The 54,863-nt window shown below is 64.9% G+C and carries 56 protein-coding genes, 1 tRNA gene and 1 riboswitch (2 of these 58 only partly in view); of the genes, 16 read left to right on the forward strand and 41 right to left on the reverse strand.

The genetic code is table 11. From position 1 onward, the window contains the following. The 5 genes in view from AC0L3B_RS19485 to AC0L3B_RS19505 are tightly spaced (at most 10 nt apart) and all read right to left on the reverse strand, a layout consistent with a single transcriptional unit that may run on beyond the window. Positions 1–418 carry the 5' portion of an AprI/Inh family metalloprotease inhibitor gene (locus AC0L3B_RS19485; protein WP_377791541.1) on the reverse strand. Its footprint begins 269 nt before the window's first position, so the window shows 418 of its 687 coding nt (coding positions 1–418); it begins with the start codon at positions 416–418; the stop codon falls past the left edge of the window. Next, positions 418–1,407 carry a 2-hydroxyacid dehydrogenase gene (locus AC0L3B_RS19490; RefSeq protein ID WP_247368732.1) on the reverse strand — a complete coding sequence of 330 codons (990 nt, stop codon included), beginning with the start codon at positions 1,405–1,407 and terminating at the stop codon, positions 418–420. The genes AC0L3B_RS19485 and AC0L3B_RS19490 overlap by 1 nt, the downstream gene beginning before the upstream one ends. After that, positions 1,407–2,225, reverse strand: a complete 819-nt coding sequence (locus AC0L3B_RS19495; protein ID WP_018460086.1) for an ABC transporter permease — start codon at positions 2,223–2,225, stop codon at positions 1,407–1,409. Before AC0L3B_RS19495 ends, AC0L3B_RS19490 begins: the two co-directional genes overlap by 1 nt. Next, positions 2,222–3,052, reverse strand: a complete 831-nt coding sequence (locus AC0L3B_RS19500; protein WP_473380913.1) for an ABC transporter ATP-binding protein — start codon at positions 3,050–3,052, stop codon at positions 2,222–2,224. Before AC0L3B_RS19500 ends, AC0L3B_RS19495 begins: the two co-directional genes overlap by 4 nt. A 10-nt stretch (positions 3,053–3,062) precedes the next feature. After that, complete coding sequence (locus AC0L3B_RS19505; RefSeq protein WP_026233942.1) at positions 3,063–4,085, reverse strand: ABC transporter substrate-binding protein; 1,023 nt, start codon at positions 4,083–4,085, stop codon at positions 3,063–3,065. Between the two features lie 138 nt (positions 4,086–4,223). Between AC0L3B_RS19505 and AC0L3B_RS19510 the strand changes: the two genes are divergently transcribed. The 3 genes from AC0L3B_RS19510 (at position 4,224) to AC0L3B_RS19520 (ending at position 7,815) form a co-directional block, all read left to right on the forward strand. Beyond that, complete coding sequence (locus AC0L3B_RS19510) at positions 4,224–5,030, forward strand: creatininase family protein (RefSeq protein ID WP_473380914.1); 807 nt, start codon at positions 4,224–4,226, stop codon at positions 5,028–5,030. A gap of 139 nt (positions 5,031–5,169) precedes the next feature. Beyond that, positions 5,170–5,433, forward strand: coding sequence for a hypothetical protein (locus AC0L3B_RS19515; RefSeq protein ID WP_007597808.1), 264 nt, complete (start codon positions 5,170–5,172; stop codon positions 5,431–5,433). A 399-nt stretch (positions 5,434–5,832) separates the two neighbouring features. Continuing rightward, positions 5,833–7,815, forward strand: a complete 1,983-nt coding sequence (locus tag AC0L3B_RS19520) for a carbohydrate porin (RefSeq protein WP_473380943.1) — start codon at positions 5,833–5,835, stop codon at positions 7,813–7,815. A 19-nt stretch (positions 7,816–7,834) separates the two neighbouring features. Here AC0L3B_RS19520 and AC0L3B_RS19525 read toward each other — a convergent pair whose 3' ends face one another. Continuing rightward, on the reverse strand, positions 7,835–9,910 hold the full coding sequence (locus AC0L3B_RS19525) for a methyl-accepting chemotaxis protein (protein WP_473380915.1): 2,076 nt from the start codon (positions 9,908–9,910) through the stop codon (positions 7,835–7,837). Positions 9,911–10,148: 238 nt separating this feature from the next. Here AC0L3B_RS19525 and AC0L3B_RS19530 point away from each other — a divergent pair, with 238 nt between their 5' ends. Beyond that, the gene (locus AC0L3B_RS19530; RefSeq protein ID WP_473380916.1) at positions 10,149–11,459 is read left to right on the forward strand and encodes a hemolysin family protein; all 1,311 of its coding nucleotides are present in this window, start codon (positions 10,149–10,151) and stop codon (positions 11,457–11,459) included. Positions 11,460–11,494: 35 nt separating this feature from the next. Here the strand turns inward: AC0L3B_RS19530 and AC0L3B_RS19535 are convergent, their stop codons facing one another. The 3 genes from AC0L3B_RS19535 to AC0L3B_RS19545 form a co-directional block, all read right to left on the reverse strand. Continuing rightward, the gene (locus AC0L3B_RS19535; RefSeq protein ID WP_007597823.1) at positions 11,495–11,737 is read right to left on the reverse strand and encodes a PilZ domain-containing protein; all 243 of its coding nucleotides are present in this window, start codon (positions 11,735–11,737) and stop codon (positions 11,495–11,497) included. Positions 11,738–11,835: 98 nt separating this feature from the next. Beyond that, a complete protein-coding gene (locus AC0L3B_RS19540) occupies positions 11,836–13,545 on the reverse strand; it encodes an FMN-binding glutamate synthase family protein (protein ID WP_204513167.1) in 1,710 nt (569 codons plus the stop codon). Positions 13,546–13,763: 218 nt separating this feature from the next. Beyond that, a complete protein-coding gene (locus AC0L3B_RS19545; RefSeq protein ID WP_018460095.1) occupies positions 13,764–14,537 on the reverse strand; it encodes a ferredoxin--NADP reductase in 774 nt (257 codons plus the stop codon). 400 nt (positions 14,538–14,937) lie between these two features. Here AC0L3B_RS19545 and AC0L3B_RS19550 point away from each other — a divergent pair, with 400 nt between their 5' ends. Then, a complete protein-coding gene (locus AC0L3B_RS19550) occupies positions 14,938–15,741 on the forward strand; it encodes an ATP-grasp domain-containing protein (protein WP_247474046.1) in 804 nt (267 codons plus the stop codon). Positions 15,742–15,762: 21 nt separating this feature from the next. Here the strand turns inward: AC0L3B_RS19550 and AC0L3B_RS19555 are convergent, their stop codons facing one another. The 8 genes from AC0L3B_RS19555 to AC0L3B_RS19590 all read right to left on the reverse strand — a co-directional run bounded on the left by AC0L3B_RS19555 (position 15,763) and on the right by AC0L3B_RS19590 (position 24,494). Further along, positions 15,763–16,611, reverse strand: coding sequence for an amidohydrolase family protein (locus AC0L3B_RS19555; protein WP_473380917.1), 849 nt, complete (start codon positions 16,609–16,611; stop codon positions 15,763–15,765). 3 nt (positions 16,612–16,614) lie between these two features. After that, positions 16,615–17,592 carry an aldo/keto reductase gene (locus AC0L3B_RS19560; RefSeq protein WP_473380918.1) on the reverse strand — a complete coding sequence of 326 codons (978 nt, stop codon included), beginning with the start codon at positions 17,590–17,592 and terminating at the stop codon, positions 16,615–16,617. A 103-nt stretch (positions 17,593–17,695) separates the two neighbouring features. Beyond that, positions 17,696–18,628, reverse strand: coding sequence for a sugar-binding protein (locus tag AC0L3B_RS19565; protein WP_085384955.1), 933 nt, complete (start codon positions 18,626–18,628; stop codon positions 17,696–17,698). A gap of 94 nt (positions 18,629–18,722) precedes the next feature. Then, the gene (locus AC0L3B_RS19570) at positions 18,723–19,805 is read right to left on the reverse strand and encodes an ABC transporter permease (protein WP_018460100.1); all 1,083 of its coding nucleotides are present in this window, start codon (positions 19,803–19,805) and stop codon (positions 18,723–18,725) included. Further along, positions 19,805–20,563, reverse strand: coding sequence for an ATP-binding cassette domain-containing protein (locus AC0L3B_RS19575; RefSeq protein ID WP_247368716.1), 759 nt, complete (start codon positions 20,561–20,563; stop codon positions 19,805–19,807). The genes AC0L3B_RS19570 and AC0L3B_RS19575 overlap by 1 nt, the downstream gene beginning before the upstream one ends. A gap of 12 nt (positions 20,564–20,575) precedes the next feature. Continuing rightward, the gene (xylA, locus tag AC0L3B_RS19580) at positions 20,576–21,898 is read right to left on the reverse strand and encodes a xylose isomerase (RefSeq protein ID WP_247474058.1); all 1,323 of its coding nucleotides are present in this window, start codon (positions 21,896–21,898) and stop codon (positions 20,576–20,578) included. Next, on the reverse strand, positions 21,899–23,353 hold the full coding sequence (gene xylB, locus AC0L3B_RS19585; protein ID WP_085349700.1) for a xylulokinase: 1,455 nt from the start codon (positions 23,351–23,353) through the stop codon (positions 21,899–21,901). An 82-nt stretch (positions 23,354–23,435) separates the two neighbouring features. After that, complete coding sequence (locus AC0L3B_RS19590) at positions 23,436–24,494, reverse strand: LacI family DNA-binding transcriptional regulator (RefSeq protein WP_473380919.1); 1,059 nt, start codon at positions 24,492–24,494, stop codon at positions 23,436–23,438. Between the two features lie 112 nt (positions 24,495–24,606). Between AC0L3B_RS19590 and AC0L3B_RS19595 the strand changes: the two genes are divergently transcribed. Continuing rightward, positions 24,607–25,134: a DUF1003 domain-containing protein gene (locus AC0L3B_RS19595; protein ID WP_018460104.1), complete on the forward strand. Its 528-nt coding sequence runs from the start codon at positions 24,607–24,609 to the stop codon at positions 25,132–25,134. A gap of 1 nt (position 25,135) precedes the next feature. Here the strand turns inward: AC0L3B_RS19595 and AC0L3B_RS19600 are convergent, their stop codons facing one another. Together AC0L3B_RS19600 and AC0L3B_RS19605 are read right to left on the reverse strand one after the other, a co-directional pair. Continuing rightward, positions 25,136–25,603, reverse strand: coding sequence for a GNAT family N-acetyltransferase (locus AC0L3B_RS19600; RefSeq protein ID WP_247474064.1), 468 nt, complete (start codon positions 25,601–25,603; stop codon positions 25,136–25,138). A gap of 10 nt (positions 25,604–25,613) precedes the next feature. Beyond that, on the reverse strand, positions 25,614–26,195 hold the full coding sequence (locus AC0L3B_RS19605) for a helix-turn-helix domain-containing protein (RefSeq protein WP_085349696.1): 582 nt from the start codon (positions 26,193–26,195) through the stop codon (positions 25,614–25,616). 188 nt (positions 26,196–26,383) lie between these two features. Between AC0L3B_RS19605 and AC0L3B_RS19610 the strand changes: the two genes are divergently transcribed. Next, positions 26,384–27,376, forward strand: coding sequence for an alpha/beta fold hydrolase (locus tag AC0L3B_RS19610; RefSeq protein ID WP_377791553.1), 993 nt, complete (start codon positions 26,384–26,386; stop codon positions 27,374–27,376). Positions 27,377–27,380: 4 nt separating this feature from the next. Here AC0L3B_RS19610 and AC0L3B_RS19615 read toward each other — a convergent pair. After that, positions 27,381–27,454, reverse strand: a tRNA-Gly gene (locus tag AC0L3B_RS19615). 172 nt (positions 27,455–27,626) lie between these two features. Between AC0L3B_RS19615 and AC0L3B_RS19620 the strand changes: the two genes are divergently transcribed. The 5 genes from AC0L3B_RS19620 (at position 27,627) to AC0L3B_RS19640 (ending at position 30,663) form a co-directional block, all read left to right on the forward strand. Further along, positions 27,627–28,205 carry a methylated-DNA--[protein]-cysteine S-methyltransferase gene (locus AC0L3B_RS19620; RefSeq protein WP_018456084.1) on the forward strand — a complete coding sequence of 193 codons (579 nt, stop codon included), beginning with the start codon at positions 27,627–27,629 and terminating at the stop codon, positions 28,203–28,205. Between the two features lie 9 nt (positions 28,206–28,214). Continuing rightward, complete coding sequence (locus AC0L3B_RS19625) at positions 28,215–29,054, forward strand: helix-turn-helix transcriptional regulator (RefSeq protein ID WP_473380920.1); 840 nt, start codon at positions 28,215–28,217, stop codon at positions 29,052–29,054. A gap of 56 nt (positions 29,055–29,110) precedes the next feature. Next, positions 29,111–29,470 (forward strand): VOC family protein, encoded by a 360-nt coding sequence (locus AC0L3B_RS19630; protein ID WP_473380921.1) that lies wholly within the window; start codon positions 29,111–29,113, stop codon positions 29,468–29,470. 184 nt (positions 29,471–29,654) lie between these two features. Continuing rightward, positions 29,655–30,056, forward strand: a complete 402-nt coding sequence (locus AC0L3B_RS19635; RefSeq protein WP_085349693.1) for an SRPBCC family protein — start codon at positions 29,655–29,657, stop codon at positions 30,054–30,056. Between the two features lie 100 nt (positions 30,057–30,156). After that, positions 30,157–30,663, forward strand: coding sequence for a hypothetical protein (locus AC0L3B_RS19640; RefSeq protein WP_473380922.1), 507 nt, complete (start codon positions 30,157–30,159; stop codon positions 30,661–30,663). On the opposite strand, the gene AC0L3B_RS19645 is transcribed toward AC0L3B_RS19640, so the two are convergent. The 4 genes from AC0L3B_RS19645 to AC0L3B_RS19660 form a co-directional block, all read right to left on the reverse strand. After that, complete coding sequence (locus AC0L3B_RS19645) at positions 30,660–32,105, reverse strand: MATE family efflux transporter (protein WP_085349691.1); 1,446 nt, start codon at positions 32,103–32,105, stop codon at positions 30,660–30,662. The two genes, AC0L3B_RS19640 and AC0L3B_RS19645, sit on opposite strands and share 4 nt — an antisense overlap. A 161-nt stretch (positions 32,106–32,266) precedes the next feature. Further along, entirely contained in the window at positions 32,267–33,316 is a 1,050-nt protein-coding gene (locus AC0L3B_RS19650; protein WP_247370425.1) for a hypothetical protein, read from the reverse strand. Positions 33,317–33,419: 103 nt separating this feature from the next. Beyond that, positions 33,420–33,848, reverse strand: a complete 429-nt coding sequence (locus AC0L3B_RS19655) for a PAS domain-containing protein (RefSeq protein ID WP_247370427.1) — start codon at positions 33,846–33,848, stop codon at positions 33,420–33,422. 177 nt (positions 33,849–34,025) lie between these two features. Beyond that, entirely contained in the window at positions 34,026–35,162 is a 1,137-nt protein-coding gene (locus AC0L3B_RS19660) for a 2'-deoxycytidine 5'-triphosphate deaminase (protein ID WP_085349689.1), read from the reverse strand. Between the two features lie 80 nt (positions 35,163–35,242). After that, positions 35,243–35,322: riboswitch (SAM riboswitch) on the forward strand. 70 nt (positions 35,323–35,392) lie between these two features. On the opposite strand from AC0L3B_RS19660, the gene AC0L3B_RS19665 reads away from it, so the two are divergent. Further along, positions 35,393–36,589, forward strand: a complete 1,197-nt coding sequence (locus AC0L3B_RS19665; protein WP_018456075.1) for an O-succinylhomoserine sulfhydrylase — start codon at positions 35,393–35,395, stop codon at positions 36,587–36,589. 54 nt (positions 36,590–36,643) lie between these two features. Here AC0L3B_RS19665 and AC0L3B_RS19670 read toward each other — a convergent pair whose 3' ends face one another. From AC0L3B_RS19670 to AC0L3B_RS19680, 3 genes are read right to left on the reverse strand one after another with little or no spacing between them, the layout of a single operon-like run. Continuing rightward, entirely contained in the window at positions 36,644–37,636 is a 993-nt protein-coding gene (locus tag AC0L3B_RS19670; protein ID WP_026233081.1) for an SGNH/GDSL hydrolase family protein, read from the reverse strand. Between the two features lie 12 nt (positions 37,637–37,648). Then, entirely contained in the window at positions 37,649–38,428 is a 780-nt protein-coding gene (locus AC0L3B_RS19675) for an SGNH/GDSL hydrolase family protein (RefSeq protein ID WP_473380923.1), read from the reverse strand. Beyond that, positions 38,428–39,693: an OpgC domain-containing protein gene (locus tag AC0L3B_RS19680; protein WP_085349686.1), complete on the reverse strand. Its 1,266-nt coding sequence runs from the start codon at positions 39,691–39,693 to the stop codon at positions 38,428–38,430. Before AC0L3B_RS19680 ends, AC0L3B_RS19675 begins: the two co-directional genes overlap by 1 nt. A 204-nt stretch (positions 39,694–39,897) precedes the next feature. Here AC0L3B_RS19680 and apaG point away from each other — a divergent pair, with 204 nt between their 5' ends. Continuing rightward, on the forward strand, positions 39,898–40,290 hold the full coding sequence (gene apaG, locus AC0L3B_RS19685) for a Co2+/Mg2+ efflux protein ApaG (RefSeq protein ID WP_026233080.1): 393 nt from the start codon (positions 39,898–39,900) through the stop codon (positions 40,288–40,290). 61 nt (positions 40,291–40,351) lie between these two features. Here the strand turns inward: apaG and AC0L3B_RS19690 are convergent, their stop codons facing one another. The 3 genes from AC0L3B_RS19690 to AC0L3B_RS19700 all read right to left on the reverse strand — a co-directional run bounded on the left by AC0L3B_RS19690 (position 40,352) and on the right by AC0L3B_RS19700 (position 43,673). Beyond that, positions 40,352–41,371: an Hsp33 family molecular chaperone gene (locus AC0L3B_RS19690; protein WP_026233079.1), complete on the reverse strand. Its 1,020-nt coding sequence runs from the start codon at positions 41,369–41,371 to the stop codon at positions 40,352–40,354. Positions 41,372–41,535: 164 nt separating this feature from the next. Then, positions 41,536–42,471, reverse strand: a complete 936-nt coding sequence (gene argF, locus AC0L3B_RS19695) for an ornithine carbamoyltransferase (protein WP_085349685.1) — start codon at positions 42,469–42,471, stop codon at positions 41,536–41,538. Beyond that, complete coding sequence (locus AC0L3B_RS19700) at positions 42,471–43,673, reverse strand: acetylornithine transaminase (protein WP_473380924.1); 1,203 nt, start codon at positions 43,671–43,673, stop codon at positions 42,471–42,473. Before AC0L3B_RS19700 ends, argF begins: the two co-directional genes overlap by 1 nt. Before the next feature lie 455 nt (positions 43,674–44,128). Here AC0L3B_RS19700 and AC0L3B_RS19705 point away from each other — a divergent pair, with 455 nt between their 5' ends. Further along, positions 44,129–44,641, forward strand: coding sequence for a GcrA family cell cycle regulator (locus AC0L3B_RS19705; protein ID WP_007597869.1), 513 nt, complete (start codon positions 44,129–44,131; stop codon positions 44,639–44,641). A 247-nt stretch (positions 44,642–44,888) separates the two neighbouring features. Here the strand turns inward: AC0L3B_RS19705 and phoB are convergent, their stop codons facing one another. The 8 genes from phoB to AC0L3B_RS19745 form a co-directional block, all read right to left on the reverse strand. Further along, positions 44,889–45,596, reverse strand: a complete 708-nt coding sequence (phoB, locus tag AC0L3B_RS19710; protein WP_007597871.1) for a phosphate regulon transcriptional regulator PhoB — start codon at positions 45,594–45,596, stop codon at positions 44,889–44,891. Positions 45,597–45,618: 22 nt separating this feature from the next. Next, a complete protein-coding gene (gene phoU / locus AC0L3B_RS19715; protein WP_018456067.1) occupies positions 45,619–46,335 on the reverse strand; it encodes a phosphate signaling complex protein PhoU in 717 nt (238 codons plus the stop codon). A 10-nt stretch (positions 46,336–46,345) separates the two neighbouring features. Further along, entirely contained in the window at positions 46,346–47,167 is an 822-nt protein-coding gene (gene pstB, locus AC0L3B_RS19720) for a phosphate ABC transporter ATP-binding protein PstB (RefSeq protein WP_085349683.1), read from the reverse strand. After that, a complete protein-coding gene (pstA, locus tag AC0L3B_RS19725) occupies positions 47,164–48,009 on the reverse strand; it encodes a phosphate ABC transporter permease PstA (RefSeq protein ID WP_018456065.1) in 846 nt (281 codons plus the stop codon). Before pstA ends, pstB begins: the two co-directional genes overlap by 4 nt. A gap of 4 nt (positions 48,010–48,013) precedes the next feature. After that, positions 48,014–49,003 carry a phosphate ABC transporter permease subunit PstC gene (gene pstC / locus AC0L3B_RS19730; protein WP_018456064.1) on the reverse strand — a complete coding sequence of 330 codons (990 nt, stop codon included), beginning with the start codon at positions 49,001–49,003 and terminating at the stop codon, positions 48,014–48,016. A gap of 98 nt (positions 49,004–49,101) precedes the next feature. Further along, the gene (gene pstS, locus AC0L3B_RS19735) at positions 49,102–50,115 is read right to left on the reverse strand and encodes a phosphate ABC transporter substrate-binding protein PstS (RefSeq protein ID WP_085358361.1); all 1,014 of its coding nucleotides are present in this window, start codon (positions 50,113–50,115) and stop codon (positions 49,102–49,104) included. Positions 50,116–50,258: 143 nt separating this feature from the next. Next, positions 50,259–51,557 (reverse strand): ATP-binding protein, encoded by a 1,299-nt coding sequence (locus AC0L3B_RS19740; protein ID WP_018456062.1) that lies wholly within the window; start codon positions 51,555–51,557, stop codon positions 50,259–50,261. A 33-nt stretch (positions 51,558–51,590) separates the two neighbouring features. Further along, on the reverse strand, positions 51,591–52,646 hold the full coding sequence (locus AC0L3B_RS19745) for a putative bifunctional lysylphosphatidylglycerol flippase/synthetase (protein ID WP_018456061.1): 1,056 nt from the start codon (positions 52,644–52,646) through the stop codon (positions 51,591–51,593). Positions 52,647–52,996: 350 nt separating this feature from the next. Here AC0L3B_RS19745 and AC0L3B_RS19750 point away from each other — a divergent pair, with 350 nt between their 5' ends. Next, on the forward strand, positions 52,997–53,128 hold the full coding sequence (locus AC0L3B_RS19750; protein WP_256467754.1) for a hypothetical protein: 132 nt from the start codon (positions 52,997–52,999) through the stop codon (positions 53,126–53,128). A 27-nt stretch (positions 53,129–53,155) separates the two neighbouring features. Here AC0L3B_RS19750 and AC0L3B_RS19755 read toward each other — a convergent pair whose 3' ends face one another. The 3 genes from AC0L3B_RS19755 to AC0L3B_RS19765 form a co-directional block, all read right to left on the reverse strand. After that, a complete protein-coding gene (locus AC0L3B_RS19755) occupies positions 53,156–54,088 on the reverse strand; it encodes a haloalkane dehalogenase (protein WP_473380925.1) in 933 nt (310 codons plus the stop codon). Beyond that, entirely contained in the window at positions 54,085–54,675 is a 591-nt protein-coding gene (locus AC0L3B_RS19760) for a TetR/AcrR family transcriptional regulator (protein ID WP_473380926.1), read from the reverse strand. Before AC0L3B_RS19760 ends, AC0L3B_RS19755 begins: the two co-directional genes overlap by 4 nt. Positions 54,676–54,795: 120 nt before the next feature. Further along, positions 54,796–54,863 carry the 3' end of a hypothetical protein gene (locus tag AC0L3B_RS19765; RefSeq protein WP_085384937.1) on the reverse strand. Its footprint extends 229 nt past the window's final position, so only the last 68 of its 297 coding nucleotides appear in the window; its start codon lies beyond the right edge, outside the window; it ends in the stop codon at positions 54,796–54,798.

The following is a 54,863-nucleotide window of genomic DNA, read 5'->3' on the forward strand; positions in this document are numbered from 1 at the left end:
CGCCGATCATCTGGTCCATCGACTTCGCCATCGAGCGGGCGGCGGCGAGGTCTTGCAGAATATAGACGCCCTCGCCTTGCCGCAGGCCCTCGAAGATGCCGGCCTCGACCTCGGTGAAGTCGATCACGGCCTCACCGCTCGAATCCTGCAGGCGGACGATGTCGAGACCCCTGACGCTCCAGGCGACGATGTCCTTGGTGAAAGGCAGCGCGGCCTTGCAGGCCGGCTCCAGCTCGAGCTTGAAGCCTTGCGCCGCGGCGTCGGCCTTGAGCGTGACGACGCAGGTCTTGCTGCGCTCGGTGGTCGAGAGCTCCCACTGCCCGGGCATCTCCTTCTTCAGGGTCGTCGTATCCTGCGCCTGCGCGATGCCGATCGCGGCAACGCATGCCGCAGATGCCAGGACCCGAAGACCTCTCATCAGCGCCCCCTAAACGGCGTTTCCGCCACCGGCGTCAACGGCGCCTTGCCTGAGAACCAGGACTTGAGATTGTCGACCACGAGCTGATCCATCGCGTTGCGCGTCACCACCGAGGCCGAGCCGATATGCGGCAGCAGCACCACGTTCTGCATGGCCTTGAGCTCGTCCGGCACGTTCGGCTCGGCCGCGAACACGTCGAGGCCGGCGGCGAGGATGGTGCCGGACTTGAGCGCCTGGACCAGCGCCGGTTCGTCGATCACCGAGCCGCGCGCAACGTTGACCAGCACCCCGCGCGGGCCGAGCGCCTTCAGCACCTCGGCATTGATCATCTTTTCGGTAGCAGCGCCACCGGGCACGATCACCATCAGCGTGTCCACCGCCTTCGCCATCTCGATCAGGTCGGGGTAGTGCTTGTAGGAGACGTCCTTGGACGGGTTGCGGGTGTGATAGACCACCGGCACCAGCGAGGCATCGAGCCGGCGCGCGATCGCCTGTCCGATCCGGCCCATGCCGACGATGCCGACCTTGCGGTCGCGCAGCGAGCCGACGCTGAGCGGATAGTTCTGGGTCTGCCAGAGACCGGAGCGCACATAACGATCGGCCTTGATGAACTCGCGCACCGTGGAGATCAGAAGCCCCATCGCGACGTCGGCGACCTCCTCGGTCAGCACGTCGGGCGTGTTGGTGACGATGATGTTGTGCTCGGCGGCGTATTTGGCGTCGACGTGGTCGTAGCCGACGCCGAAGCTCGCCACCATCTCGATCTTGGGCAATTGCGACAGCGAATCCCGGTCGGCGCGCACGGTGTGATAGGTCACCGCCACGCCGCGGATCTTTTCGCGGATCGCCGGCGTCAGCCGCTCGAGATCGCCCCGCGTCTCCGCCTTGTGCACGACGAAATGATCGGAAAACCCGTTCTCGAGGATCGGCCGGACCGGCCCATAAATCAGAAGGTCGATCTTTTCGGACGAAATCGAACCGGTGGTCATCAGTTGTCCTTTCCAAGCGCGCTCTCGTGCCAGCGCCGTAAGACGAGGTGGGAAACTAGCGCCAGCACCCCATAGATGACAATCCCGGCCAGCGACAACAGCAGCAGCGCTGCGAACATGCGGGGTATGTTCAAGCGGTAGCCGGATTCTGCGATCCTGTAGGCGAGCCCGGAGCCGGCGCCGGCCGTTCCCGCCGCGATCTCGGCCACGACCGCGCCGATCAGCGACAGGCCGCCGGCAATGCGCAGGCCGCCGAGAATATAAGGCAGCGCCGCCGGCAGCTTGAGATAGCGCAGGGTCTGCTGTGGCGAGGCGCCATAGAGCTGGAACAGGCCCGCGAGGTTGCGATCGACCGAATTGAGCCCGAGCGTGGTATTGGACAGCACCGGGAAGAAGGCGACGATGAAGGCGCAGACCACGACCGCGGTCTGCTGCTCCAGATAGATCAGCAGCAGCGGCGCGATCGCGATGACCGGCGTGACCTGAAGCACCACGGCATAGGGGAATAGCGATGCTTCCACCCATTTGGACTGGTTGAACAGCAGCGCCAGCGCGATGCCGCCGACGCTGGCCGCGACAAAACCTTCAAGCGTGGTCAGCAGCGTCGCGGCAAGCGATTGCGACAGCACCGCCCAATCCTTGATCAGTGTCGCGAATATGACCGAGGGCGCCGGCAGCACGTAAGGCGGGATGTCCTTGATCCGGACCACGAGCTCCCAGGCGAGCAGTCCCGCCGCGAACACGATGACCGGTAGCGCGAAGCGCACCGCGCGTTGCGCGCCGGACGGCTTCGCAGTGACGGAAGCTTGCGCGTTCATAGCGTCGACTGCCCTGCATAGGACGGCGCCAGCGCCGCCGACACTTTCCGGCAATAATCGGAATAGGCGACTGAAGTGCGAAACTCCTCGCCACGCGGCTCGACCGTCTCGATGCGGAAGTCGGCCTGGATGCGGCCCGGCCGCGCGGTCATGACCACCACGCGCTGCGACAGATAGACGGATTCGAACACCGAATGCGTGACGAAGATGACGGTCTTGCCGAGCCTGCGCCACAGCGCGAGCAAATCGTCGTTGAGGCGGAAGCGCGTGATTTCGTCGAGCGCCGCGAACGGCTCATCCATCAGGAGGATATCAGGGTCTGTGACGAGCGCGCGCGCCAGCGATACCCGCATCTTCATGCCGCCGGAGAGCTCGCGCGGAAAGGCGTCGGCAAAATCGGCAAGCCCGACGCTGGCCAGCGCCTCATCGGCGCGCGCGCGCGATTCCGCCTTCGGAACGCCTGCGAGCTTCAGCGGCAACCGCACATTCTCGCGCACGCTGGTCCAGGGCATCAGGGTCGGTTCCTGAAACACGAAGCCGATGCCATGATCTGGGTGAACATGACCTGGCTGCGGTGTGCCCTCACGACGCGCCAGCCGGACGATTCCTGACGACGGCGCGCTGAGTTCGGCGATCAGCCGCAGCGCCGTCGACTTGCCGCAACCTGACGGCCCCAGCAGCGAGATGAACTCGCCCTTGCGCACCGCAAGATCGAGCGGGCCGAGCGCCATCAGGCCGTTGTCATAGGCCTTCGTCACGCCGCGCAGGCTGACAGCCAGAGCCGTCAGGCCGGTCTCGACCCCCGCCGACGTTTGGACTGATGACATCGGCCCTGCGCTACGGCTTGCTCGGGCGCAGCTCGGCGCCGACGCCCTTGTTGACGAAGCGCAGCGTATAGGATTTGCGGAAATCGAGGTCCGCCTTCACCACGCCCGCCTTCACCATCTTGTTGAAGAAGGAGGTGTAGCGCTCGTCGCTCATCGCGCCGATGCCGTTCTTCAGCGAATCGCCGGAATCGACGATGCCGTATTCCTTCATCTTGGCGACGGAATAGGCGAGCAGCTCGTCCGTCATCTCCGGATTAAGCTTCTTGATCATGGCGTTGCCCGCTGAATTGTCGCGGTAGATGTAATTGTACCAGCCGACCATGGAGGCATCGACGAAGCGCTGCACCAGGTCGGGCTTCTTCTCGACGACGTCGCGGCGGCTCTCGATCAGGGTCGAATAGGTGTTGAAGCCGTAATCGGCGAGCAGCAACACGTTGGGCTTGAAGCCCGCGGCCTTCTCGACCGCGAAGGGCTCCGAGGTGACGTAACCCTGCATCGCGCTCTTGGGATTGGCGATGAAGGGCTGCGGATTGAAATTGTAGGGGCGAACGTTCTTCTCGCTGAAGCCGTATTCGGACTTCAGCCACTGGAAATAGCTGGTCATGCCCTCCTTGGAGACGAACAGCGTCAGCGGCTTGAGGTCCTCGATCTTGGCGACCTTGGCATCAGGCTGCGTCAGCATCACCTGCGGATCCTTCTGGAAGACCGCAGCGATCGTGACGACCGGGACGTTGTTGGCGACTGCGTCGAACGACATCAGCGTGTTCGCGGCCATGAAGAAATCGATCTTGCCGGCGATCAGCAGCATCCGGTTGTTCTCGTTGGGCCCGCCGGGCACGATGGTGACGTCCAGCCCGTATTTCTTGTAAGTGCCATCGGCGACGGCCTGGAAAAAGCCGCCATGCTCGGCCTCGGCGACCCAATTGGTGCCGAACATGACCTTGTCCAGGGTTTCGGCGCGGGCCGGGACGACCGAGACGAAAGCGGCCATCAGGCCCGCCGTTAAGGCTCGCCGCAGATGAGAGGGGCTCATGATGGGACTCCGTCGATCGCTTCTAGCCGATGTCCAAGCAACGCGATAAAACCGCAAGACATTCGGGGACGCGAGCCGGCCTGGCCCGCGTCCCCTGATAACCTAAATTACGCGACAAATTCGGGCAAAGAAACCTTGATGACGCCTTCCCGCGATTGGACCGAGATTCGCTGGGCCGATGCCAGCCTCGCGGAGGTTTCGCGCTGGATCGCGGTGCTGCCGCTGGCCGCGACCGAGCAGCACGGCCCGCATCTGCCGCTCGAGACCGACGTGCTGATCGCGGACGCCTATCTCGCGCGCGTGCGCGAGCTCCTGTCCGAGCGCGCTCCGGCCACTTTCCTGCCCGTTGAACCGATCGGGATTTCCACCGAGCATATCGACTATCCGGGCACGCAGACGCTGCCGACTGACATCGCGTTGAAAAAATGGACCGCGATTGGCGAGGACGTCGCGCGCCGCGGAGTGAAGAAGCTCGTCATCGTCACCAGCCATGGCGGCAACAGCGCGGCCATGATGCTGGTCGCGCAGGATCTTCGCGCGCATCGGAAACTGTTCGTGGTGACGACGTCGTGGTCGCGGCTGTCGGGCGCGGACAAGCTGTTCCCGGCCGACGAAGTGCGCCACGGCATTCACGGCGGCGCGGTCGAGACCTCGATCATGCTGGCGCGCCATCCTGATCGCGTGCGTATGGATGCGATCGCGGATTTTCCCGCGAGCAGCATCGCGATGGAGCAGCAATATCGCTGGCTGTCGACGCAGCGACCCGCACCGTTCGCCTGGCAGGCGCAGGATCTCAACCCAAGCGGCGCCGTCGGCAACGCGACGCTGGCCGTGGCCGCGAAGGGCGAGCAGCTGATCGACCAGGGCGCCCGCGATTTTTGCGAGCTGCTTGCCGAAGTTGATAACTTCGACGTGAACAGGCTCGCAAAAGGCCCGCTCGGCTAGCGCTCATCCTTCTGGAATCATTCAGGAAAGAGCCAGACTCGAGCTCCGCCTTTGCCGAGTTCGAACCGGACGCGCGGAGCCTCCGTCCAACTCGGTACGCGGGCCACAAGGGACCGCCTCAACCCGGATGGAGTTTCACATGTCGATCAAGACCAAGATTTTCGCAGTTGCCCTCACCGCGCTCACCCTGACCGGCAGCGTCGTGGCCACCACCTCGCAGGCGCAAGCCAAGCCGCTCGGCTGGGGCGTCGGTGTCGGCCTGGGCATCGCCACTGCTGCCGTCGTCGGCTCCGCGATCGCCGCCAGCAACGATCCCTATTACAACGGCTATCACCGCTGCGGCTGGGCCGCCCAGTACAACGCCTTTGGCCAGTACGTCGGCCGCGTGCGTACCTGCTTCTGATTTGAGTCCCTGAGGCCGATCTCACGTGGATCCCGCGTCCGACACGGGCGCCTCATCCACCCCGTGTCGTGCCCCCGACCCCGCCCGGATGTCCCCCCGGGCGGGGTCAACCGTTTTGGACCTTGGAATTTGTTGCAGTCCCGTCACATCGCGGTGCGAACCATCTCCTGCGACAATCCGCACTAGTTGCTATTGCGAATTAATCGCAATAAGGTCCGTAATGGGCAGAGGGACTTGGGAAGAAATCGCGTCGAATCGAGATCATCTCGGTCGACGGCGGGCGACCGAGAGCTGATGACAGGGCCGCCGCGAATCTGCAGGGATGTCGGTTGCGGCGAGTGGACACATTCGCGTTTGGGGGCGTGCGTTTTGACGTTGAGGGGTCACCGTTACAGGTATTTGCGAACGGCCGCGGCGATTGCCTCGGGTGTATTGGCTTTTCCGGCCGCGAGCCGCGCGGCTGATCTGCCGCTGAAGGCACCGGCGCTGAAGGCCGTCTATGACTGGACCGGCCTCTACATCGGTGCGCATGCCGGCTACAGCCTCGGCTCGTCGCGCTTCGCGCTGAACGACGGCACAGGCATTAGCGACAGCGGCGTCTTCAGCGGCATGATCGGCGGCGTGCAGGCCGGCTACAATTACCGGCTCAATTCCGGCTGGCTCCTCGGCGTCGAAGGCGATTTTTCGTTTCCGAACTACATCACTTCCAACTCGATCGTATCCTTCCTGGCGACACCCGCCAACACCGTCACGCAGCAATGGGACTACACTGCGAGCCTGCGCGGCCGCGTCGGCTACACCAGCGGTCCCTGGCTGGTCTACGCCACCGGCGGCTTTGCATGGATGGGCGAGCGCTATTTCGACACGCCGGCCGCAGGCGAAGCAGTCCCGAAAATCCTGAACACGCGGCCCGGCTGGATCGCGGGTGCCGGCATCGAATACGGCTTTGCGCCGCATTGGAGCGCACGGCTCGAATATCTCTATAGCCGCTTCGACGGCGCCAATGTCGCCTTCTCCACAGGTGCCCAATACAATTCGTCGTCGCTCGACTTCCAAACGATCCGGCTCGGCCTCAACCGCAAGGTCGATTGGCCGGGCATGCCGGGCTACAATCCCAAGAGCTTGGGGATCGGCTCGCTAATCGACACCGAATCGGATCGCTGGGAGATCCACGGCCAGAGCACTTATCTGCCGCAAGGCTACCCGTCGTTCCCCGCCCTCTACACCGGGCCGAATTCGCTCTCGCCATCAAGGCAGGCCAAGGCGACCTGGAGCAACAGCCTGTTCCTGAACGCAAAGCTGTGGGACGGCGGCGAGGTCTACTACAATCCCGAACTGCTGCAGGGATTTGGATTGAACGACACGGTCGGCGCGGCCGGTTTCCCCAACGGCGAGGCGCAGAAGTCGAACTTCCCCTATCCGCACTACAACACATCGCGCCTGTTCGTGCGCCAGACATTCGGCTTTGGCGGCGAGCAGGAAGAGCTCGCGAGCGGCCAGTTGCAGCTCGGACAGAAGGTCGACGTATCCAGGCTCACGGTGCAGGCCGGCAAATTCCCGGTGATCGACGTGTTCGACGGCAACGCCTACGCCAAGGACACCCGCAAGGACTTCATGAACTGGTCGCTGTGGGCGCCAGGCGCCTTCGACTATTCCGCCGACAAGGTCGGCCTCACCTACGGCGTCACCGCCGAGCTGAATCAGAAGCAGTGGGCGTTGCGCGGCGGCTACTTCCTGATGGTCGCCGAGTCCAATTCGAATCATTTCGACACCAGGGTCGGCGAGCGCGGCCAGTACGTGCTCGAGCTCGAAACGCGCTTCTCCCTGCTTGGCCAACCCGGCAAGCTCAGGACCATAGGCTGGCTCGACAGCGCCAACATGGGCAGCTTCCGCGAGACGCTGGACAATCCCGCGCTCAACCTTGACATCGCGCAGACCCGACGCGGCCGTCTGAAGTATGGCTACGTGCTCAACCTCGAGCAGGCGATCACCGACGATGTCGGTCTGTTCAGCCGCTGGAGCTGGAACGACGGCAAGACCGAGACGCTGGCCTTCACCGACATTCACCGCAGCCTGTCGGCGGGATTGTCGATCAAGGGCACGAAATGGGGCCGGCCGGATGACGTGATCGGCGTCGGCGGCGCCATCAATGCCATCTCGCAGGATTATCGCGACTTCCTGGCCGCCGGCGGCCTCGGTGTTCTCATCGGCGACGGCGCGCTCAACTACCGCCGCGAGCGCATCCTCGAAACCTATTACGCCTACGCGCTGAACAAGAGTCTCACCCTCACCGCCGACTACCAGCTGATCGTCAACCCCGCCTACAACGCCGATCGCGGCCCGGTGTCGGTATTTTCCGGGCGGCTACACGGCGAGTTCTGAGCGCTTCCGGCTACGTGACTTACGCAGCCCGGATCGCGTCCAGGAACTTCCCGACCTCGACCTTGAGGCGGCCGCTCTCGCCGGACAGCGACTTCGCTGACGCGAGCACGGTGGAGGAGGCCGATCCGGTCTGGCTCGCGCCGCGCTGCACGTCGACGATGCTGGCGGAGACCTGTTGGGTGCCGCATGCCGCCTGCTGCACGTTGCGGGAAATCTCCCGCGTCGCCGCGCCTTGCTGCTCGACCGCGGAGGCGATCGCCGATGCGATCTCGGACATGCGGGTGATGGTGTCGCCGATCGACTTGATGGCGCCGACGGAATCCTGCGTCGCGCTCTGGATTCCCGTGATCTGCTGGCTGATCTCGCCGGTGGCCTTGGCGGTCTGCTCGGCGAGCGCCTTGACCTCGGAGGCGACCACGGCGAAGCCGCGCCCGGCCTCGCCGGCGCGCGCCGCCTCGATCGTTGCATTGAGCGCCAGAAGATTGGTCTGGCCCGCGATCTGGCTGATGAGCTCGACCACGTCGCCGATCCGGCCGGCCGCCTTGGCGAGTTCGCCGACATAGTCGTTGGTCCGCGCAGCCTGCTGCACCGCTTCGCCGGCCACCCGCGCGGAGTCCTGGACCTGCCGGCTGATCTCGTCGACCGAGGACGCCATTTCCTCCGCGGCCGCGGCGACGGTCTGCACGTTGCTGGAGGCCTGCTCGGAGGCGGCCGCAACGGTCGCGGTGACCTTTTCCGATTGATCGGCGGTGCTCGTCAGCGTTCCCGCCGACACTTCCAGCTCCGACGATGCCGACGACACGGTGTTGATGACGTCGCCGATCAACGCTTCGAAATCGCGTGCGATCTGGTCCATGCGCTGGCTGCGCCGGAGCTTCGCCTCGGCTTCCACCGCGGCGGCCTCATCGGCGGCCTTCTTGGCGGAGAGCGAATCCTTGAAGTGCTGGAGCGAGCCCGCCACCTGGCTGATCTCGTCATTGCGGCCGGTCACGGGAATCTCGACCTCGTGCTGCCCGGCGGCAAGAGTTGCGATCACGTCCGCGAGCCGGCTGAGCGGCGTCACCACGCGCCTGCGCAACATCATCGTCACGCCACCGAGTGTCCCCAGCAGCGCCAGCACCGCCACGCCCGCGAGCGCGAGCATCGCCAGCGCGCCGTCGCGCGCGGCCGAGGCGCGCTCGGCAGCTTCCGCCAGCGCGGCATCGCGGACGCCGTAGAACATCTGGATGGCGGGGACGATGATGTTGGCCAGCTCTTCGGCATTGATGCCGTACTTGCCGTCGCCACGTGCCGCGGGCATCTCCTTATCCACGGCAGCGGCTGCTTTCCCGAAATAGGAATCCGTCGCCGCCTTCAGCGCGGTGGCGATCCGGGGCGGGCTTCCGAGCTGGTCGATGCCGGCCTCGATGCGCTCGCGGTCGGCCTCGACACGTCCCTGCATCCGATCCATCAGCGACAATTCGGCCGCCGTGAGCGGTCGGCGAGCGCTCAGCGCCGGCGACAGCGTGGCGGCGCGGCTGCCGGCCGAGACGCGCAGATCCTGCGCCGTTCGCGCCAGGCTCAACAGCGCCGCAAGCGAGGAATCGGCATTGATGACCTTGGCTTCAAGCCGGTTCATGATCGGCTCGATATTGCCGATGACCTCGGCAACGCCTGGAAGGAAGCCCTTGATTACAGCGCCGTCGCGCGTCGCCAGGGGCACGCTCATCGCGCGATCTGCCGCCGTGATGATATCCTTGAGCCGCCGCGCAGTACGGTCCAGGTTTTCGATCATCGCTCCGGAATCATCCAGCACCATGATGGCGCGCCTTGCCCCCTCGAACGCGCCATCGACCGCTTTCGCCGCCTTTGCGGCGGCTTCGATCTGGACCTGCGTCGCAGAATTCTCCTGGAAGATCGGGGAAATGTAGGGAGCACGAAGGCCGGCAACGTGCTGACTGACCATCAGGGTCGCACCGAAGGCCTCGACCGTCTTGATCGCATCGGAGCGGTTCGTGAAGATGCGCGCCTGGGGTATCAGCACCTCGGCGCCAAGGATGACTGCAAACACCGTCACCGTCAGCATCGACAGCGCAAAGAGCTTCCCGATCCGCATTCTGATCCCCGAATACATTCCTGCAAATGCCGAGAACCTAGCTGGTGGCCGCTAAGAGCCCGTTAAGCAACGGCATGCCCGTAGTTCCGCGGGGTATTGGGGAGTGCCTTCGGGGACGGGGTCGCCGAAGTTCCTTCGCGATGCCCGATGGGACAGAATCATCGGCATTTCTTCCTCGAATACCTATATCAAGACCTGTGCGGCCATCCGCGCCACACTCCCTTACCTCGGAACATCAATGCTCTCCGCCGAACTCGCCATCGTCGTCGTCCTGATCGTCATCAACGGCTTACTGTCCATGTCCGAGCTGGCCGTGGTCTCGTCGCGCCCGGCCCGGCTGTCGATGCTCGCCGCCAAGGGCGTCCGCGGCGCCGAGCGGGCGCTGACGCTCGCGGCCGATCCCGGCAAATTCCTCTCGACGGTGCAGATCGGGATCACGCTGGTCGGCGTGCTCTCCGGCGCGTTCTCGGGCGCGACGCTCGGACAGCGGCTGACGCAATGGCTGCTCGAGCTCGGCCTGTCCGCAGGAATTGCCGACATCGTCGGAGTGGGCCTGGTCGTCACGCTCATCACCTACGCCACCCTGATCGTCGGCGAGCTGGTGCCGAAGCAGGTGGCGCTGCGCGACCCCGAGAGCATCGCGGTCAGGGTTGCACCCGCGATGCACGTGCTTGCGAAGGTCTCGCTGCCGCTGGTCTTCCTGCTCGATCTCTCCGGCAAGCTGATCCTCACGCTGCTCGGCCATGGCGGCAAGTCTGAAGAAAAAGTGTCAGAAGATGAGATCCATCATCTCGTCAGCGAAGCCGAAAACGCAGGCGTGCTCGAGTCAGGTGAAAAGGAGATGATCGCGGGCGTGATGCGGCTCGGCGACCGGCCGGTCGGCGCGATTATGACGCCGCGCACGGAGGTCAACGAGATCGACCTGAACGATACGCCGGAAAGCATTCAAGCGACCATCGCCAAGAGTCCGCATTCGCGCTTTCCGGTGTCCGACGGCGACCGCGACAAGCCGATTGGCGTGCTTCAAGCCAAGGACCTGCTGGTGGCCTTCATGAACGAGCGCACGCCGGATTTGCGCGTGCTGGTCCGCGAGGCGCCCGGCATTCCCGCCTCGGCCGATGCCCGCGACGTGCTGGCGATCCTGAAGGCTGCACCGGTGCATGTCGGCCTCGTCTACGACGAATACGGCGCCTTCGAAGGCATCGTGACGACGGCTGACATTCTGGAATCCATTGTCGGTGCCTTCCATTCCGAGGAAGGCCCGCCGGAACCGGCCTACGTCAAGCGCGCGGACGATTCGCTGCTGGTCTCAGGCTGGATGCCGGTCGACGAATTCGGCGAGCTGCTCGGCATCGAACTGCCGCCGCACCGCTACAACACCGTCGCCGGCCTCGTGCTGCAACAGTTCAACGTGCTGCCTGATGTCGGCGACGCCTTCGACTTCGGCGACTGGCACATCGAGGTGGTCGATCTCGACGGGCGGAGGATCGACAAGATTCTCGCGAGCCGGCGGAGCGAAGTAGAGACGGGTGAGCGAGCGGCGACGTGAGGTGGTGCTGAACTCTCCACGTGTGGTCCCAGCCCTCACCCGAACCTCACCCCGATCCGCTTTTCCTTGCGCCAGATCACGGTGCAGGCGAGATGTGTTCCGTCGGCCTGGACGAACAGGCTGAAATGGTCGGGGATGCCGACGGGACTGCTGACGTCGAGCGCGGCGCCGGTATCTGACAGGTTGCGGATAGTGCAGTCGATCGCGCCGCCGCCGCCGAACTCGATCGTTCCGGCCTTCAGCACGCGATGCCTTGCCTTGTCGCGCCGCTCGTCCATGGGAACAATCTACACCCAAAGTTGAACCAAAGGTTAAACGCACCCCCCTCGCCATGCTTTTGCGCGCGGGGCCGCGGCCCTGCAAGTGGACCGGCGCCCTACAGCGCCGGCTGGAACGTCTCCGTCCGTGCCATCCGCCAGGCGTCGCGGAAGCGTGGGTCTTCGGTGCCTTCGAGCAGTTCGCCCGGACGCAGCGACGGATAAAGCTGCGCGAAGGATTTCACGTCCGTCGTCGAGGTGCGCTGGGAGAAGTGGATCGGGCGCAGCTGCTGCGGATGTTCGAGACCGGCCGCGGCGATCAGCTCGGTCAGCGAGTGCAGCGTCGCCAGGTGATAATTGTGCACGCGGTCGATCTTGAGCGGCACATAGAGCGCGCGGGCCCGCGTCGGGTCCTGCGTCGCGACGCCGGTCGGGCAGCGGTCGGTGTGGCAGCTCAGCGACTGGATGCAGCCGAGCGAGAACATGAAGCCGCGCGCCGAATTGCAGTAGTCCGCGCCGATCGCCATGGCGCGCGCCATGTCGAACGCGGTGGCTATCTTGCCGGAGGCGCCGATCTTGATGCGGTCGCGCGCGTTGATGCCGATCAGCGCATTGTGGACGAAACTGACGCCCTCGCGCATCGGCATGCCCAGATGGTCCATGAACTCCAGTGGCGCGGCGCCGGTGCCACCCTCGTTGCCGTCGACAACGATGAAGTCGGGATAGATGCCGGTCTCGATCATCGCCTTGCAGATCGCCAGGAATTCCCAGGGATGACCGATGCACAGCTTGAAGCCCGTCGGCTTGCCGCCGGAGAGCTTTCGCATCTCGCCGATGAACTTCATCATGCCGACAGGGGTCGAGAAGGCGCGATGCGAGGCCGGCGAGATGCAATCCTCGCCCATGGCGACCCCGCGGATCTTGGAAATCTCCTCCGAGACTTTCGCCGCCGGCAGCACGCCGCCATGACCGGGCTTGGCGCCCTGGCTGATCTTGAGCTCGACCATCTTGATCTGGTCCTGGGTCGCGACGCGCGCGAAGGCTTCGGGATCGAAGGCGCCGTCGAGATGACGACAGCCGAAATAGCCCGAACCGATCTCCCAGATGATGTCGCCGCCCATCTCCGCGTGATAGGGGCTGAAGCCGCCCTCGCCGGTGTCGTGCGCGAAGCCGCCCTTCTTGGCGCCGGCATTCAGCGCGCGCACGGCGTTCGGGCTGAGCGCGCCAAAACTCATGGCGGAAATGTTGAATACCGAAGCCGAATACGGCTTGGCGCAATCCGGGCCGCCGATAGTGACGCGGAATTTCTCCTCGGCATGCGTCTTCGGCGAGACCGAGTGATGCATCCACTCATAACCCTGGCGGTAGACGTCCTCCTGGGTACCGAACGGACGCTTGTCGAGCTGCATCTTGGCGCGCTGATAGACCACCGCACGGATGTCGCGCGAGAACGGCATGCCGTCCTTCTCGCTCTCGAAGAAATACTGCCGCATCTCCGGGCGTATCTCTTCGAGCAAAAAACGGATATGGGCCGAGATCGGGTAGTTGCGCAGAACGGCGTGGCCCTTCTGCATGAGGTCGCGGACGCCAAGCGCCGTCAGCGCGCCGAAGATCAGGATCGGGATCAGCAGGATGTCGAAGATCTTGCCATCGGCAAATCCGATGCCGGTCAGCAGCGCAGTGACCACCGCGCAGATCGTCAGGACGATGAAGCGCGGAGAGAATGGCAGCAGCAGGGTTTCCATGATCCCCTCTTCCGCCAGCGGCAGGCGTTTGGCCGATGGGTTGGGCGATTCCTGCGTTTTGTTCTCGTCGGCCACGATTCCCATCCTCTCGCCAGCATGAGGCGGTACGATACGCCCGCGCCTGTCATACGGATATGACGCGGCCCGTGTTTCACGCTAGCGAATTCGGCGGGGACAAATCAATCAGCCCGATGGGCGGGCTTTTGCGGTGCAGCAGGGCTCGGAAGGGACGGGCATTAACCGGTCAAGGCGCTTTACCCAGGCAAACGTCCTGGCTTTTGCCAGGACGAGACCGAGAGGGCCTACCGCTCGACGAACGCCTTTTCGATCACGAAATGGCCGGGCTTGTTGCCTGAGCCCTCGACGAAGTCGCGGCCTTCGAACATCAGTTTCAGCTCTTCGAGCATCGCCGGGCTGCCGCACATCATGATGCGGTCGGTCGCGATGTCGAGCGGACCCTGGCCGATGTCGTTGAAGATCTGCTCGGAGCTGATGAGGTCGGTGATGCGGCCGCGGTTCTTGAACGGCTCGCGGGTCACGGTCGGGTAGTAGATGAGCTTGTCCGCGAGCAACTCCCCGAACAGCTCGTCCTCGCGAAGACCGGCGACGAGCTTCTCGCCATAAGCGAGCTCGGAGACCTGACGGCAGCCATGCACCAGCACGATGCTGTCGAACTGGTCGTAAACCTCGGGATCCTTGATCAGGCTGGCGAAGGGCGCGAGGCCGGTGCCGGTCGAGAGCAGCAGCAGCCGCTTGCCGGGAATGAGATTGTCGGTGATCAGCGTGCCGGTCGCCTTGCGGCCGACCAGGATGGTGTCGCCTTCCTTGATCTTCTGGAGACGCGACGTCAGCGGGCCGTCCTGAACCTTGATCGAGAAGAACTCGAGCTCTTCCTCGTGATTAGCGCTCGCCATGCTGTAGGCGCGGAGCAGCGGGCGGCCCTCAACCTCGAGGCCGATCATCGCGAACTGGCCGTTCTGGAAGCGGAAGCCGGAATCGCGGGTTGCGCGAAAGCTGAACAGGGTGTCGGTCCAGTGCTGGACGGAAAGAACCTTCTCTCGGTAAAACGCGCTCATGATTTTCGATATTCCGAATAATTGCGGTTTTAGGGCAAAAGCGTTGCCCGGCCCCTGAAAGCGGAGCGGACACCATTGCCATGGCGGAGGATTTCGCGAGTGTGATCTACGCCATTGAGACCAATAATCAACCTCGTTCCGGATGCAATTGATGCCGGTCAAACCGGCATTTGCGGCGGAAATGGTCACATCATTAATGGATCTGCTGTCCGGCGTATGCGGAGGGCAATTTCTTTTCCCTCCGGGGCCCGAATACAGCACTTAATTTCCGCCCCGCTCGCGAGAATTTCATTAAGAATAGCTCTGATTTTCCTCGGGTTGGCGCCGTTTCCCCGGATTCTTCCGGCTTTTGGCGCCATGAGCGACTGGAACTGGCGACTGCGACTGGCGACAGAGACACATGGCGAGCAGCGAGCGGATCATCGTCCAGGCGATCAAGCGCTATTGCGCGAACCATGGCATCGCGCTCGATGTCCGCGCCGATGGCTGGCTGCTCGCGATGCGCCGGGGCGAGCAGCGCCACTTCGCGTTCGGCTACGACATCGGCCTCAACAGCGCCATCGCGCACCGCCTGGCCAATGACAAATCGGCCACCGCCGAAGTGCTCACGCTCGAGGGCGTGCCCTGCATTCCCCATCGCCTCTTCCTCAATCCGAAGTTGGGCGAGAAGGTTGTCGGCGTCGCCTGGCGAGAGGCAATGCTGGCGCTGCTTCACGACAATCCGCAAGGCGTGGTGGTAAAGCCGAACGAGGGGACGTCGGGACGATCCGTCTTCAGGGTCACGACGGAAACAGAGCTCGATCATGCGGTTGGCGAAGCCTTTTCGATGAGCGCCGGACTCGTGATCTCGCCCTATGTCGTGATCGAGGATGAAGTTCGCGTGGTCCTGCTCGATGATGTGCCACTCGTCGTCTACAGCAAGCAGCGCGGCTCGGATTGGCGGCACAATCTCGATGCGGGTGCAAAGCCCGTGCTGATGCAGGACGGCGATCTTCGCGCAGCCTGCGCAAAGCTCGCCATCGACGCCGCCAATGCCATCGGCATCACCTTCGCCTCGATCGACCTCGTGCACGTTGACGGCGTCTGGCGCGTGCTCGAGATCAATTCCGGCGTGATGATGGAGATGCTGGCGAAGCTGCATCCGGAGCTGGTGCAGAGGACGTACGATGCAGCGCTGGATTGGGTGTTTGGGGACGAACACTGAGCGACACGCGCGCTGGCGACTTCAACCAACCGCCAACCGATACGCAGCCTTGGCATTCACGCCGAACGCCTTCTCCCGCACCTGCGGCCCGAGCTTCATCAGGCAGGCCCCCAGCGCGCCCGTGATCTCACCATAGCTCCCCGCGAGCAAACATACCGGCCAGTCCGAGCCGAACATCAGGCGATCCTCGCCGAAGCATGTCGCGGCGTGCGCGACGAACGGAAACAGCCGTTCCGCATTCCAGTCGTTCCACACCGCTTCCGTCGCCAGCCCCGAGACCTTGCACCAGACATTGCCGCAGGCCGCGAGTGCCGCGATGCCGTTGGACCATCCAGTGCTTCCGCCATCGGCGATCGGCGGCTTGGCTGCGTGGTCGAGCACGAAGCGCGCCTGCGGGAAGGCCTGTGCGGTTGCGATCGCGGCCGGCAGCTCGCGGGTGCGGACCAGGAAATCGTAGGCGAGATCGTGCGCGAACACGGCCGTGAGGCCGCGCTGAACGTCCTCGCGCAACAACCAATCCGGGTCGGCCTCGTCATGGACCTGGTGGCGGATGCCGACCAGCTTGTCGCCGCCGGGCGAAGCACGCAACTGCTCCAGCGTATCGCCAAGTGCAGCGTCGGTCAGATCGGCCCAGCCGACGACGCCGATCACCGAGGGCGTCGCATGCGCGATCCGCAGGAATTCCTCGGTCTCAGCCAGCGCGGAGCGGCACTGCACCAGGATGCTCGCGTCGATGCCGTTCGCGCTCAAAAGCGGCGCGAGATCGGCCGGACCGAAGGCACGCCGGATCGGCGTGAGCTCGGGCGCGTCCATCCAGGGATAGTCGGCGCGCGCCGGATCCCAGAAATGCTGGTGAGCGTCGATGATCATGCCTTACGCTCCGCCCGGCAATAGCGCGCGGGCGTCGACGAGTTTTCGCCCACGCAGCTCCTGCCAGAACGCCGCCGGCACTGCCATCTCCAACATCGTGATGTTGTCGGCAATTTCCGCGGCATTGCGCGCGCCCGTCACGGCGACCGTGACTGCCGGATGGGCCATGCAGAACTGCAGCGCGGCGGCTTTCAGCTCGGTGCCGTGCTTGCGGCAGAGCTCGTCGAGCGTGAGCGCGCGGGCGACGAGTGCCGCATCGGCATCCTGATAATTGAACTTCGCGCCCGTGTGCGGATTGGCCAGGATGCCGCTGTTGTAGATGCCGCCGAGCAGGATGCCGATATTCTTCGCCGCGCAGACCGGGAACAGCGCATCCAGCGCGCCCTGGTCGAGCAACGTGTAGCGGCCGGCGAGCAGGAAGCAGTCGACCGGAACGGCCTCTGCGAACCGGACCAGCATGTCCGACTGGTTCATGCCGGCACCGATCGCCTTGACGGTATCGTCCGCACGCAGGCGCTGGAGCGCGCGAAAGGCGACGGCGACGGCGTCGTCGTAATGATCATCGGGATCATGCACAAGCAGGACGTCGACGCGGTCGAGCCCAAGCCGCGCCAGGCTTTCCTCAAGCGACCGCATCACGCCGTCATAACTGAAGTCGAACACCGGCCGCTCGCGCGACGTGCCCTTGTAATGCTCGTCCTCGGCGGCAGCGCCATCCGGCGCACGCAGCAGCCGGCCGACCTTGGTCGAGATCGCGTAGGAGTCACGGGGTTGTTGCCGCAGGAATGCGCCAAGACGTCGCTCCGCGAGGCCGAAGCCGTAGAGCGGCGCGGTGTCGAAGAAGCGGACTCCGAGCGACCACGCGCGGGCGATCGTCGCCTCCGCATCGGCATCGCTGACGGGGGTGAACAATCCGCCGAGCGGGGCAGAACCGAGGCCGAATGAGGTGACATCGAGCGAGCCGAGCCGCGACCTTTTCATTCCCATTGCCTCAACAGTCCTCCCCAACAGCCAAAATCATCTCTCCCGCTTGCGAAAAGCGCAAGCGGGAGAGGCAGGCAGGAGCGCGGGGCTGGCGACGCTCCTACTTCAACATCTGCGCAACGTTGTCCTTGGTCACGAGATCGAGGCCGGTATAAACGATCTCCGGCACCTTCTCGCCCTTCTTGATGGCGAGCAGCGTGTCCATCGCCTTCTCGCCCATCTCGAACGGACGCTGGCCGACCAGCGCATTGGCGTAGCCATCGCGCAACAGCTCGAGCTGCATCTTCAGCGTATCGGCCACGACAAGCGTGAACTTGCCGGAATCGATATCCTTCTTGTACCTGGACGCGAAGGCCTTGAAGCCTTCGGGGGCGAACATCGGCCAGCCGCCGATGGGAACGATTGCGGCGAGGTCGGGCGTCGCGGTACGCATGTCAGTCATCTGCTGAACCGCCAGCGCGGGATCGTCGTTGCAGAACGTTGGAGAGCCCGCGACCTCGGTCCATTTCGAGCCCTTCAGCGCCTCGCGCACGCCGTCAACGCGTTCGGCGAGGTTCTTGGCGCCGGGACCACCCGAAACCATGGCGTATTTGCCGCCGTCGGGCCGCAGCTTCAGGAGCTCCTTGCCGAGGGCGACGCCGAACTCCTTGTTGTTGGTGCCGATATAGGCGATGCGCTTGGCGCCGGGCGCATCGGCGTCGAAGGTGATGACAGGGATGCCGGCCGCGGTCGCCGCGTCGATCGACTTGGTCATCGCCGCGACGTCGGCAACCGAGATGGCGAGGCCGTCGACCTTCTGGGTGACGAAGTCCTGGATGATCTGGGCCTGCGTCGCCGGCTCGTGCTCGACCGGCCCCTTGTAGATGCACTCGATATTGCCGAGCTCCTTGGCACGCTTCAGGCAGCCGTCGCGCGCGAAGTCGAAGAACGGATTGTTCATCGCCTTGGGCACGATCACGAACCGGTAGTTTGCGGCAAACGCCGGCGTAGCCATCATCGCCACCGCGATGCCGGCAAGTAGAAATTTCCTCATCGTCTCCTCCACCCTTCTTTGGCGCCTGTCCTCTCAAGATCGTCCGGGAAGTGGACAGGCGGCATTTTCGTTGCCGTCCCGGAACGACGTCGTTTCAGATCATCCGCGAGCGGATGCGGTCGACCAATACGGCCAGGATGATGATCACGCCCACCAGCGTCTGCTGCCAGTAGGAGCTGACCTGGGCGAGCACGAGGCCGTTGCGGATCACCTCGAGCAGCACGCAGCCGACGATGGCGCCGAGTGGACCACCGATGCCGCCGGCGAGATTGGCACCGCCGATGACGGCCGCAGCGATCACGTTGAGCTCGTAGGACGTCGCCATGTTGGCCGGCGCCGATCCGAGCCAGCCCGAGATGATGATGCCCTGGAGGCCTGCGGCGAGCGCGCAGATCACATAAACCTCGATCTTCACCCGCACGACCGGGATGCCGGTGAGTTCGGCCGCCTTCTCGTTACCGCCGAGCGCGAACACGTGACGGCCGAACGAGCTGTGGTGCAGCACCACGGCCATCGCCAGCGCGAGGACGATCAGATAAATGAATGGCACGGGCACGCCGAGCACGTCGCCGGAGGTGAGCGCGTAGAAATAACCGGCATCCGGCCCACCGGGAAAGCTGCCCCGTCCGTTGGAGACGACATAGCCGAGCCCGCGCACGATCGAGAGCATGCCGAGGGTGGTGACGAACGGCGACAGGCCGAGCACCGCGATACAGAAGCCGTTGACGAGGCCGGCGAGCAGCGCGACGCCGAGGCCGGCGAGGAGCGAGACCACCAGGATCAGGCCAGGGACATTGGCGAGCACGGTCTTGCCGTCGGCCGCCATGTGCACGAACAGGGATCCCGCCGGCGAGCCGGGCGCCGACAGCTCGGTCATCACCATCGAGGTGATCATGGCAGAGAAGCACATCATCGAGCCGACCGACAGATCGATGCCGCCGGTGATGATCACGAAGGTGACGCCGAGGGTAGCGATAGCGATGAAGGAGAAATTCTTCGCCACGTTCTGCATGTTGCCCTCGGTGAAGAAGTACGGGCTGGCGAAATGCATGACCACCAGCAGCACCGCCAGCGCGAGCAGGACATAGCCGGTCTGGGACGCGAAAATGCCGCGCTGCCACCATCTAATCTTGCCGATGTTCGAGAAGGTGATCGGAGATTCCATGGGCATGGCCATCACGCCGCCTCCTTCGCGCCGGTGATCAGGGCGGTGACTTCCTCGGGGGAGGTCTGGTGGATGGGCTTGTCGGCCCGCTTTTCGCCGCGGCGCATGACGATGACGCGATCGCACACCGCGAACACGTCGGGCATGCGGTGCGAGATCAGCATCACGGCAACGCCCTGCTCCTTCAGCCGGTGAATCAGGCCGAGCACCTGCTCGACCTGGCGGACCGAGATCGCGGCCGTCGGCTCGTCCATCATCACCAGCTTCGCGTTGGAGAGCCGCGTCCGCGCGATCGCAACCGCCTGGCGCTGGCCGCCCGACATCTGCTTGACGAGATCGTCGGGGCGCGTCTCCGAGCGCAGCTCGCCGAACAGCTCCAGCGCACGCGCCGCCATTGCCTTGTGGTCGAGCAACGCGAACGGCCCGATCCTGCGCTTCAGCTCGCGGCCGAGAAAGACGTTGGCCGCTGCGGTGAGATTGTCGGCGAGAGCAAGGTCCTGATAGACCACCTCGATGCCGACGCCGCGGGCATCGATGGGCCGGTTGAAATGAACCGCGCTGCCCGCGAAGCGGATTTCGCCGTGGCTGGGGCGGAAATTGCCGGCGATGATCTTGACCAGCGTCGACTTGCCCGCGCCGTTGTCGCCCATCAGGCCGACGACCTCGCCGGGAAGGACCTGCATGTCGACATCATGCAGCGCGCGGATCGCGCCGAACTCCTTGCCGATGCCGGCCAGCTCGAGGACCGGTGTCGCTTGTGCATTTGTCATCAGCGGCCTTCCTCAGACGTAGCGGTTGACGAGGGATTCCAGATATTCCTGCCGGCCCGAGCGCGGCTGCGGGTCAAAGCCCGGGCCGTGCGCGCGGTCGGCAAGTTCGGCAAGCGAGCGCTGGCCGCCGAGAATGGCGCGGCCCTCGGGTCCGGCCCATCCCTCGTAGCGTTTCGCGAGCGGCCCAGTGAGCACGCCGGCGTCGAGCATGTCCGCAGCGGCGAGCAACGCCCGCGCGCAGGCATCCATCGAGCCGACATGGGCATGGATCAGATCGTCGGGATCGATCGACTGGCGGCGGATCTTGGCGTCGAAATTGAGCCCGCCGGAGCTGAAGCCACCGCGGCTCAGGAGCTCGTGGAACACCAGGGCAAGCTCGGGCACGTTCATCGCGAACTGGTCAGTGTCCCAGCCGAGCAGATCGTCGCCGCGGTTGATGTCGAGCGAGCCGAACACACCCAGCGCCTCCGCCAGCGCGACCTCGTGATGGAAGGAGTGGCCGGCGAGGATGGCGTGGTTCTGCTCGATGTTGAGCTTGACGTCCTTCAGCAGGTCGTAACGCGCGAGGAAGCCGTAGCAGGTGGCGACGTCGAAATCATATTGATGCTTGGTCGGCTCCTTCGGCTTCGGCTCGATCAGGATCGGTCCCTTGAAGCCGATCTTGTGCTTGTGCTCGACGACGAGCGAGACGAAGCGGCCGAGCTGGTCGAGCTCGCGCTTGAGATCGGTGTTGAGCAGCGTCTCGTAGCCCTCGCGCCCGCCCCACAGCACGTAGTTCTGGCCGCCGAGCCTGTGCGTCACCTCCAGCGCGGCGCGGACCTGGCCGGCGGCATAGGTGAATATCTCCGGGTCTGGATTGGTGGCCGCACCCGCCATGTAGCGGCGATGCGTGAACAAATTGGCGGTGCCCCAGAGCAGGCGCACCTTGCTTGCGGCCATCTTCGCTTCGAACAGATCGGCGATGGCATTGAGGTTGGCGACGGATTCGCCAAGCGAGTTGCCTTCCGGCGCTGCATCAACGTCGTGGAAGGTGAAGAAGGGCACGTCGAGCAGGCGAAACAACTCGAAGGCGACGTCAGCCTTGGCGTGCGCCTGCGCCATTGCATCGGTGCCGTGGTGCCAGGGCCGCAGGAACGTCTCGCCGCCAAAGGGATCGCCGCCGGGCCAGCACAACGAGTGCCAATAGCAGACCGCAAAGCGCAGATGGTCTTCCATCCTGCGGCCATGGACGAGGCGGTCCTTGTCGTACCAGCGGAAGGCAGGCGTGTTGCCGGCATCTCCGCCGGCGAAGGCGACAGGTACACTTGTATCGAAGAATTTCACTGACGCAGTCACTCAGGCACACTCCTTCAACGCGGGATAAAGTTCGCGCCAGCGGCGATAGGCCTCGTCATAGGCCGCGCTGACCGATGCGCGAGGCGTAAAGCTCGCGAGCCGCCGCGGACGGGTGCAAACCGCAGCCGCGTCTTCGCCGGTGGCGGCGAGCCGTCCGAGCCTGGCGGCGCCGAGCGCCGCTCCGACCTCGCCCTCCTCGACGCGGTGGACGGGGATGCCGAGCACATCGGCGCAGATCTGCGCCCACAGCGGCGAGCGCGAGCCGCCGCCGACGAGATCAACCTCGGGAAGCGGCCCGCCCGCCGCGCTCAGTGCCGCCAGATTGTCGCGCGCGGCGAAGGCGACGCCTTCGAGCACCGCCTGAACGATCTGGGAGCGCCCGGTCGCACCGCGCAGGCCGACGAAGGCACCGCTGGCGGCGGCGTCGTTGTGCGGCGTGCGCTCACCGTCGAGATAAGGCAGGAATTTGACCGGACTCGGTCCATCGACGCGCTCGCCGAGCGGCGCGAGCAGCGCTGGCGCCGGCGTCTCCATCACGCCCGCGAGCCAGGCCAGCGAAGCCGCCGCCGACAGCATCACGCCCATCTGATGCCAGCGGCCGGGCAGCGCGTGACAGAACGCATGGACCGCCGCGGCCGGCGCCGGTGCAAACCGATCGGTGACGCGGAACACCACGCCGGATGTGCCAAGCGACAGAAACGCATCGCCCGGCGCGATGGCGCCGAGCCCGATCGCGCTCGCGGCATTATCGCCGGCGCCGCCAGCGATCACGACATCCTTTGCCATGCCCCAGCGTTGCGCACAGTCCGGCGCGAGCGTCGCGCTGACGTCGCTGCCCTCGACTAGGCGTGGCATGTGATGGAGATCGAGCCCGGTGGCATGCAGCAGCAGGGGCGACCAGCGGCGCAGACCGACGTCGAGCCACAGCGTGCCGGCCGCGTCCGACATGTCCTCGACCATCTCGCCGGTCAGGCGATAGCGGACATAGGCCTTCGGCAGCAGCACCTTTGCGACCCGCGCGAAGATTTTCGGCTCGTGCCTGGCGACCCAGAGCAGCTTCGGCGCGGTGAAGCCGGGCATGGCCAGATTGCCGGCGATCGTGTGCAGCGACGGGCAGCGCCGCTCCAGCGCGACGCATTCGGCGTGCGAGCGGCCGTCGTTCCAGAGGATCGCGGGACGCAGCGGCCGTCCGTCCTCGTCCAGCAGCGTCGCGCCATGCATCTGGCCGGATAGCCCGATGCCGCGCACCCGTGCGACCTCGCGCGGATGGCGGGCGGCCAGATCGTCGACCGCGCCGACCGCCGCATCGACCCAGGCATCGGGATCCTGCTCGGACCACAGCGGCGCGGGATGCGACAGCGCAAGCTCGCGCGCCGCCGTCGCGACAACCGCGCCGGCTTCGCTCACGAGCACCGCTTTCACACCTGATGTGCCGATGTCGATTCCGAGATACACGCCGTCCTCCCTTTCGCCTGTTGCGGTGCGCGAACTCAAAGTTGCCTTATCCGCAACGGGTCGTTTTGAATTCCACCTGCCGCTAAGGCAGATTGTCCCGCATCACGATGTCGATCCTGATCTTCTCCTGTTCGCGCAAGATCGGCTCGCCACGGGCGAGCGCGAGCAGCACGCGCACGGCGGCGCGCGCTTCGTGTCCGGGGTTCTGCGAGATAGCGGCATGCATCACGCCCTGCAGCAGCAGCCGACGCGTCAACGCGGTGAGGTCGTGTCCGACGAACACCACCTGCTTGTCGCGACTGGCATCGCTCAACGCCTTTTCATTCAACGCGTTGGCGACGCCTTGCGTACCGGCGCCGACATTATAAAGACCCACGATGTCGGCATGCCGGCTCAACAGCCGCGTCAACACCTGCTCCGAACGCGCGTCCTCGTCGCGCCCTTCGAGCACCGGCAGCACGCTGAGGCCGGGGAATTCCGACGCCATCACCTGGTTGAAGCCAAAAATGCGCTCGGCATGATCGCGCAGGCCCTGCGAGCCCGCGACGATCGCGACCTTGCCGGACTTTTGTCCGACCAGCCGCCCGACCAGCGCGCCGGCAGTCCGCCCCGCAGCAATGTTGTCGATGCCGACATAATGGTGCCGGCGCGACGACGGCACGTCCGAGACCAGCGTCACGACCTTGGCGCCGGCATCGACGAGATCGTCGATCGCGGCGCGGACCCTGGGATGATCCAGCGCCACCACGGCGACACCGTCGTAATCGTCCGAGAGCCCTTCCAGGGATGCCGCGAGCATGGACGGATCGAACACGTCGGTCGCGACGGTCTCGACGCCGAGGCGGCGGGACGACAACCAGCCCGACATCTCGCCGAGATAGTCCTGGATCTGCTGCATGAACGGGTTCGGCCCCGACGGCATCACGAAGGCGAAACGGCGGGCGCGGCCGCGGGCGAGCTCGGCGGCGTCCACGTGCGGCTGGAATGAATTGCGCTCGATCGCCTCCTTGACGCGCCGGACCGTATCCGGCCGCACGCCCGGCCGATTGTGCAGGACGCGGTCCACCGTCGCGAGGCTGACGCCGGCCTGGCGGGCGATGTCCTTCAGCGTCAGCGCGGTCGTGGTGAGCGTCTCGGCCATGGCTGAAGGCTAGCAGAGGTGTTTTGAGGTACGCAACTCATTTTGAGAGACGGCAGCCATTTTCCCGCAGCTCAGCCCAGGAACAGCCTTTCCCGTCCGCCGTTGCCGCCCTGTGCATAACGATATCACCCATGATCCGGGCGAGGGATTGAGCCCGACGCTCGAGCGCAACATCCAGGCGCTGGTCGAGCGCCGCCGCCGGGAGCAGCGCGCTGCCAAGGGTCAGGAAAAGCTTGCCGATGCGATCACGGCGTTCACCGGCAGCATGGCGTTCGTCTATCTCCATGTCGCCGTGTTCGGCTTCTGGATCATCGCCAATCTGCATTGGCTGCCGGGAATCCCGGCCTGGGACGAGAGCTTCGTGGTGCTGGCGATGATTGCTTCGGTCGAGGCGATCTTCCTATCGACATTCGTGCTGATCTCGCAGAACCGCATGAGTGCAGCAGCGGACAAGCGCGCCGATCTCGATCTCCAGATCAGCCTTCTCGCCGAGCACGAATTGACCAAGGTTGCCCGCCTCCTTACGCAGATCGCCGAGCGGCTCGATGTCCAGCCCGACTCGAAACGGGATCTGGAGGAGGCAAGCCGCGACATCGCCCCCGAGCGCGTGCTCGACAGGATCGAGGAGACGCGCTCCTGAGCTATCGGCTGGCCGACAGGTCGAGGGTCAGGAACAGGCTGTTGGGATCCTCGACATAGCCCTCGAACGGGCCGCAGAGGACAAAGCCATGCGCCCGGTAGAGCGCGAGCGCCGGCTTGAAATAGTCCCACGAGCCGGTCTCGAGGCTGAGCCGCGCCATGCCGCGCGCGCGGGCTTCTGTGATGATGTGGCGGAGCATCTCACCGCCAAAGCCGCGCCGCCGCGTGGTCTGGAGCGTGTGCATCGACTTCACCTCGCCGTGCTCGGCTGACAGCGTCTTCAGCGCACCGACGGCGACCAGCGTCTCGCCGTCCCAGCCGGTCCAGAACGCGATGTCGGGCGCGCGCAGTCCGGAGAGATCGAGCGCATGGGCGCTGCCCGGCGCGGTCTGCGCCCGCGCCGCCGTGACGTGATGATCGAGCAGCGCGATGACGCGCGGATCAAAGGTGTCGCCGGTGCGGATCTGCATCGTCACGGTCTCACATCTTGCCGTAGGACGCGCCGCGGCGCGTGATGATGACGTAGCGCGCGTCCTGTCTGGTCTCGTTCTCGAAGATCACCGCGCGCATCACGTCGAAGTCGAGACAGTCGCCTTCGCGCAGGCGAACCGCCTTGGCGTCGATGTGCACGGCGATCGCGCCCTCCAGCATCAGCAGCTGCTGGGTGAAGGCATTGCGGCCCCAAGGGCTGTATGGCACCCGCGCACCGGCCGGCAAATCGACGACGATGATCTCGATGCCGCTCGCCGCGTCCGTGGGCGACGCGTGACGGCGGCGATAGCCGCTGTCGGGATCGCGCCAGTGCGGCTGGTCGGCGAGCCGCACCAGCCGCTCCGGCGGCTTTTCGGCCAGCGCGACGACGTCGCTGAGCGACACGTCGAGCGCGGCGCAGAGTTTTCCCAGCAGCGCAGCCGTCGCACTGCTCTGCGCCCGCTCCACCCGCCCGATCATGGCCCGGCTGACGCCGGAGCGCGCGGCAAGCTCATTCAGCGTCATGCCGGCCTGCGTCCGAAGCGTCTTCAAGCGACGACCGATCGCGCGATCGAGTTTCTGCTGGTCCATTTTCTTTGCATGTCCTGGTCTCTGATCCGAACATTGCCGACACGAGGACCGCACCCATCATGGCCGCGAGAAGCTTAAGCTGGGCGATGCGTGCGTGCCGGAAGCGAGGGGCCAATATATTAGAAACTTTGCGGAGCCTATAGGGCCGACTAGGATAGACCCAACGACGATGACCGGGAGGCGGCGACATGGGCGAACCGACGCAGCGGACGATCAAGGCCAACGGCATCAGCCTCAACGTCGCCGAGCAGGGCAAGGGGCCGATGGTGCTGCTCTGCCACGGCTTTCCGGAAGGTTGGTACTCCTGGCGTCACCAACTCGAGGCGCTGGGGGCAGCCGGTTTCCACGCGGTCGCCCCTGACATGCGCGGCTACGGCAAGAGCGACCGACCCGAAGCCATCGACCAGTACACGATCCTCCACATGGTCGGCGACCTCGTCGGCGTGCTCGACGCTTTCGAGGCGAAGGACGCCGTCATCGTCGGGCACGACTGGGGCGCGACGATCGCCTGGCACACGGCGCGCCTACGGCCCGACCGCTTCCGCGCCGCCGCCATTCTTAGCGTGCCCTATCGACCACGCAGTCCGGTGCGGCCGACGAGCGTAATGCCACAGACGGCGGATGCGCAGTTCTATCAACTGTATTTCCAGGAGCCGGGTGTCGCCGAAGCAGAATTCGAAAGGGATACGCGCGCAACGCTCGGCGCGATGCTCTATGGCGGTTCCGGCGAAGGCGCGGCGGTGATCCGCGCCAATGCCGAGCGTCAAGGGCGGACCGCCGGTGTCGGCATGGTCTCTCGCAAGGACGGCATGCTGCCGAAGGTGCAGGTGCCGCTGCCGTCGTGGCTGAGCAGCGCGGACCTCGACTATTACGGCGCCGAATTTGCCCATAGTGGGTTTCGCGGACCGCTCAACTACTATCGCAACATCGATCGCAACTGGGAGCTGATGGGCGCCTTCGAGGCCGTCAAGGTGGTCGTGCCCTCGCTCTTCATCGCCGGCGACTACGACATGGTCATGGCCTTCCCTGGCGCCGCCGAGCACGTTGCCAACATGAAGCAATGGGTGCCGCAATTACGCGAGATCAAGATGCTACCGGGGTGCGGACACTGGACGCAGCAGGAACGGCCGGCGGAGGTGAACGCGGCGATCGTGGAATTTCTGCGGAGCCTGCCGAACTAAAGGATGGAGCGGGCGAAGGGAATCGAACCCTCGTATGCAGCTTGGGAAGCTGCCGTTCTACCATTGAACTACGCCCGCGGATGCGCAGCTTGCGCCCGCTCTGATTAGCCGAGACGGCGCATCTCGCCAAGCGCTTTGGCGCAGCCCGCCCGCCCCTTCTTAAGTTTCCGGTAAGATTTTGGGTGCGGCGGATTGTGGCGGTGTTATGGTCGCGGTCTGGGGAGAGCGTACGTTGCGTGGGGGCGTGTGTATGGTGGGGCATGGCTACGCGATATTCGACACGACCATAGGGCGCTGCGGCATCATCTGGAGCAGCACCGGGGTCGTCGCCGTGCAGTTGCCAGAGGCGCGGGAGATCGACACCCGCCGCCGGATTTTCCAGATCCATCCCGAGGCACGCGAGCAGCGGCCTTCCGCGAACGCCGAGTTCGCGATCGAGGGCATCGTGAGCTTGCTGCAGGGCAGCGATGCTGATTTTTCCGAGGTCAGCCTGGACGCGAGCGGGGTGCCCGGCTTCAACCGGCGGGTCTACGAGGCGGCCTGCGCCATCCCGCGCGGGGAGACGCGCACCTATCACGAGATCGCCAAGGCGCTGGGCGCCTCCGGCGCGGCGCATTCGGTGGCCCAGGCGATCGCGAAAAATCCCTACATGCTGATCGTACCCTGTCACCGGGTGCTGGAGGCCGGCAATTACACCGACCGGCTCTCGCCCTATGGCGGCGTAATCTCCAAGCGGCGGCTGCTGTCGCTGGAGGGCACCCATCCGATCGCCAGCAAGACGCTGTTCGACGTCCTGCTGCCCGTTGCCCCACCGAGACCCTCCACCTAGATAGGCGGGATGGATGCAACAACGCTGCTGACCACCCCCTCGATGACCGTCTCCGAGTTTCGCTGCGACGCGGGACCGGACGACAGCCCGTTTGCGGAGTGCCGCACCGGCCATTCCATCGCCTATGTCCGCGCCGGCAGCTTTGGCTGTCATTGCCGCGCCGGCTTCTTCGAGCTGGTGGCGGGCTCGATGCTGGTCGGCGCGCCAGGCGAGGAATACACCTGCACACATGAGCACGTCGCCGGCGACGTCTGCCTGTCCTTTTTCCTCAGCGAGGATCTGATCGACGCGCTCGGCGGCCGGCGCGACGTCTGGCAGGTTGGCGCGACGCCACCGCTGCCCGAGCTGATGGTGCTGGGCGAGCTCGCCCAGACGGCGGCAGATGGCAACAGCGACCTCGGTCTCGACGAGGTCGGGCAGATCCTCGCCGGTCGTTTCGTCGATGTCGTGTCGGGCAAGGCGCGCAAGCCGACGACACCGACGGCGCGTGATCGCCGCCGCGCCGTGGAAGCCGCGCTCTGGATCGACGCCAACTCGCATGCCGAGGTCGACCTCGAACAGGCGGCGCGGCAAGCAGGCCTCAGCCCCTTCCACTTCCTGCGGCTGTTCTCCGCCGTGCTCGGCGTCACTCCGCATCAATATTTGGTGCGCTCGCGGCTGCGGCATGCGGCGCGGCTGCTGACTGACGACGACATCGCAGTCACCGACATCGCCTATGACGTCGGCTTCGGCGATCTCTCCAACTTCGTCCGCACCTTTCACCGCGCCGCCGGCGTCTCGCCGACCAAGTTCCGCCAGGCCTCGAAGGGAGAGCGCAAGATTCTCCAAGAGCAGCTTGCCCTCAACTGACTAGGTTCGTCTCCGGCGCGCGCCGATTGCGGCGCGCTTTGGCAATGGAGACGACCATGTACGATCATATCGGATTGCGCGTTGCCGACCTCGACGCCGCCACGCGCTTCTACACCGCGGTGCTGGCGCCGCTCGGTTATGTCCTGTGCTCGAGTGGCGATGGTTATGCCGGCTTCGGGCCGAGGGGCGAGCCGGCGCTGTGGCTGCACCTGAACAAGGGGCGCAAAGCCGATGGCGTGCACATCGCGTTTCGCGCGGGGGATCATGACGCGGTCAAGGCATTCCACAGCGAGGGCTTGAAGAGCGGTGGCCGCGACAATGGCGGCGCCGGCCCGCGCAAGGATTACAGCTCGACTTACTACGCGTCGTTTTTGATCGATCCCGATGGCAACAATGTTGAGGCGGTCTGTGTGTGAACGCGGCAGCCCTCACCACACACACACGCTGTCATGCCCCGGCTTGACCGGGGTATCCAGTACGCCGCAGCTCCTCGATTCAATCACAGCGGCCTCTGGAATACTGGATCGCCCGATCGAGTCGGGCGATGACAGCTGAGATGACGGCGCTATCGCTCGCTTCTCTACATCAAAGGACTCAACCATGGCCTCCATCCACAACGACATTCCCCTCAACGCCCCAGCGCGCGACGTCTGGGACGCGGTGCGCGATTTCGGCGCGCTGCATCGGCGGTTGGCGCCGGGCTTCGTCACGGCCTGCACGCTCGACGGCGACACGCGCATCGTCACCTTCGCCAACGGATCGGTGGCGCGCGAGGTGCTGGTCGATTGCGACGATGCCGGGCGGCGGCTGGTCTACGCGATCAACAACGAGCGGCTGAAGCATTACAGCGCCTCGGTGCAGGTGATCGCCGAGGGCGAGGCGAGATGCCGCCTGGTCTGGATCATCGACATGCTGCCGAACGAGCTCGCGCCCTATGTGCAGGGACAGACCAAGGACGCCGTCGCCGCCATACACCGCGCGTTTCCGGCCGCAGCTGCGTGATCTTTCTCACAGAGCCCAGCCCTCGTCCGCAATAACGATGGCGCCGTGCGTCCGGTTGGCTCCGCTCTCCCGGCGGCGCCACGCGCGCGAGGAGCAGGCCATGAGAGGTGCGGACAAGGTGATCTGGCAGGCGGCCGCCGTGCTGCTGATGTTTTCGATTTCGAGCGCGCCGGCAAAGGCGCAGTTCTTCGGCGGCGGCGGTGCCGGCGGCGAGGACATAATGACCCAGATGGCGCCGATGCTCGAGATGATGAAGGCCAAGATGGGCAAGCGCCGCTTCGGCATGATGATGCAGACCATGGGCCCGATGATGAGCCGCATGATGGAGAATGGCGGTGGTGGTCTTGGCATGATGGGCGGCGGTGGCATTGGCGGCCTCGGCGCCGGCAACCTCGGCGGCGGTTTCGGCGCGCCCAATTACGGCGGCTACGCGCCGATGGGTGGAGGCGGCACCATGCCGGCCGGAATGGGCGGCATCGGCGGCGGCGATATCATGGGCATGCTCGGCGGCGCCGGTGGCGGCGACATGATGGCGATGATTCCGCAACTGATGCGGCTCGCCAATGTCGGCGGTGGTGGCGGCCATCGCCGCCACAGGCACCGCTAGTCCGCGGCGGCCGACAGAGCCGGCCTGATCGCAGGTTTGGTTTGGCGCGGTCCCCAGCGTGTCAGCACCACGCTGGAGCACGAGAGCAGGCCGAGCACGACCATCGAGCTCGCCGCCAGCCAGAAGAAGCTTTGCGCGGTGGCATCATGCGTCGACAGCCACCAGCCGACAGCCGAGATGTAGATCAGCCGCGCGGTCTGCGCCAGCACCGGGCCGATCACCTTCGCAGCGCCCTGCGACGAGAAATACATCGTCGAGGCGAGGCCGATGAAGGCGTAGAACGGCGCCACCGTCGACAAATATTGGTGGCTGGTGGCGCGCACGGTCGCGCTGTCCGTGAAGATGTTGACCCAGAGATCGGGGAAGGCCGCGACCAGGCACGCCGGTGCACCGACGGCGACGAAGGCGCTCGCCGCTGCGATCCAGGCGATGCGCCGGGCGCGGGCGATGCGGCCGGCGCCGACCGCCATGCCGATCATCGGCACCGAGGCGATGCCGAACGAGAACGCGATCGAGGTCAGCAGGAATTCCAGCCGCGCACCGATGCCGTAGCCGGCCAGGATCGCGGTGCCGAATTTCGCAAGCATGTGAGTGAAGATCGAGATCGTCAGCACCGATTGCAGCGGCGAGAAGCAGGCGATGGCGCCCACTTTGAGGATGTCGAAAAACATCGCCCATTGGATGCGAAGTCCGCGCAGCTTCGGCGTCACGCGGGCGCGGCCGGAGAACAGGTACCAGCCCATCACGCCGATATTCATGCAATAGGCAATCAGCGCGCCGGCGGCGACGCCGCGCATGCCGAATTGCGGCACCGGACCGAGGCCGAGGCCAAGCGTGCCACCGAGCACGATCTGCCAGGCCGCGGAATTGAGGATCAACAGCGACGGCAGCTTCATGTTGCCGGTGCCGCGCAGGACGCCGGCCATGGTGTTGAGCAGCCAGGGCAGCACGGCGCCGCCGAAAAACACCTGGGTGTAGGCGATCGCATGCGTCAGCACGTCGCCGCGGCCGCCGAGCATCTCAAGCACCTTGGGCCCGAAGATCAGCATGCCCAGCATGAAGACGAGGCCGAAGCTGATGCCGATCAGCAGCGCGTGCGCGGCGAGCGTCCCGGCACGCTCGCGATCGCCCGCGCCGAGCGCGCGCGCGATGGCGGAGGCCACCGCGCCGCCCATCGCACCGCCTGACATGGTCATGGTCAGGATCACTGTCGGAAACACCAGCGCCATCGCGGCCAGCGCTTCCACGCCGAGCCGTCCGATATAGGAGGTCTCCGCAATTACCGTGCAAGTGCCGGCTGAGAGCGCGACCACGTTGGGCCAGGCCAGTCCGAGCAGCGTGCGCAGGATCGGCCCGTCCATCAGCGCGCTCCTCACGGGGCGCGGAGGCGGCGGCAGCGGACGCTCTTGTTCATCGACCGGGATTTCGGCGATGTCTGACATGTCCTCTCCGGGCAAAGCGCCATTTCCGGCGCAGCAATGCTTGGGTGTGCCAATGAATTGGTTCGCGCAGGGCGCAACAAGAGGCTTGTTAGCACGACGCGCAGCGATTCCTCCTGCGCTAGGTGCAGGCGTGCCCTGCGGCAGCGCGGTGACGCCGTCGTCTACCCAATCGTCCAGAGCAATGGCGGACGACCGCTCGGTGTCGGGGACAGGTGCACGCCGATGTGCCGGCCGCACCCGGCCGCAAGCCCCTCGAACAACCCCGCCAGCACCTTGGCGCAAGCGGAGTGGTTATCGGCGACGTCTTCCATCAACCTCCAGCTCTGCTGACGGATTTCGAACGTGCCCTCGGATTGCGTCGTCTCAGCCGCATCGTCCTGCGCGACAAACAGCGCGTTGAGGAACGTCGCGAATTCGCTCGCACCGCCGCGGCCCATCGACAGCGCCGCAGCGACCTCATCGAAATATTGCATCCCGATCAGCTTGCCCGTGAGGTGCAGGAGATAGCCCGCATCCTCCGGACCGAACAGCTGCACCATCACGGGCGCGGCGGTGCGCACATATTCCATCGCATAGTTGCGATAGGCTTTTTCCAGTCTCGGCCTTGGCCAGCTTGCGACCGGCAACGCCGGAGCCGCGGCTGCATCGAACAGCGGGGCTTCGAGGTGCCGCGCGAACACGAGGCGCTGGTCGAGCTCGAGGGGCTGGTCATATTGATAATAGTAGCCTTCGAGCCCGTCCTGGCCGTCGACGCTCTGCTTGGTGCAGACGAACCCCAATCTGGTATCGCCGAGCGCCACGCCGTTGTTGGCGTGCCAGCCGCGCAGCATCGCGCGCGAGACTTCGCCCGGCACGCCGCAGATGGCAGTGCCTTTCCAGATCCAGCGCGGCGGCGGATAGCGGATCCAGGCTTTGCGGTCGCTCTCATACATGTATTCGACGTGCACGCCGCCGATCCAGTTCGAGAGATAGTGATATTGCGCGGCTGCCACGGCGGGCGGCAGATGGCTCAGCCCGAGCTTCTCCAGCCCCGGCAGGAAGCGCTCCTGCTGCTGGCGGCGGAACACGCGAAAGACGAACTCCGCAGCATCTGCCGTGCCGCGACGCGTGACCACGGTGAGGATCAGACCGGTGAAGTAGGCGTGATAGAGATCGGCAACCGCGCGCCAGCGTTTCCATTGAGCTTCCTGCGCGGGGTCTGGTGCGGTCATGTTCGCTCCCGATCGTTGTTCTGATCGAGTGTGTCAATGCATCCGGTGACGGACAAGTTGAGCCGCACGCAGGAGCCCTGCACGCCGGCGCGCCAATTCCGCATCACGAATTTTGCGCAGGCTTAGCTTGCGAAGCTTTGGCGGCACGCTCGCGCTCGACGCGCTCGGTGACGTCGCGTGCCATCGCCACCGATCCTTGCACCACTCCAGCGGCGTCCCGCACCAGCGCAAAGGTCATCTCGATGTAGAGCTTGCGTCCGTCCTTGTGCAGCGCGCGGGTCAGTGTCGGCTTGCCCGCAAGCTTCATCGCGCCGCTGGCAAGCGCGGCCTCAAAACCTTTCCAGTGCGCGGCGCGCAGATGTTCGGGAATGATCAGGTCGAGATTCTGGCCCAGCGCTTCGTCCGCCGAGAAGCCGAACAGTGCGGACGATGCGCGGTTCCAGCGCATGATCGTGCCGGAGCGATCCGAATAGATCAGCGCGTCGGCGACGTCGTCGAGGATTCTTGCGTCGAGTTCGGATTGATCTGTCATTTCGCCACCTCGGACGTAGCCCGGATTCACTTCCCATCTTGACACAGATTCGGTGTCATCGCCCGACTTGATCGGGCGATCCAGTATTCCAGAGGCGGATGTGATCGAACCAATAGGCTACGGCGTACTGGATGCCCCGGTCAAGCCGAGGCATGACAGCGGAAGGTGAGGCTATCCCTACACCCGGAAATGCTTGCTCAGCTTCAGGCCCTGCGCCTGGTAGTTCGAGCCGATGCGCTGGCCGTACATCGCGTCGGGGCGGGCCAGCATCTTCTCGTAGACGAGGCGGCCGACGATCTGGCCGTGCTCGAGGATGAACGGCACCTCGCGCGAGCGCACTTCGAGCACGGCGCGCGAGCCTAGCCCGCCGGCGCCGGCATAGCCGAAGCCGGGATCGAAGAATCCGGCATAATGCACGCGGAACTCGCCGACCAGCGGATCGAACGGCACCATCTCCGCGGCGTAATCGGGCGGCACCTGCACCGCCTCTTTCGACGCGAGGATATAGAACTCGCCGGGATCGAGGATCAGGCTGCCGTCGGGACGGGCCGAGATCGGCTCCCAGAAGTCCTCGACGGAATAGCCGGCGCGGCGATCGACGTCGATGACGCCGGTGTGGCGCTTGGCGCGGTAGCCGACGAAGCCGCCGCTCTTCTCGCCGGAGAGATCAACAGAGACGGCGACGCCGCCGGTGAGGTCGGCATCGTCGATATCGACGAGACGCTCGGTCGCGTGCAGCGCCTCGAGGTCCTCGATGTTGAGGATGGCATCGCCGGTGCGGAAGCGCACCTGGCTCAGGCGCGAGCCCTCGCTGACCAGCACCGGAAACGTCTTCGGGCTGATCTCGGCATAGAGCGGGCCGTGATAGCCGGCACCGATCATGTCGAAGCGGCGGGTGCCGTCGGCGATCACGCGGGTGAAGACGTCGAGCCGGCCGGTCGAGCTCTTCGGGTTGGCGGCCGCGACGATCTCCGGCGGCAGCGCGAGGCTTTCAAGCAGCGGCACGATGTAGACGCAGTTGGTCTCCAGCACCGCGCCGTCGGCGAGGCTGAACTCGTGCAGCTTCAACTCGTCGATGCGCTCGGCGACCGTGGCGCCGGGACCGGGCAGGAAGCTGGCGCGAACGCGATAGGCGATATCGCCAAGACGCAAATCGAGGCTCGCCGGCTGGATCTGGCTTTCGACGAAGTCGTAAGCGGGCAGGATGAGACCGCCCTCCGCCATCGCCGCGATCATGCGGTCGGGCAGGATACCATTGGCGTCGGCGGCGACCGTGAACGTCAACCCGGGGTCCTCATCAGGGATCAAACACATCCCGACATGCGGGAAATATGAGCGTTTTACGGCTATCCGATGGACGTCTTGACGGAAAGGGCATTGCGGAATATGAGCATGACTTATCCCGTGGTGATTTGAGCCGGCCGGCTTGCAGCCACGTTAAATAAGTCGCTAAACAGGCCGGGGACCTCTGTGATCCCGGCCCGTGGAGATATTCCAGGCCGGTTTTTTTGTGACCATTCTCGATGGTCACTTCAGGAGGTCCTATGTCGAAGTCCCCGGCGCCAACCGCCCACTACCGTCCCGAAACTCGCCTGGTTCATTCCGGCACCTTACGCTCGCAATATGGCGAGACGTCGGAGTCGCTGTTCCTGACCCAGGGCTACGTTTACAACAGCGCCGAGGAGTGCGAGGCGCGATTCAAGGGCGAGGACCCCGGCTTCATCTATTCACGCTACTCCAATCCGACCATCTCGATGTTCGAGCGCCGCATGATCGAGCTCGAAGGCGCCGAAGCGGCACGTTCGGCCGCGACCGGCATGGCCGCGGTGACGACCGCGATCCTGGCGCCGCTCAAGGCCGGCGATCACGTCGTGGCCTCGCGCGCGCTGTTCGGCTCGTGTCTCTACGTCGTGCAGGATTTACTGCCGCGCTACGGCATCGAGACCACGCTGGTCGACGGCCTCGATCTCGACCAGTGGCAGCGCGCCATGAAGCCGAACACCAAGACGTTCTTCCTGGAGAGCCCGACCAATCCGACGCTCGACGTGCTCGACATTCCCGGCATTGCCGAGATCGCGCATAGTGGCGGCGCGCGGCTCGTCGTCGACAACGTGTTCGCCACCCCGATCTGGCAGAGCCCGCTCGCGCTCGGCGCCGACGTCGTGGTCTATTCCGCGACCAAGCACATCGACGGCCAGGGCCGCTGTCTCGGCGGCATCATCCTGTCCTCGGAAGCGTTCATCGCCGAGCACATCCACAATTTCATGCGCCAGACCGGCCCGTCGATCTCGCCGTTCAACGCCTGGGTCCTGCTCAAGGGGCTGGAGACGCTCGCCGTGCGCGTGCGCGCGCAGACCGAGACGGCGGCGCGCATCGCGGACGTGCTGGCGAGCCATCCGAAGATTTCGCGGCTGGTGTTTCCCGGCCGCGCCGATCATCCGCAGGCTGCATTGGTGAAGAAGCAGATGCGCGGCGGCTCGACGCTGGTCGGCCTCGAGGTCAAGGGCGGCAAGCAGGCGGCGTTCCGCGTGCTCAACGAGCTCAAGCTTGCCAAGATCTCGAACAATCTCGGCGACGCCAAGAGCCTCGTCACGCATCCGGCAACGACGACGCATCAGCGCCTCAAGCCGGAGGACCGCGCCGTGCTAGGCATCAGCGAGGGATTCATCCGCTTCTCGGCGGGGCTTGAGCACGCAGACGATCTGATCGAGGATCTGACGGCGGCGCTGGAGAAGGCGTGAGTTATTGTCGTCCCGGCCTAGTGCGCAATTGCGCATGGGGGCCGGGACGACAAGTCACATTGGCCGGTACGTCCGCACGTCCGCGGGCACGTTCACGCCGAGCTTGATCTGGCCGACGGAGCGAATGATGTCGTCGCCGAGGAGCTGGGCGAAGCAGGCATAGCCCCAATCGTTCATGTGCAGTCCGTCGGCGATCACGAAACTCTCGACCGGAAGCGATTGCTTCTCGTGCCAGTCGCGCATCACCTCGAAGCGCGGGAAGATGCCGACGTGACGGAGCTCGGCGACCTTGCCGAGCAGCTTCACCATCTTGCCGGCGCTCTCGGCGCGCTGGTTGACGGCGGGCGAATATTGCGGATCGACCAGCACGATGTCGGTGCCGCCGGTGGCCTGGATGCGAGCGATGCCGTCCTCGACCAGTTTGGCGGTCTCGCCAGGATCGAGATTGCGCAGCACGGCATTGGTGCCGACCTGCCAGATAACCAGATCCGGATGCACGTCGATCACCTCTTTCTGGAGACGCTTCATCATCTCGGGCGCATCCTCGCCGCCGACGCCGGCATTGACGACGGTGATGTCGGCGGTCGGATAGTGCCGGTGCAGCTGCGCGGCAAGGCGATTGGGATAGTTGAACTCCGGCGAGCTCGCGCCGAATCCCGCGGTCGACGACGAGCCGAACGCGACGATGACGACGGGCTGGCCGGCGACGAGCTTGCCCGCGACATGCGGCAGCGAGCCCATCGCCTTCGAGCCGCCCTTCGGCGACAGGCAGGGCACGCGGCTAAAGATGTCGCCGGCGGATTTCGCGACCTGCTTCACCTTGTCGATGGCGCGCGCCGTGATGCCGCGCTGGTCGGGGGACGTCGCTGCGACGGTGGTCTGGGACGGTGAAGCGGGAGCCGGATCAGCCGACTGCTGCGGGGCCGGTGTTGCCTGCGCGGCCTGCGTCTGCGCGTGGGACTGCGAGGCCGGACTCAGCAACAGCAGCACCGCTGCTGCGGGCACAGCCAGCCATGCCGTCAGGCAAAAAGGGCGGAGAGAACTCATTAACGCTAGACCTCAATTTTGCTGCTGGGCCGGCTCCAGATGGGCAGCGTCGATCACGAACTGTGCCAACGCCCGGCCAAGGCAATCATGGACCTGCTTCGCCAACTCGGGCCCGCGCGACGGGCTGAATAGGTCGAACTGGCCCTGATCATTCCACTGCCGCATGATCGCGAACCGATCGAACAGCGGAATATCGTGCTCCTGCGCCACCACCCTCATATTGTCGAGGTATGGCGGCACCGAGATCATGGTTTCGGTACGCGGACTGTACTGCAAATTCATCAAGACGACGTCAGCCCCTGCCTTTTGCAACGCAACAACCCCTTCGGTCACCGCGCCACGAAAATCATCGGGATCGATGGCTCGGATAGCATCGACAGTCCCGGTCTGCCAGATGACCAAAGTAGGCGTTTTTGCTTCCATCAGCTTAACGAAGCTGGCAGCCGCCTCCTCGGCCGTTTTCTTGCTCTGTATTTCTACGGAGACGTGCACAGTCTCGGACGGCGGCAGCTTGTCCTTCAGGATGGCCTGCATCCGCGCCGGATAAGAGGCGTCCTCGGAAGCCGGAATCGTGGTCGAGCGACTGCCGATGACCAGGATTTCGAGCGGCTTGCCGGCCTTCACGGCATCGGCGACCTTGGGAAGCTGGCTTTCGCTGGTGAGCAGATAGGACGGCACTTCACAGGCTGCGGGCGCGGCTGAAGCAGCCGGCGCAGCATCGTCCGCGCGCGCCGGAGGCGCGGCGAGACCACCGCACAGCAGGATCAGGCTCAGGAAAACCTTCGCCTTCATCAGCCCCCTCCCGCCATATCGGCGCTGCCGACGGCGCTTTTGGTTTTCGAACCGCTCTTGTCAGCCACCCGCTTGTACCACGAAATCAGCCAGGCCATGGCCCACATGATCAGGATTCCGGAGAGACTTATTAGCGCATGCATGACCGGGCCGCCCGAGACTTCGGCCAGGATGAAATGGCCGGCGAAGGCGAGGAAGACGCCGAGACAGAATATCTCCAGGGAATGCGAGCCGCACAGGATCAGCGGCCGCAGCCAGGGCGATTTCAGGCCCGGCCAGTCCCGGGGCAGGACGCGCACGGTGAGCGCGGCCAGCGCCAGGAAATGCGTGAAGCGCAGCACGTCAAGGTCGGCCTTGTCGATCGGATACATCCACTGCTCGAGCCGCTTCGGCATGAAGTGGGAGAGCTGCGGCACATACCAGGTCAGCGTCACGTAGAATGCCGCAACCAGATAGGCGATCGCGATCCACATCGTCACCCGCGAAGCCAGAATGTGCGACATGCGTCGGGCACCCCCGAGCGCGCACCATGCCCCGAACACGAACAGCAATTGCCAGGCGAAGGGATTGAAGGCCCAGAAGCCGTTCGGATAGGCCGACAGATAGAGGTCGTATTCCCAGGTCACCGCGTAGAGCGCGACCGAGAGGCCGAGCGTCACGTCGGGGCGCCACTTCATCAGCCACAGGATCAAGGGCAGCGCCAGCATCAGCACGATGTAGAGCGGCAGCACGTCCATGTTGACCGGACGGAAGCGCAGCAGCAGCGCCTGCACGATCGTGACGTCGGGCTGCTTGAGGAAATCCATGATGCCCATCTCTTCGGTGTAGAGCGGGTTCTCGAACCTGGTCGCGACGTAGGAGATTTCGGCAAGGAAGATCGTGAACAGGAAGACGTGGGCGACATAGATCTGCCAGACGCGCCGCAGGATGCGCGCGGTGGCGACGACGATGCCGGACTCCAGCATCGCCCGACCGTAGACGAAGGCGGCGGTATAGCCGGAGATGAAGATGAAGATCTCGGTGGCGTCGCTGAAGCCGTAATTGCGGATCGTGAACCAGGTCAGAAGGCTCGGCGGCAAATGGTCGATGAAGATCAGCCACAGCGCAAGGCCGCGGAACAGGTCGAGCCGGAGCTCGCGCTCGCCGATGGCGGGCAGCGAAATGGCCGGCGCGGCCGCGCGCCGCTTCGCTCCCGCGGACTTGACCTCCACAGGTTTAGCGGTTCCCGCGATCGTCGATCCCGTCACTTGGTCGGCAATGGTCATCGGGGGCCTAAAAACCCTTCCGCAAATCGCGACGTGGCAAGGAGTGTACCGGTCCGGCCGTCATCTCGCAAAGCGACCGGATCACAAGCAAGTACATTTGCAAGCCCATTTGGACGTGTACTTCCCTGCGAATTCTGGCGGGACGATGTCGCCAAGGCGTCTCCGGCGTTTGGTTCCGGAGCGGTTTTCGGTATGATGGCAATCATGTACCGCGCCGTGACCCGCCAGATCGAAGTGACCGTCGAGCCGAACTTTGTTCCGGAGCAGTCGTCGGCCGACCGCTCCCGTTATTTCTGGGCCTACACCGTCGTCATCACCAATTCCGGCGACGAGACCGTGCAGCTCAAGACGCGGCACTGGATCATCACCGATGCCACCGGCCGGCAGCAGGAGGTGAAGGGCGAGGGCGTCGTCGGCGAGCAGCCGACGCTCGCGCCTGGCGAACGCTTCGAATACACCTCGGGCGTGCCGCTCACGACCGCCTCGGGCTTCATGACCGGCCGCTACCAGATGGTCAGCGCGACCGGCGAACGCTTCGAGATCGACGTGCCCACGTTCTCGCTGGACAGCCCGGACAACAAGCGGGTGTTGAATTAGGGCAGGAGATGGTGGGCGCGCTCCGCTTTGGCCGACCCTATCGCACCTGCAGGCTAACGCCTTACGCGTCTTCCACGCCTGCTTCATCCGGCGTGAACTCGTACACCGAGCTGCAGAACTCGCAGGTCACGACGACCTTGTCGTCCTTGACCATCGCGGCACGGTCGTCAGACGAAAAGCTCTTTAGCATCGATGCCACCGCATCGCGCGAGCAGGAGCATTGCGCCTTCAAGGGCAGCGGATTGAACACGCGCACGCCGCGCTCGTGGAACAGGCGGTAGAGCAGCCGCTCCCCGGACAGCTCCGGATCGATCAGCTCAACGTCTTCGACGGTCTCGATCAGCGAGCGTGCCTCGACCCAGGCATCGTCTTCAGCGACGGCGTGCACTTCGACGCCTTCGGGCGCATCGCCGGGATGCAGATCGGCCTGCCGCGCACGCTCGGGCGCCTTCGGCAGGAACTGCATCAGCATGCCGCCAGCACGCCAGCGATGCTTGCCGCCGTCGTTCGAACGCCATTCCTCGCCGACAGCGAGACGCACGCGTGTCGGGATCTGCTCGGAGCGCAGGAAATATTCGTGAGCGGCGTCTTCGAGGCTGCCGCCGTCGAGCGCGACCAGGCCCTGGTAGCGGCTCATGTCGGGGCCTTGGTCGATGGTCATGGCGAGATGACCGTGGCCCAGCAGCGCGCCGGAATGCGTGCCAGTATCTTTGGCCTCGCCGAGGCGCGCGGCGTCGTAGCGCGCATAGGCGCGCAGGCGATCCGGCGCCTGATAGTCCACGACCAGGAACGACACCGGACCGTCGGTCTGGGCCTGGAGAATGAAGCGGCCCTCGAACTTCAGCGAGGAGCCAAGCAGCGTGGTCAGCACGATGGCCTCGCCGAGCAGCTTGCCGACCGGCGCGGGATAATCGTGCTTGGTCAGGATTTCGTCGAGCGCCGGACCAAGCCGCACCAGCCGACCGCGCACATCGAGCGCGTCGACCTCGTAAGGCAGCACGGCGTCATCGATCGGAACCGCGGATGGCGCGCGAACCGGGCCTTCAGGCCCGGTTTTCATATCAGGGGATTGGGAAACCATGGCGCTTTATCTGGGGTCGGAAGGCGGAATTGGAAGGGGGTGAGGGCTGGGGTCCGGAATGCAGAACGGATCGTACGCAAGCAGGGCAAATTCAGCGTCGTCCTGGCGAAAGCCAGGACGACGATGAAGACCTACTTCGCCGGCACGGCGGATACCGGCCCGGATTACTTCACCGCGTCGAAGCACCAGGCCAGAATGCCCTTCTGCGCGTGCAGGCGGTTTTCGGCCTCGTCGAACACGACGGATTGTGGACCGTCGATCACCTCGTCGGTGACCTCCTCGCCCCGATGGGCGGGCAGGCAGTGCATGAACAGCGCATCCGGCTTGGCAAGCGACATCAGCTGCGCATTGACCTGATAGGGCTTGAGCACGTTGTGGCGGTGCTCGCCTTCCTTGTCGCCCATCGACACCCAGGTGTCGGTCACGACACAATCGGCGCCGCGCACGGCGGCTTCGGCATCCGTGCCGAGCATGATCGGCGCGCCCGTCGCCTTGATGAAGTCGCGCATCGCCTTTTTCGGCGCGAGCTCCGGAGGCGTCGCGACATTGAGCTGGAACTTGAAGCGCTCGGCGGCGTGCGCCCAGGAGGCGAGCACGTTGTTGTCGTCGCCGGTCCAGGCCACGGTCTTGCCCTCGATCGGGCCGCGATGTTCCTCGTAGGTCATGAGGTCCGCCATCACCTGGCAGGGATGCGAGCGGCGCGTCAGGCCGTTGATGACGGGCACGGTGGCGTTTGCCGCAAGCTCCAGCAGCGCATCGTGATTGAGAATGCGGATCATGATGGCGTCGACATAGCGCGACAGCACGCGCGCGGTGTCGGCGATGGTCTCGCCGCGGCCGAGCTGCATTTCGGCGCCGGTGAGCATGATGGGCTCGCCGCCGAGCTGGCGCATGGCGACGTCGAAAGACACCCGCGTCCGCGTCGAGGGGCGCTCGAAGATCATCGCCAGGGTCTTGCCTTCGAGCGGCCTGACCGGCTGATGCGCCTTCTGCTTCGCCTTCATCGCGGAGGACGCAGCGAGCATGCGCTTGAGCTCCGACAGCGGCAGCTCGTTGATATCGAGGAAGTGCTTCGGTGTTTTATCGGGCGACTTGCTCATCAGCTTGACGCCCGCTTGTTGCCGGACAACGCGGTGCAGGCGCGCTCGAGCCGCCCGACGCTGTCCTCGATCTCGGCTTCGGTGACGATCAAAGGCGGCAGGAAACGCACGACATTGTCGCCGGCACCGACGGTGAGCAGCTTTTGGTCGCGCAAGGCTGCAACGAGATCGCCGGAGGGCACCACGGCCTTGATGCCGATCAGGAGGCCCTCGCCGCGCACTTCGCTGACGACATCGCCGTGTCGGTCGATCACGGAGGCGAGCTTCTGCTTGAGCAGCAGCGACATCCTCTGCACGTGGTCGAAGAAGCCGGGCTTGAGCATGACGTCGAGCACGGCGTTCGCAGCCGCGATCGCGAGCGGATTGCCCCCGAAGGTCGAGCCGTGCGAGCCCGGCGTCATGCCGGACGCCGCTTCCGCGGTCGCAAGGCAGGCGCCGATCGGGAAGCCGCCGCCGAGCGCCTTGGCCAGCGACATCACGTCGGGTTCGACGCCAAGGCGGCGGTACGCGAACAGATCGCCGGTGCGGCCCATGCCGGTCTGCACCTCGTCGAAGGCGAGCAACAGACCCTTCTCGTCGCAGAGCTGGCGCAACGCCCTCAGGAAGGCGGGCGTTGCCGAACGCACACCGCCCTCGCCCTGGATCGGCTCGATCAGGATGCCGGCGGTCTGCGGACCGATTGCCTTTTTCACGGCATCGAGATCGCCATGCGCAACCTGGTCGAAGCCCTCCATCGGAGGGCCGAAACCTTCGAGATATTTTGCCGATCCCGTTGCGGCCAGCGTCGCCAGCGTGCGGCCATGGAAGGCGCCTTCGAAGGTGATCATGCGATAGCGGTCGGGATGACCCTTTGCGGCGTGATAACGGCGCACGACCTTGATCACGCATTCCAGCGCTTCGGCGCCGGAATTGCAGAAGAACACGAAATCCGCGAAACTTTCATTGCACAGGCGCGCGGCGAGCTTTTCGCCGTCCGGGCTCTGGAACAGATTCGACATGTGCCAGAGCTTGGTGGCCTGCTCCTGCAACGCCGCGACCAGCGCCGGATGGGCATGGCCGAGCGCATTCACCGCCACCCCGGAGGTGAAATCGAGATAGCGCTCGCCATTGGTCGCGATCAGCCAGCAGCCTTCGCCACGCTCGAAACCAAGGTCGGACCTGGCGAAAACGGGGAGCAAATGCGGCGCTGCGCTGTTAGTCATGATGGTCACTTGAATGTTGCGGACGGAGTGAGCGTGCATTGCGCAACGCACCATCGACCGGCCCGGAAAACGAAACGTGCCGCCTCTTGAGGGCGGCACGTGCGACTATCTTAGGCCTGGTGAAACGGGTGTCAATGCCGCCCGGAAAGCCTCGCGAAACGCTGAATCCGTAGTCTTGCGGTGCCGATTTTGCGGGATTTGGCCACGGAACATGTGGAAGCGAGTCGGCGGACTCTTGCGCGGGAGTCACGCCATATTGTAGCGTTTGGATTGTCAGATACGACATCTCGTGCAGTGGTTCTGATCTTTAAGTCCTTATGTACCGGCGTAAACGTTCGGGCGTTCAAGACGCGCCCGGCGAGCCTTAAGGGATTCTGGCGGCACGGGTTTTTGAAGGCTTAGGCATTCGCTGCGAGGCCCCAGGATGGCTGGCGCGCAGCGAGGGAAAGGGTGCAATGACGGTTTTGACCTGGTCCGATGATCGCGTCGAGCAGCTGAAAAAGCTCTGGGAGGCCGGACTTTCGGCCAGCCAGATCGCGGCGGAGCTCGGCAATGTGACCCGCAATGCCGTGATCGGCAAAGTGCACAGGCTCGGCCTTTCGGGCCGCGCCAAGAGCCCATCATCGGCAGCGCCGCGGCCGCGCAAGGCGCGCCCCGCGCAGCACATGATGCGGGTGAGCCGCCCGATCTCGCGCGGCAACACCGCGCTGGCGCAGGCCTTCGAGGTGGAGGCTGAGCCGGATCCGGTCACCTATGACAACGTGGTGCCGATGAGCCAGCGGCTGTCGCTGCTGGAATTGAACGAGGCGACCTGCCACTGGCCGGTCGGCGATCCCTCGAGCCCGGACTTCTTCTTCTGCGGTGGAAGGGCGCTGTCCGGACTGCCCTATTGCGCCCAGCACTCGCGCGTTGCGTACCAGCCGGCGTCGGATCGGCGCCGCGCACCGGTGAAGCCGGGTCCGCGGTAATCACGGCAAGTCGTCGCGCGAAGACGATTCAACAATTTCAGCGTCGTCCCGGCCTAGTGCGCAATTGCGCACGGGGGGCCGGGACCCATACTCCGAGCACGCAATAATCGTGCGGAAGGGGTCACTCCGAGTCTTCGCCAAACCACGTTCGGTGGTTATGGGCCCGGATCAGCGCTCGCTTCGCTCGCTTGTCCGGGACGACGGCTGAGAATGCAGGGACAACTCGCCAACAAACAAGCCTGCAACCCTACACCTGCTCCGCCTTGGCAAACCGATCATCCAGCGCGTAGCCGGCGCCGCGGACGGTGCGGATCGGGTCCTGCTCGCGGCCGAGATTGAGCAGCTTGCGCAGGCGGCCGATATGCACGTCGACGGTGCGCTCGTCGATATAGATGTCGCGACCCCAGACGCTGTCGAGCAGTTGCTCGCGCGAGAACACGCGCCCCGGATGCTCCAGGAAGAACTCCAGCAGGCGATATTCGGTCGGACCGAGATCGATCGGCCGGCCCGAGCGCGCCACGCGGCGCTTGTCGCGGTCGAGCTCGATGTCGCCAAAAGCAAGCACCGTCGCGAGCCGCTCCGGGCTTGCGCGCCGCAGCAGGCCTTTCACGCGCGCCAGCAGCTCCGGCACCGAGAACGGCTTGACGATGTAATCGTCGGCGCCGGTCGCAAGACCCCGCACCCGCTCGCTCTCCTCGCCGCGCGCGGTGAGCATGATGATCGGGAGCTGCTTGGTCTCGGGACGGGTGCGAAGCCGCCGGCACAATTCGATGCCTGACAGGCCCGGCAGCATCCAGTCGAGCACGATCAGATCGGGGATGTGCTCCTTGAGGCGGGTGTCGGCGTCGTCGCCGCGCATCACCGTCTCGACGTCATAGCCGTCGCCTTCGAGGTTGTAGCGGAGAAGCTCGGTCAGGGCTTCCTCGTCCTCAACCACCATAATGCGTGCGCCCATCGGGTCGTCGCTCCCTAAGTCTTCAGGTGTTCGGTACCGTGTTGGCGAAGGTCGTCATGTCGCCCTTCGGCCGCTTGTCGGTGATGGCCTGGCCCTCGATCATGTAGAACACGGTCTCGGCGATGTTGGTGGCGTGGTCGCCGATCCGCTCGATGTTCTTGGCGCAGAACATCAGATGGATGCAGAACGAGATGTTGCGCGGATCCTCCATCATGTAGGTGAGGAGCTCGCGGAACAGCGAGGTGCAGATGGCGTCGACCTCCTCGTCGCCCTTCCAGACCGCCATCGCCGCCGGCAGATCATGCGCGGCATAGGCGTCCAGCACCGACTTGACCTGCTGCTGCACGAGGTCGGTCATGTGCTCGAGGCCGCGGAACAGCTTGAGCGGATGGAAGTCCGTCTCCAGCGCCGCGACGCGCTTGCCCATGTTCTTGGCGAGGTCGCCGATGCGCTCGAGATCGGTCGCGACGCGCATGGCGCCGACGATCTCGCGCAGATCGACCGCCATCGGCTGGCGGCGGGCGATGGTGAGCACCGCACGCTCCTCGATGCGCTTCTGCAGCGCGTCGAGCTCGGTGTCGATGGCGACGACGCGCTGGCCGAGCGGGACGTCGCGGCGGATCAGCGCGTCGACGGACTCGACGATCATGCGCTCGGCGATGCCGCCCATCTCGGCGACCAGGCGAGTGAGTTCCTGGAGGTCGGTGTCGAAAGCCTTTGCGGTATGTTCAGAACCCATGTCGCGTCTCCTAGCCGAACCGGCCGGTGATGTAATCCTGCGTGCGCCGATCTGACGGCGACGTGAAGATCTTGCTGGTGTCGTCGAACTCTATCAGCTCGCCGAGATACATGAAGGCGGTCTTGTCGGAGACGCGCGCCGCCTGTTGCATGTTGTGGGTGACGATAGCGATCGTGTAATCCTCGGACAGCTCCTGGATCAGCTCCTCGACCTTGGCGGTCGAGATCGGGTCGAGCGCCGAACAGGGTTCGTCGAACAGGATCACCTCGGGCCGCACCGCGACGGTGCGGGCGATGCAGAGGCGCTGCTGCTGGCCGCCGGAGAGCGACAGGCCGGAGGCGTTGAGCTTGTCCTTGACCTCGTTCCACAGCGCGCCGCCGCGCAGCGCCTTCTCGACGCGGCCGTCCATCTCGGACTTCGAGATCTTCTCATAGAGACGGATGCCGAACGCGATGTTCTCGTAGATCGTCATCGGGAACGGCGTCGGCTTCTGGAACACCATGCCGACGCGGGCGCGCAGCAAATTGAGGTCCAGCCTGGGGTCGAGGATGTTGGTCTGATCGAGCATCAGCTGACCGGTGGCGCGCTGGCCGGGATAGAGGTCGTACATCCGGTTGAAGATGCGCAGCAGGGTCGACTTGCCGCAGCCCGACGGTCCGATGAACGCCGTAACGCGGTTGGCGCCGAGCGTCAGGTTGATGTTCTTCAGCGCATGGTGCTCGCCGTAATAGAAGTTCAGGTTACGCACGGTCACCTTCGGGGGCGCCTCGGGCAGCACCGCCGCGTGCGGCAGTCCACCGGACGCGCTCATCGACACGGAAAGATCACTCATTTTGCGGTCCTCTCGGCGCCAAGGATGCGCGCGAAAATATTAAGGGCAAGAACGGTCAGGGTGATGAGCAGCGCCCCGCTCCAGGCCAACTGCTTCCAATAGGCATAGGGGCTCTGCACGAAGTTGTTGATGGTCACAGGCAGGTTCGCCATCGTCTTGTTCAGGCCGAGGCTGAAGAACTGGTTCGATAGCGCGGTGAACAGCAGCGGCGCGGTTTCACCGGCGACGCGAGCGGTCGCGAGCAGCACGCCGGTGATGAGACCCGATCGGGCAGCCCGATAAGCGATCCGCTTGATCACCAGCGAACGCGGCAGGCCGAGCGCCGAGGCCGCCTCGCGCAACGCGTTCGGCACCAGCAGCAGCATGTCCTCGGTCGTGCGCAGCACCACCGGGATCACGATGACCGCGAGGGCGAGCGAGCCTGCGATCGCCGAGAAGCCGCGCATCGGCACCACCACGGCGCCGTAGATGAACAGGCCGATGATGATCGAGGGCGCCGAGAGCAGGATGTCGTTGATGAAGCGGATCACCGAGGTCAGCCGGTCGTTGCGGCCGTATTCGGCGAGATAGGTGCCGGCGAACATGCCGAGCGGCGCGCCGATGCCGACGCCGATCACGGTCATGATCAGCGAGCCGACGATGGCGTTGAGCAGACCGCCCTCGTTCGATCCCGGTGGCGGCGTGTTCTCGGTGAACAGCTGGACATTGAGTCCCGCCAGCCCGTTGTAGAGCAGCGTGATCAGGATCAGCGCGAGCCAGGTGACGCCGAAGGCGGTTGCGGCGATGCAGAGCCCGCGGACGACGATGTCCTTGCGGCGTCGGCGTGAATAGATCGGATTCATGGCGCTAATTCCCCGCCTTCTTTTCCAGCCGCATCAGCATCAGCCGCGCCGCTGCGAGCACGAAGAAGGTCAGAACGAACAGCAGGAGGCCGAGCAGGATCAGGCCGGATTGGTGCAGGCCGTCGCTCTCGGCGAACTCGGATGCGATCGCCGCCGAGATCGTGGTGCCCGGCGCAAAGATCGATGACGAGATCCGGAACGAGTTGCCGATGATGAAGGTCACCGCCATGGTCTCGCCGAGCGCGCGGCCCAGCGCCAGCATGATGCCGCCGATGACGCCGACCCGGGTGTAGGGGATCACCACGCTGCGGACGACTTCCCATGTGGTGCAGCCGACGCCGTAGGCGGCTTCCTTCAGGACCGGAGGCACCGTCTTGAACACGTCGACCGAGATCGAGGTGATGAAGGGCAGCACCATGATGGCAAGGATCAGCGCGGCATTGAACAGGCTGAGATAGGACGGGGGACCTGCGAAGATCGCGCCCAGCACGGGAACGCCGTCGAAGATCTTGATCATGAAGGGCTGGAACGTGTTGGCCAGGAACGGACCCAACACGAAGAAGCCCCACATGCCGTAGATGATCGAGGGAATACCGGCGAGCAGCTCGATTGCCATGCCGATCGGGCGGCGCAGCCATTGCGGGCAGAGCTCGGTGAGGAAGATCGCAATGCCGAGACCCACGGGAATGGCGATCAGCATCGCGATGAAGGAGGTGACGAGCGTGCCGTACATCGGCCCGAGCGCGCCGAGCACCGGCGGATCTGCGGAGGGCGCCCAGCGCTGCGTCCACAGGAAGGAGACGCCGTATTCTTTCATCGCCGGGAAAGCGCCGACGATCAGCGAAATGATGATGCCGCCGAGGATCAGAAGCACCGAGATCGCGGAGAGCCGCGTAATCCAGTAGAAGGTAACGTCGCCGAGCTTGAACGCGCTCAAGGCCTTGGCGCGGTCATACGGTCCGGCGTCGTCGATTACATCGCTCTGAACGGCCATCTCTGCCACGCCGATCCCCTGTACCAAATAGTATACGTTTTTTGTTGGTCCGTGCCCCGGATGTAGCGCAGCGCATCCGGGGCACGAGCGTCGCGAACCTAGCTCTTGATGTCGGCAGCCCAGGTCTTCTCGATCAGCTGAACGACCGGATCCGGCATCGGGATGTAGTCGAGCTCTTCAGCCGCCTTGCCGCCGCTCTTGAAGGCCCAGCGGAAGAACTTGATGGCTTCCTGCGAGGCCGCCTTGTCGGTGGCGTCCTTGTGCATGAGGATGAAGGTCGCCGCCGTGATCGGCCAGGATTTCTCGCCGGGCTGGTCGGTCAGGATGACGTAGTAGCCGGGAGCCTTGGCCCAGTCGGCGTTGGAGGCGGCCGCCTGGAAGGCTTCGACGGTGGGCTGCACAGGCTTGCCGGCCTTGTTGATGAGACCGGTGTAGGTCAGCTTGTTCTGCTTGGCATAGGCGTACTCGACATAGCCAATCGAGTTCTTGGTCTGGCTGATGTTGCCGGACACGCCTTCATTGCCCTTGGCGCCGACGCCGACCGGCCACTCGACCGCGGTACCCTCACCGACCTTGCTCTTCCAATCCGCGCTGGCCTTGGCGAGGTAGTTGGTGAAGTTGAAGGTGGTGCCCGAACCGTCCGAACGGCGGACCACGGTGATGGCCTCCGAGGGCAGCTTCACGTTCGGGTTGAGCTTCTTGATCGCGGCGTCGTCCCATTTGGTGATCTTGCCGAGATAGATGCTGGCCAGCGTCTCGCCGTCGAACACCAGTTCACCGGGCTTCACGCCCTCGATGTTGACGACGGGCACGATGGCACCCATCACCATCGGCCACTGGACGAGGCCGTCCTTCTCGAGCTGCTCGGCCTTGAGCGGCGCATCGCTGGCGCCGAAGGTCACGGTCTTGGCCTGGATCTGCTTAATGCCGCCGCCGGAGCCGATCGACTGGTAGTTCAGACCGTTGCCGGTCTCCTTCTTGTAGGCGTCGGCCCATTTGGAATAGATCGGGAACGGGAACGTCGCGCCGGCTCCGGTGATGTCGGCAGCAAAGGCCGCCGTCGTCGATGCGGCGACCATGCCAGCAGCGACGAGTGTTTTGAGGAAATTCATGCTGGTCTCCATACAGGGGAGCGAAGCGCCATCCGCGCCCGATCGCGCTCCCCGTGCCGCCCCTTTAGGAGCGGACAGCTGAGCTTTTACGAAGGTTTGGTGACAGTCGGATGACAGTGTTAAGCAGCTGAAATCGCTGGAATTTAGCTCAGAGCCGCAGGCTTGCCCTGGGGAAAACAGGCGGTGAAAGTGGCGCCCTGTTTGGGCACGCTTTCGATCAAAAGCCGGCCGCGATGACGGTTAAGAATATGTTTCACCAGCGACAATCCCAGGCCGGTGCCGCCCTGCGAGCGGCTGTCGCCGACATCGACCCGGTAGAAGCGCTCGGTCAGCCGCGGCAGGTGCTCCGGCGCGATGCCGGGGCCGAAATCCCGGACCAGCACCCGGATTTCCTGAGTTCCATCAGGGGCCGCGCCTGATATCAGCGACACGATAATGCGTCCACCGGAGGCGCCGTATTTGAGCGCGTTCTCGATCAAATTCTCGAACAGGCGGAGCAACTCCTCGCGGTCCCCCGCGATCAGCACCGGGGTCTCGGGCAGCTGGGTCTCGACCTCGACCTGGCGTTCCCGCGCCAGCGGCTCGAGCCCATCGGCGACCTGCAAGATGATCGGCAGCAGGTCGACCAGGGTGTCGGGCCGCACATGGGCCGACAGCTCCACCCGCGACAGCGACAAGAGATCGTCGATCAGGCGCGCCATCCGGGTGGCTTGGTTGTGCATGATGCCGAGGAAGCGCTCGCGCGCCTTGGGATCGTCCTTGGCCTGGCCCTGGAGCGTGTCGATGAAGCCGGACAGCGCGGCCAGCGGCGTGCGCAGCTCGTGGCTGGCATTGGCGACGAAATCGGCCCGCATTTCCTCGACCCGGCGCAGCGGCGTCTGGTCGTGAAAGGTCATCAGCATGCATTTGTCGGCGCCGCCAAAGGTGGTCGGCACCGGCACCGGCGTGATGGTCAGCTCCATCCAGCGATCGACCGGGACATGGTCGAGATAGGTCGCGCGCCGCGGCTCGGTGGTCGCGATCGACTCGCGCAGCGCCGTGATGATCTCGGGCGAGCGCAGCGCGAACTGGGCGAGCTCATTCCGGCGCAGTGCCGGCGCGAGCTGGGCGGCTGCGGCGTTGAGATGGATGACGCGGCCGGCGCGGTCGAGCAGCACCGCGGGATCGGGCATGCCGGCGACCACTGCGGCGACCGCCGCGCTCTCGACCGGGTTGACGCGGCGGGTCTCTTCGCGCGAGGCGGCGGTATCGTGCAGGCGCCACGGGATCAGCGCTGCGGCCGCGATGCAGAGGAACACCGCAATCGCATGCAGCGCCGATAATTCCCCCAGCGAGACCACCACGGATAGCGCGAGCGCCGCGGCGATCAGGATGACGGTCGAGTGCCGCAGCCGGTCGGACCAGGGCGGGGAGGAGGGAGAAGTTGGGGCGTCGATCGCCATCGGGGCGGGCTTCTCCAAAAGGCCTTGCGCCGGTCAGGCGCCGCTGTCGCTGCGCTTTCTCACGTAAGCGGCTTCAGGCGCGGGGCCGGGGTCGAGCTTGAGCGCAGCCTGCTGCAGGCGCTTCGATCGTGCGCCGATGATAACTTCGCGAAACGTCAGCAAGATTACAGATATGACAAAAGGGGACAGATAATAGAGGACGCGGAACAGCAGCATCCCGCCCAGCAGCTCCTCGCGGTCCATCTGCCAGAGCCCGACCAGCATCGCCGCGTCGAACACGCCAAGGCCTCCGGGCGAATGGCTGGCAAAGCCGAGCAGCGTGGCCGAGACGAAGATCACCGCGACCACCACGAAACCGAGATTGGGCTCGTCAGGGACCAGCACGTACATCGCGAGCGCGCAGAAGCCGAGATCGATGATGCCGATCGCGATCTGGAGCAGCGTCAGCGGGCCGCCCGGCAGCATCACGGTCCAGGGCCCGCGGCCGACCATGCGCGGCTGGGTCCAGACCCAGACCACGTAAGCGACCAGTCCGACGATGATCATCATCGCCAGCATCCGGTTCAGCCAGGGCGGAAGCATGTCGATCGAGGCCGCGGCTTCCGGATGATAGGAGATGCCGAGGCCCAGCACCGCGGCATTGCCGAGCCAGAAGGTCAGGCCGGCGAGGAAGCAGATCTTTGCGACGTCGATCGCGTTCAGGCCATAGGCGGAATAGATGCGGTAGCGCACCGCGCCGCCGGTGAAGACGCTGGCGCCGACATTGTGGCCGATCGAATAGCTGGTGAAGGCAGCGAGCGCGTTAATCCGATAGGGCACGTGGGGATGGCCGATCGCGCGCACGGCGAACAGGTCGTAGAAGGTCAGCGTGAAATAGCCCGCAGCGACGAACAGCGCCGCCATCGCGATCTGGCTCGGCTCGGTGCTCTTGATCGCTTCGAGGACTTCGTTGACATCGATGCCGCGCAGCATGTGGTAGAGCACATAGCAAGCGATGCCGATGACCGCGACGCTGATCACAACTCCAAGCTTATGCAGGATTTGCTTCTGGCGCAGAAACGACATCGCCCTGCGTATGGCTTCCAGCATCTAAACCTCGAACAACGCTTCAGCGGCCAGGGTGGCCGGCGAACAGGCGGACGACACGCAGGCACCCGACGAATCCTCGCCGGCGGCTCCGGCATCGCGCATGCCCCCTGCCCCTCCACTAGCGCGTTTTGGGGCGGAGTGGAATTCGACAATTCGAACAAAAAGTCGTGGCTTCAAGGTTTTAGGCAGGTTGCGGGCTCCTGATGCACGGTTTGGCGCTTTCGGCGGCAAGCCTGACGCGAATCTCCATGGCCATCCTGGCGCAGACGCCATGAAGTTTTGATGATTTCGGCCGTACAATGTTCCGTCACGGCTTAAGTCGAAATCAATCTATGGGCGGGATTTCGCTGTTGAAAGAGGGTCGCGCCGCGCGCGGCCGCTGCGGCGCGCACGATTACGTGGCCGACGGCTCGCGCTCGATCATCCGGTTGCACTGCGACATCACAGACGTCATTGCGGCCGCCCGCCAGCGGCCGCGATGAGCACGTCGTTCGGAGGTAGCGTTCTGCTCAGGCCGCAAGCTGCGGGCGCACTGCCTCGATGCCCGCGATCCAGCCGGCGACGGAGCGCCCGATCGCCTCGGGGTGATCCTCCTGGAGGAAATGCAGGCCGGCGCCGAGACGAACCAGCGCGCAGTGCTTCAGGGAGGCTGCAAACCGTTCGGCAAATTCCGGTGAGACCAGAGCTCCGGGCTCGCCGGTGAACAGGAGCTTTGGATAGAACGACGCGGCCAGCGCTGCATGCGCGGACTGCAGAGCCTGATAAACGTCAGCGGGCTCGCCTGCGATCGGCAGTTCGCGCGGAAGTGCAAGAACGGGCCGGCGGCTCTCTGGTGTTGGAAACGGCGCGCGATAGGGCGCCATCTCGTCATCGCTGAGCTTGCGGACCATGCCGCCGGGTAGCACGCGCTCGACGAAGGCATTCGCCTCGAGGATCATCGCCTCGCCCTCGCCCGGCGTCCTGAATTTACGGAAGGCCGCCCGCGCCGCCTCGGCATGCTCCTGCTCTGCGGCAACCTCGGTGTCGTGGAAGTCCTGCCAGGTCGGCATCGGACGGATGAACTCCATGAAGGCGAGCCCGCGCACGAAATCCGGCCGGCGCGCCGCAAGATGAAATGCGAGCGCTGTGCCCCAATCCTGCGCAATGAGATAGGCCGACGTAATGCCGCGCTGTTCGATGAAGGCATCGAGATAGCGGACGTGATCGAAGAAGCGGTACGCGATGTCGGGCTTGTCGGACTGACCGAAGCCGATGTTGTCGGGCGCGAGGCAATGCGCGACCGGTGACACCAACGGCATGATGTTGCGCCAGATGTGCGAGGACGTCGGATTGCCGTGCAGGAAGAGCGCGACCGGCGCGTTCTGCGCGCCTGCCTCACGATAGGCCATGCTGCTTCCGAGGACGGACGCTTTGCGAATCTTGATGTCGATCTGCTTGGTCATGTCAGCTCCTTGAACACGGTTTGGAATGCGATGCTCTTGAAACGTTCGAGCGCTTTGGGACTGCGGTCGACCTTCATGCGCAGGATCGCGCCCTGCCAGGACGCGAGCAGGAAGTCTGCGAGCTCCTCGGGCTCGAAATCGGATGCGATCTCGCCGCGGGTCTGCGCCTCGGCGATGCAGGCGGCGAACGGCACGCGCCATTCGGCAAAGATGTCGGCGAGGCGCACGCGCAGCATCTCGCTGCTGCCGGTCGCTTCCAGACTGAGATCGCCGATCAGGCAGCCGCGACCAAAGCCGTCGGCTTCCAGCCTGCCCGTGATGATGTCGAGGTAGCGCTTGAGCCGTGCGCGGGGGCTCAGCGAGACATCCTGCAATGCCTCCGCGACCAAGCTCCTGGTGAGATCGAAATAGCGGTCGAGCACCTCGGAGGCGAACGCTTCCTTGGAGCGGAAATGATTGGTGAAGGACCCCTGCGGCGCGCCCGCAGCAGTGGTGACGTCGCGCACGCTGGTGCCGTGATAGCCGGTCCGAAACATGACCTTCAGGCCGGCGTCGAGAATGGCGTCTTTGAGCGAGGGCTTTGGCATGGCGAAGTAATACGCACGTACGTATTAATGTCAAACGCCCCGCCCTTGCCCTTGAAACCTGATGGCGGAGCAAGTGATGAGCGCGATAGCGGGCGCGCGTTTGCCTCTCAGCTCAGCCGCTCAGGCCGGCGGCATGCTGCGTGCGACCACCCGATCGCGCAGCCAGGCGCCGATGGCGGCGCCGACGA

The organism is Bradyrhizobium sp. Kon56, assembly GCF_055807635.1.

Bases quoted from the DNA above. Each gene is read 5' to 3' on its own strand.
- AC0L3B_RS19625 (WP_473380920.1), top strand. From the start codon at position 28,215: ATGGATGCAACAACGCTGCTGACCACCCCCTCGATGACCGTCTCCGAG.
- AC0L3B_RS19490 (WP_247368732.1), bottom strand. From the start codon at position 1,407: ATGACCACCGGTTCGATTTCGTCCGAAAAGATCGACCTTCTGATTTAT.
- AC0L3B_RS19535 (WP_007597823.1), bottom strand. From the start codon at position 11,737: ATGGACGAGCGGCGCGACAAGGCAAGGCATCGCGTGCTGAAGGCCGGA.
- AC0L3B_RS19635 (WP_085349693.1), top strand. From the start codon at position 29,655: ATGGCCTCCATCCACAACGACATTCCCCTCAACGCCCCAGCGCGCGAC.
- AC0L3B_RS19590 (WP_473380919.1), bottom strand. From the start codon at position 24,494: ATGGCCGAGACGCTCACCACGACCGCGCTGACGCTGAAGGACATCGCC.
- AC0L3B_RS19745 (WP_018456061.1), bottom strand. From the start codon at position 52,646: ATGCTGGAAGCCATACGCAGGGCGATGTCGTTTCTGCGCCAGAAGCAA.
- AC0L3B_RS19525 (WP_473380915.1), bottom strand. From the start codon at position 9,910: ATGCGGATCGGGAAGCTCTTTGCGCTGTCGATGCTGACGGTGACGGTG.
- pstB (WP_085349683.1), bottom strand. From the start codon at position 47,167: ATGAGTGATCTTTCCGTGTCGATGAGCGCGTCCGGTGGACTGCCGCAC.
- AC0L3B_RS19675 (WP_473380923.1), bottom strand. From the start codon at position 38,428: ATGAAGGCGAAGGTTTTCCTGAGCCTGATCCTGCTGTGCGGTGGTCTC.
- AC0L3B_RS19565 (WP_085384955.1), bottom strand. From the start codon at position 18,628: ATGAGGAAATTTCTACTTGCCGGCATCGCGGTGGCGATGATGGCTACG.
- AC0L3B_RS19540 (WP_204513167.1), bottom strand. From the start codon at position 13,545: ATGGGAATCGTGGCCGACGAGAACAAAACGCAGGAATCGCCCAACCCA.
- phoU (WP_018456067.1), bottom strand. From the start codon at position 46,335: ATGGGTTCTGAACATACCGCAAAGGCTTTCGACACCGACCTCCAGGAA.
- AC0L3B_RS19655 (WP_247370427.1), bottom strand. From the start codon at position 33,848: ATGACAGATCAATCCGAACTCGACGCAAGAATCCTCGACGACGTCGCC.
- pstA (WP_018456065.1), bottom strand. From the start codon at position 48,009: ATGAATCCGATCTATTCACGCCGACGCCGCAAGGACATCGTCGTCCGC.
- AC0L3B_RS19560 (WP_473380918.1), bottom strand. From the start codon at position 17,592: ATGAAAAGGTCGCGGCTCGGCTCGCTCGATGTCACCTCATTCGGCCTC.
- AC0L3B_RS19555 (WP_473380917.1), bottom strand. From the start codon at position 16,611: ATGATCATCGACGCTCACCAGCATTTCTGGGATCCGGCGCGCGCCGAC.
- argF (WP_085349685.1), bottom strand. From the start codon at position 42,471: ATGAGCAAGTCGCCCGATAAAACACCGAAGCACTTCCTCGATATCAAC.
- AC0L3B_RS19575 (WP_247368716.1), bottom strand. From the start codon at position 20,563: ATGACAAATGCACAAGCGACACCGGTCCTCGAGCTGGCCGGCATCGGC.
- AC0L3B_RS19600 (WP_247474064.1), bottom strand. From the start codon at position 25,603: ATGCAGATCCGCACCGGCGACACCTTTGATCCGCGCGTCATCGCGCTG.
- AC0L3B_RS19505 (WP_026233942.1), bottom strand. From the start codon at position 4,085: ATGAGCCCCTCTCATCTGCGGCGAGCCTTAACGGCGGGCCTGATGGCC.
- AC0L3B_RS19740 (WP_018456062.1), bottom strand. From the start codon at position 51,557: ATGGCGATCGACGCCCCAACTTCTCCCTCCTCCCCGCCCTGGTCCGAC.
- AC0L3B_RS19665 (WP_018456075.1), top strand. From the start codon at position 35,393: ATGTCGAAGTCCCCGGCGCCAACCGCCCACTACCGTCCCGAAACTCGC.
- AC0L3B_RS19550 (WP_247474046.1), top strand. From the start codon at position 14,938: ATGGCGAGCAGCGAGCGGATCATCGTCCAGGCGATCAAGCGCTATTGC.
- AC0L3B_RS19650 (WP_247370425.1), bottom strand. From the start codon at position 33,316: ATGACCGCACCAGACCCCGCGCAGGAAGCTCAATGGAAACGCTGGCGC.
- AC0L3B_RS19530 (WP_473380916.1), top strand. From the start codon at position 10,149: ATGCTCTCCGCCGAACTCGCCATCGTCGTCGTCCTGATCGTCATCAAC.
- AC0L3B_RS19640 (WP_473380922.1), top strand. From the start codon at position 30,157: ATGAGAGGTGCGGACAAGGTGATCTGGCAGGCGGCCGCCGTGCTGCTG.
- AC0L3B_RS19500 (WP_473380913.1), bottom strand. From the start codon at position 3,052: ATGTCATCAGTCCAAACGTCGGCGGGGGTCGAGACCGGCCTGACGGCT.
- AC0L3B_RS19620 (WP_018456084.1), top strand. From the start codon at position 27,627: ATGGTGGGGCATGGCTACGCGATATTCGACACGACCATAGGGCGCTGC.
- AC0L3B_RS19660 (WP_085349689.1), bottom strand. From the start codon at position 35,162: ATGTGTTTGATCCCTGATGAGGACCCCGGGTTGACGTTCACGGTCGCC.
- AC0L3B_RS19610 (WP_377791553.1), top strand. From the start codon at position 26,384: ATGGGCGAACCGACGCAGCGGACGATCAAGGCCAACGGCATCAGCCTC.
- AC0L3B_RS19515 (WP_007597808.1), top strand. From the start codon at position 5,170: ATGTCGATCAAGACCAAGATTTTCGCAGTTGCCCTCACCGCGCTCACC.
- AC0L3B_RS19605 (WP_085349696.1), bottom strand. From the start codon at position 26,195: ATGGACCAGCAGAAACTCGATCGCGCGATCGGTCGTCGCTTGAAGACG.
- AC0L3B_RS19680 (WP_085349686.1), bottom strand. From the start codon at position 39,693: ATGACCATTGCCGACCAAGTGACGGGATCGACGATCGCGGGAACCGCT.
- apaG (WP_026233080.1), top strand. From the start codon at position 39,898: ATGTACCGCGCCGTGACCCGCCAGATCGAAGTGACCGTCGAGCCGAAC.
- AC0L3B_RS19760 (WP_473380926.1), bottom strand. From the start codon at position 54,675: ATGCCAAAGCCCTCGCTCAAAGACGCCATTCTCGACGCCGGCCTGAAG.
- AC0L3B_RS19705 (WP_007597869.1), top strand. From the start codon at position 44,129: ATGACGGTTTTGACCTGGTCCGATGATCGCGTCGAGCAGCTGAAAAAG.
- phoB (WP_007597871.1), bottom strand. From the start codon at position 45,596: ATGGGCGCACGCATTATGGTGGTTGAGGACGAGGAAGCCCTGACCGAG.
- pstC (WP_018456064.1), bottom strand. From the start codon at position 49,003: ATGGCCGTTCAGAGCGATGTAATCGACGACGCCGGACCGTATGACCGC.
- pstS (WP_085358361.1), bottom strand. From the start codon at position 50,115: ATGAATTTCCTCAAAACACTCGTCGCTGCTGGCATGGTCGCCGCATCG.
- AC0L3B_RS19645 (WP_085349691.1), bottom strand. From the start codon at position 32,105: ATGTCAGACATCGCCGAAATCCCGGTCGATGAACAAGAGCGTCCGCTG.
- AC0L3B_RS19545 (WP_018460095.1), bottom strand. From the start codon at position 14,537: ATGAGCGCGTTTTACCGAGAGAAGGTTCTTTCCGTCCAGCACTGGACC.
- AC0L3B_RS19670 (WP_026233081.1), bottom strand. From the start codon at position 37,636: ATGAGTTCTCTCCGCCCTTTTTGCCTGACGGCATGGCTGGCTGTGCCC.
- AC0L3B_RS19700 (WP_473380924.1), bottom strand. From the start codon at position 43,673: ATGACTAACAGCGCAGCGCCGCATTTGCTCCCCGTTTTCGCCAGGTCC.
- AC0L3B_RS19630 (WP_473380921.1), top strand. From the start codon at position 29,111: ATGTACGATCATATCGGATTGCGCGTTGCCGACCTCGACGCCGCCACG.
- AC0L3B_RS19495 (WP_018460086.1), bottom strand. From the start codon at position 2,225: ATGAACGCGCAAGCTTCCGTCACTGCGAAGCCGTCCGGCGCGCAACGC.
- AC0L3B_RS19570 (WP_018460100.1), bottom strand. From the start codon at position 19,805: ATGGCCATGCCCATGGAATCTCCGATCACCTTCTCGAACATCGGCAAG.
- AC0L3B_RS19690 (WP_026233079.1), bottom strand. From the start codon at position 41,371: ATGGTTTCCCAATCCCCTGATATGAAAACCGGGCCTGAAGGCCCGGTT.
- AC0L3B_RS19510 (WP_473380914.1), top strand. From the start codon at position 4,224: ATGACGCCTTCCCGCGATTGGACCGAGATTCGCTGGGCCGATGCCAGC.
- AC0L3B_RS19755 (WP_473380925.1), bottom strand. From the start codon at position 54,088: ATGACCAAGCAGATCGACATCAAGATTCGCAAAGCGTCCGTCCTCGGA.